This window comes from Rossellomorea sp. GCM10028870 (assembly GCF_042666755.1).
Lineage (GTDB): Bacteria > Bacillota > Bacilli > Bacillales > Bacillaceae_B > Rossellomorea.
Window position 1 is genome coordinate 1,167,923 of record NZ_JBHTGN010000001.1, and the last position, 56,456, is coordinate 1,224,378.

Here is a 56,456-nt window from a genome sequence, read left to right on the forward strand (position 1 = left end):
TAATGATCCTCATATGCTTTCTTTAGATGCTCCCATCTGAAATCATTTCCAGGGAGGACGTACTCTGACACATCTATAATTTTCGCTCTTCCATTTTGAAGCAATATATTCTTTAAATGGATATCACGGGGATTCAAACCTTGATCACGAACATATTTTCTAGCATCCTCCACGTCTTGAACTGCTTGTTTTGGAATATGAATTCCTTGGAGCAGACAATCGAATAAAGTTGGCCCTTGTTCGTAACTTAGAACGAGAAACTTGTCATAAGCTGCATAGCATGTAGAGAAGTATGGGGAACCTCCAATTGCATTATACACTTTTTCTTCTATTTTAATTTTCGATCCTTTATCCTCGGCGTACAGTTTAAATGCATAATCTGGAGCATAGATGGATTGAAAGACCGCTGCATCCGTCCCGACACCGATGCATCTTAGACTATCATCGCCACCGTGGATCGTGACAGGTTCATTATTAAGATTGGAAGATACGGTAACTTGAGATAGAGATGGTATGGCTGCTTCCCATATATTATCCATATGTTCTCCCTTCGTTAAGTTGAACTCTATTAAAGGTATGATTGGAATCGATACCTTATTCAGAATAATATAGCACCTACTAAGCCATGATATCAATTTTGCACCTTCATAATTTGCTAGAAATTTTAGACAGCTGTATGTAATGGCAGAGATTCATCATTACAGTTAACTTTTGTTAGAAGCTTGTAGGTGGCCAAAATCACGCCTCCCATACATTACATTAACCTACTTTCGCAGCATCAGCCTGTTGTTTCAACTCCACACCTTCTTTTCTTCTATCCAATTCAGGTGAAATGATCTTTAATATGAGTGTCCCGACAAGACCGATTGCAAGGATGATTCCCGCCATGATGCTTGATGGTAGTATTGCACCAAGCGTGACCGTCACAGAGGCAATCAGCATGGATAAGTTAAACTTCAATCCATTGAAGGCCATATAAGAACTACGGGCATCGTCAGGTGGAATGGCAGCCATATAAGATTGTTCGACAGGCACTCGGAATACTTCTCCAATCGTTAGAATGCTCATCATCAGGAACAGGATAAATAAATTATTGGAATAAGCGAGAGAAGCATACCCAACCGTGAATAGGAAGCAGCTCCAAACTAAAACAGTTTTGTCTTGTAACGAGTGTGGGATCCTTGTCACAAACAACATGAGAATTACGACTAGAATCGTATTTTCACTTCTGAGAATTCCCATCGTCTGTACTCCGTCAATTTGCCATAAAAGGAATTGTTGAGAGGGCATTTCTTCGGTTAATCGAATTCCGATATAATTGGTTAGCTGGAACTCCATTGATAGAATAAGAATGCCTGCGATCGTAAAGAGGACAAATAGCTTGTCATGCATTACTTTCCCGTAGTTTGATATTAATTGCTTAACGTGTTGGGGAGGTGTCAGCTCAGAATTCACTGGTGCATAGCTTTCACTAATAAAGAAGGCAACCATTGAAGCGGTTATGGCAGATGCTACACTTAGGGCAAGGAACAGCTCGAACAGGTAATCTTTAAATAAAAAGGCACCAATGATTCCACCGATCGCGATGGACAGGTTATTTGCCCAATACGTAATCGAATACATCAGCTTTCGTTGAGGGGGTGTACTTACATCAATCATCATTGCCTGATTAGCTGGTCCAGCGAGTCCCCAACAAATGCTGTTAATCGTCATCATGCTAAAGGTGATCGGTGCAGATTCAAACCATGGAGAATTACAAACCATCATGGTTAGAAAGGCTAGAAACCTGAGTGTCTCTGCAAATAACATGATCTTCTTCCGACCAAATTGATCTGCAAAGTACCCTCCAAGAAAATTGATTCCTATTCCAACAAACACGTTGATCAGAAGTAGAAGCCCGGCCACCTTCGCTCCAAAGTGAACAGCTAAGTAGATGGACATAAACGGGAAAATCATACTCCCAATAAAACGGCTCATAAATGTTTCAATTATGCGTATTTTTATATTTTTATGGAAATCTCTAAATCTCATACTATTCCTTCTCTCTGTCTATTACACATCTAGTTACTTTATTTATCTAAAAGCTCTGTTAATAAAGTAATTTTCACTCCAAGTGCTTCAAATATGGATCGACAAGTGATGTCACTTACTTTTCCCTTTCCTCCTTCAAGTCTTTTAATCGTTTGAGCACACACGTTTGCTTTCTGAGCTAATTCTTCTTGTGTTAATTGAGATTTCACACGCAGAATTTGAACGATTTCACCCATATGTAATTTGCCAGTATGAGAGTCATCTCTTACAAAACAATTATTAATGGAGTTACACAGTTTCTTTATGTCCTTCATAAGTTGAACCCTCCAACATTTGGTAAAATTATATTTACTAAATATAAAGAAATTTCTACATATTTTCAAGGGAAATCGTATACTTTTCTTATTTTCAATATACGGTTATATCGGAAAGTCTTCATGGTAAGATCGGTTGAAAGTCAAGTACGACTTTTGGATGAGGTGAGTATTATTGAGTTACAGAGAAGAATATATACGTTTTATTAAAAAATAGAAGGGAAAATGAGCCTGGGATAAAACTAAAATCCCACGATGTAAAGCCGAACAACCATGCCTGCTAGATAGCAGGCATGGTTGTTCGGCTTTTACTTAGACTAAAACACTTTTGTCCCAGCCTCATTCTCCCGTTTTAATATCTTTTATGAAATTAATGCCAGCTAACCGAAATTCAATTGCTTATATCCATAACTTGTACATAGCATATTATCGTGAATCTTAATAGAAAAATTGATATTCTTCCTTGGATACGTATTTTGTTAAAAGTTTTAAGAAAGTATTATATGAAGTTGGTAATGATTCTGCTGAGACTAAACCGACGACTGCAATTTCTCTGCTTACTCCTGGGAATTCTTCGACTTCTAATTCAACAATAGTATCGGATTTTGAGATTATTTCTTCTGTTAATAAAGCAACCCCTATTCCATTTTCCAAAAAATCCAATGCGGATAAAGGCGGTAGTTCGATATAGTCTGTTCTAGGTTGCAACTGTGCTTTTGGCCAATGAATGCTTTCGTGATTCCAATCAACCACAATAAAAGGCTTACTACCCAGGAATACATCTATAATAGAGAGAGTTTTATTCTTCATCATATTAACTAGCGGATGAGCGTAATGAGCTGCAAGTTTTAGAGGTGCCCGCCAAATCCAATATTTATTCAAGTCTGTATTAAAGTATGGATGTGTTATAAATCCCATCTTAACGGAACCGTCATAAAGCATTTCAATGATTTGTTGGTTATGTCCAGTGTGGATTTCAACTGAAATATCAGGAAATTATGCATGTGCTTTCTGTATAAATGAAGAAAATATACCTGTCGTGAAGGTTGGAAGAGTCCCTATCATTACGTGCCCTACCTTTCCATCTCGAATAGACTGTACTCTTTCCACCACTTTTTGAAGAGATTCTAACGCTTGTCTAGCATAAGGTAGAAATCCTTTTCCTAATTCACTTAATTCAACCGTTCTTCCAACTCGAGTGAAAAGCGGGCCCCCTACTTTCTTCTCTAAGCCCTGTATTCTTAGTGTGATAGTCGGTTGAGAAAGATCGAGATACCGCGCAGCCTTGCTGATACTTCCGAGCCTTACCACATGATCGAATGCCTGTAATTGATTAAGGTCCATCTTTTCACCTCATATAAGAATTACTAATACTAAATATAACTTATATTGTATTGTGTAATAAATGAATCGGACATTATAATTTAGTTACTCATATAAAAGGAGGAACACATTTGATGAAAAAACGACTAATTGCTCTGGTTGATGAACAATATAGAACACCGAAGGGTTTACTCGGAGTTTATTTTGGTGAAAAAATGGTTCATCAACATAGAATTGAGACATTGTGGACGTTGGAATTGCTTAAATTGAAGGATAACGATTGTGTATTGGAACTTGGCTGTGGTGCTGGATATGCCGTGAAAAAGGCATTAAGGGATTCAAACGTTAACAAAGTAGTCGGTTTTGATTTATCCCAGACCGCACTTGCATCCGCATGATTTCGAAATAGAGTAAACATAAACAATAGTCGTGCAGAATTTGTGTTTGGAAATGTTAAAAGTCTTCCTTTTCAAGACGGGATGTATTCCAAGGTCTATAGCATTCAATCAGTTTACTTTTGGGACTCTTTCCAAGACTCAATCAATGAAATATATCGAGTGTTGAAACCAGGAGGTTCCTTGATCATTCCTTTAAGTGACGGTAAAAACGGTATACCTTGGACGAATATTCAAAGAATGATATTAGAAGAACTTATCCCTATTATGAAAGTCAGGGGATTTAAAAATATTGATTTATTAGAAGGACCCCTTTCCAGAGGGTATAATACCGTTGCAATTGTGGCGAATAAACAAATTTAATTTAGACGCCATTTACCAAAATGACGTCTATTCCTATGAGGGACGGACCTATTGCATGGATGATTTTCGCTTCTTCTTGTATATATAAGGTTTTCCAATTTGGGTTGTATGGAGTTAATTGGACGGATGATTTCACCTTCTATTGTTATTTAGATGATCAATATATTCCGGCAACTCCATCAAATCATCAATCACCCCATCTGCTGATTCCGCATGGCTTAAGTGAGGGTCTTTCTTCCAGATACCTTTCATCCCCACCTTTTGAGCACCATACACATCATATTCAGGGTGATCCCCGATAAAGATGCATTCATGAGGTTTTAAATTCAACCTTACTAATGCCCGCTTAAAAATTTTTGGGTCAGGCTTTTTCAAGCCTTCCCATTCTGAAACAAGAATTTCGTCAAAGTAAGCTTTTATTTCAAGAGCTAGGATGTTGTCCATTTGAAACTGACCAAAGCCATTTGTGATCATTCCGAGTTTGATATTTTTCTTTTTTAATTCATCCAACATATTATGTAAATGTGGAAAAGGTACACAGCTATGCTTAAATTCACTGATGTAATCCTCAAGCAGTCCTTCCCAGGTTAATTCAGGGATGGTGAATTCCTCGATAAGCCGCTTGTACACCTCATCTTTCCAGACGTATCCGCGCTTGTCTAATTCAATGAATCTGGTTATGTACGATTCTTTCGGGATATGTCTTAGCCATTTATCCAGGCGTTCATATTGGTTACTGATGAATTCATATACAGAGGCGTCTCTGTTCAGCAGGGTTCCGTCCAGATCGAAGATGGCCGCTTGGATCATGATGGGGTATCCTCCATTCCTATCGTCTTATTCAATATAGGTTATATTTCCTCAAAGAGGTAGCAGATTCGTCCAAAGAAAGGGGTTATTACGTCATCTCAGCTTTTTTTTTGGTAATTAATGATTTCGTGGCGCCGATTCCTTCCTTAAACTATATATTTTAGGCTTACCTGTTCATTTATCAGCGAAAATCAATTTTTATCAGCGTTATTTTCAATATATTTTCGAAATCCCGATTTTATCAGCGGAAATTCAAATATATCAGCGAATTGACACTATTCCAGTATCTTATGCATAATAAACATCTCCCCATTCCTGCCTATCACTCTTATCCCTGTATCATGAAATCCTGCTTTTTTATATACATGCTGAGCCCGAACATTCTGATGATTGACAGCTAATATTATTTCTTTTTTGTTAAGGAAGTGTTGATTTATGAAAGGATCAAGGGCTTTTAGTGATTCAGAAGCAATCCCTTTGCCTTGAAATTTCGGGTTAATTGAATAAGCTCTGATTAAGATGGCATCCTGGTTATCCCAGTATGCTTTAACTCCATCCCAACCATGGAGAACAAAGAAACCAGCAGGTTCCCCCTTATAAAGAATAACGATCGGGTATCTTTCTGTTTCTTCATTGCACTTAGCAATTGCAGGTAACGGCAACGAAGTGTATTGAAGCTGTTCTTCAGATAGGTGATAGTCTGTTAATCGAATATGATGATTTTCATTGTAGAATTCAAGTGAGACAAGATTTTTGATGATCATCATGGTCTCCCTCTTTCGTTTGGATACAGTAACGACTGATCATTTAATGGGTGAGTAAATCCATGCTCAGAGTTTGTCATCAAGAGCATGATTCTTTAGTTGATATCTCCAAGATATATTAATGAATTTTGATCGTTACCAAGATAGTCAATGATCCTTTTAGGGTACAACCTATACTGCATCAGCTCATTCAAATCAATCCATTCGACATCCACTTGATGGCTATCGGGATTTGTTGGAATCGGATCCTTTTCTTCTGAATTCATTAAGGTACACTTAAAATAAAATTCCATTTGATGAACATCATAGTCAAATGAAGCATGCTCATGGTTCTTGCCGATATACTCCCGAATATGTACGAGTTCTCCTATCTCCACTTCACTTCCAATCTCCTCGATACATTCTCTCTTTAAAGCTTCATGAAGCGTTTCACCGTGTTCCTGCCCACCTCCTGGAAAGAGATAAAAGAATTCATTTTCGTCTTTGTTTTTGGTTAGCAGGATTTTGTTATCTTTCATGATGATCGCTTTTGCAGAATTTCGAATCGGCATGGACTATTTTCCCTTCTATTTGTCATAGTTTCTCATATGTATAAAACATCGTTAATAAACGATGGAATATAGTGATTGGTATCTTGTCGGGAAATTATACCATGAACCTCCCGACCTATTAAACGTATTCCTACTTACAAACCATCAGCAAATTCCCATCAGGATCTTTAAACACGAAGTACTGATTATTTTCAATAGCCGTTACCAATTCCACACCGTTGTCTTTCATAAATTGATACGATTCATGAATATCGTCCGTAGCAAATTGAATGGCCGGGAAATTCAGCCTTGGAAGTTTACCAGTTTCGTCTCTCCACATGGGCATGGTGTCAAGGATCATACCTGCCCCATCCATATCGGCTACAAATAGATGATCGAAATGTTCTTTTCCCTCATCAATTCCGAGCATTTTGGAGTACCATTCTTTAGACTTTTCTATATTACTTACAGGAATAAACACCAATTTCACTTTGTTCTTTATAGGGCTTTTTATCATAGTGATTCCCTCCATTTCTGTTACATTACTAGAATAAATTTCAATATGTACAGGCACAAATCCTGCTTGCGTCCAGGATTTTTCCTCATGGGGGAAGATATATCCGTTTTTATAAAGAGTTCCTTAGAAAATATTGCTAGAAAGGATGATTTCTTTGATAGATCACAGTATTCTTGAAAATACGGTCCACTCACTATGTGAGAAACACCAGCTTCCCGGCATGTCAGTTTGTTTGACTGATTCAACTGGTGAGGACCATTTAATAGCAGTTGGAGTTCGACAATCCGAGTCATATTTACAGTTGGAGCCTGATGATCATCAACGTGTGGGAAGCATTACAAAAATTTTTATCAGCACGCTTATTTTGAAACTACAGGAAAATAGACAACTCTCACTTGACCAAACGGTGGAATCCATCTTACCAGGTACCCTCACCCATGGCAGTCGAATAACCGTACGTCATTTGCTTCAACATAGAAGTGGTTTAAAGGATTACATCTGGGTGGATGTTGCAGGAACGAAATCTATCCAACATGCCGTTTCCAGTCTTCAAGATATCTTTCCACCTCGAAGTCTCGTTAGACTGATTGCCAACTTTGATCTCGAATTTGAACCCGACACTGAATATCACTACTCCAATACAGGATATATCGTGCTTGGTATGATTGTGGAAAAATTATCAGGGAAGTCAATTGAAGACGTAATCGATCAATGGATTATCCAACCGCTTCAACTAAAAAGGACGTATTTTCCTCTAACGAATGAACTAAGACATCCATTTGCGACTGGTCATTCTAAAGCAACTCCAGATATGACAGAGCTTTCTGAAGAAGTGACAGAAATAAATAAACTCAATATATCCATCACTTGGACTGCAGGAGCTCTTGTTTCTACCCCTTTTGAAATACAAACGTTTATGAAGGCTGTTTTCAATGGCACGCTTTTATCAGAGGAATCTAGGAAAGAGATGCTGCATTTTCACGAAACCGATGATACGATGCAATCCTATGGACTCGGGTTGCAACAATTTACATTTGCTAATGGGGTACAAGCAGTTGGTCATCAGGGTGTAATTCATGGATACGAATCAGTGACACTCTATTATCCTGATCATGAAGTGCTTTTGACCGTAACCGTAAATCAGATGCCAGTTGGGGTTGTTTCGATTGCGGGTCAGTTGTATCGAGAAGTTTTTGAGTGTGATAAATAAATTTCCAATTTAATTAAAGAAAAACGCCCAGAGGATTATCTGAGCGTTTTTTTGAGGGCTGAATCAAGATGGCTCAGCCATTTTTCTCCCGGATTTGCATCCGGATATTTTCTAATTCTTCAAGAGTCAACTTGTTTAGAGACTTTTTTATTTCGTCTTCAATCTGTTTTTTGTTTTTCTCCTTGTAATGTTCCCACCAGTCACGAAGATCTTCCGTATTTGTCAGGAGGTATTCAATGTCAATTTCCTCAATCTCGTCATCGGATAAATAGTTCAGTACAGCTGCCAGCATCCGTTCAAGTCTATCGACATTTTCTTTTTCCTGTATCTGTTCTTCCGTTTTCTCAGTTGAGGAAGCACTTTTGCGTGGCATTGTATCCCCCCTTAAGGGTTTTATTGATTCTAGTATTGCCTAAGAAGTGTATGAGGTAAACGTGAAAGTTCGTCCGTGATCACGAATCTTTTCCAAATAAACTCATCATTTTTTCATTCCATATTTAAGTTACCTGCATCTGCCTTCACCTGTTGATTAACCCGTATCAATCTACATTTCCATAACAAACTTGGAGAAAATAGGATGTTTCCTAAAGTGAAAATAGTTTTTGACCTACCAGTTTCTGTAAGTTCATCACGGTGAAACGGCTATCTTTCTCTTTTGTCCGCCCCCCTTTTCCTTTGTAAGGTTAACCTACCTAGGAATTCATAGAGAGGCGCGTCGATCAGAAGGAAACTGTAATGGAACCATTTGAAGAGCTTCATGCAAAATATGATTTAATGATTCATAAATTGATTCATTCTTTGCACATATACAAAAATAAGTCTGAATATTATCAAACCGGACTCATAGCTCTTTGGGAGGCCCATGAAAATTTTGATCCTGAAAAGGGTGCCTTCCCAGCTTATGCTTATTCATTTGTACGCGGAAGATTATTATCTCAATTAACCAGTGAATATCGGAATGAAGAGAAAAGTATTTTCAAAGAGGCGGACTTTTTTGAGATTATCGAGGATGAGCAAGCGAATGTTCAGCTGGCCCATGAAGTGCTTCTCTCCTACTGTCATGGTTTAACTGAAAATCAGAGAAAATGGGTGTTGTATACATGTATGCATATGTTGACCGTTAGTGAAATTGCCAAGGCAGAAAATGTATCGATTTCCGCTGTAAAAAAGTGGCGAAAGGGAGCGAAGGAGAAGATTCAGGGAATGCTGGATATAAAAGATTACTAAAGATTAAACGATTGTACTTTTTTTGGGTAATGAAGAAAGGCCACTTTTCTAAACTTGGCCTTTCCAAAATGTTTTATTTAGATTTTCAAATCCTTCACAACAGCCATTTCCCTGCCAAATCTATCTCCTTGGTCAATAAATCCCAGACTGGCATATAATCGATGGGCACCTTTATTATCAGGGTGATACCCCACAACAATCTTAGTTGCATCAAGGGTTTTAGTCATTTCAGCCATCATCAGGATAGTTGCCGCCTTACCGATTCCCATCCCTTGATAGTTTTTATCCACCATGATTCTGTAAACCCAGTGAGCATCGAGTTCTTCTGGTACTGAGTTGTACATTAAAAATCCAACCACTTGATGATCAAAACAGATGGCAAATGGTTTTAAGGTATGCTCGAATTTTGATTGTGCAATTGATACCGCATTTGACTCGATGAAAGCCTGCTGATCCTCACATATTTCTAACTGACAGCAATCGTACCAATTATCTGTGTTTAATTCTACTATTTTAACACTGTTTGTATTCATTCATTTTCCCCTTCCAATATGCGGGGAGCAAGCCTGTTAATTAGGCGACATCCCCATGTTGTTCCACCTAAATCAGGCTTTCTGTTATTGTCATATTGAAGCCCTCCTCAAACCAAGAAAGTTTTTTGGAATTTTCAGACTTGATATTATACCATTATTTTCTATATGGAAGGCAGTTTTTTTATTCTCTCACCTTCAACCCCAACAAACTTGCAAACCCAATGGCCTGCTCAGGTGAAACCTCACAACCAAACAAGTTTTCAGGTGAAACATTGATTCGTGTATATGTACAAGTACTTATATCAATTCCTTTAAGTATTGTTTGAGTAAATTCAATCTCATTCAGATCGCATAGATCAAATTTCACTTTCACAAGCTTGCAGTCTGCATAGTTTGCATGCTGCAAGGAGCTTTGAATGAACTTCACCTGTTTTAAACGTGCTTCGACAAAGTCAGTCATATTCGCAAGGCATTCATCAAAAGTGACATTCACCAGATTGGTTTCAGAAAAATCAACCCCCATTAACTTGCATTCTTTGAACGTCACTCGATGTATGATCCCCTCACGGAAGTTTGCATTTGATAGATCGCAGTTCTCAAACACGACATCGGTCATATCCACTCTTGGAAAAGACGCACCTATGAAAGACACATTTTTGAAGACAATTTTAGATAAAACGAGCTGATCGATTTCTTCTTGATCAAGCCTTGCAGTTTCTATCCTGCAATTAGATAGAAATGGATCTTCTTCATAATATACATCTTGAAAATTAGCTGATTCCAATCGAGCTGGGATTTTAGGAGCTTCCATTTTGAAATTTTTTGTCATGATTACACCTCATCTATCTCATTCGTTATAAGGAAACTATAGCATGTACAAACTTGAATGGTAGTCTTGGATTTTTGGTGTGAGTGTGTCTCGCAAAATAATATTGGAGGCAGCACTTCTCTTCATTATCATTCAAAAAGAATCCGAGCATTAAAACTTTTTATTCATTGAGTTGAAATAGATTCTTTTCATCATTCAAGTTAAAATAAATGTAAAAGATACTAGAAGAGGTGACCTATATGAAAGTAATAGAAACAAAAAGACTCATCCTCCGATGGGTAGAAATCAGAGATGCTGAATTCATTATGAAATTACTAAATGAACCTGGATGGCTGCAGTACATAGGTGACAAGGGGATTCGTACACTGGATGATGCCATGGACTATATTATGAATGGACCGAGAGCAATGTATGAGCGGGAAGGATTCGGGCTATTCTTGACGGAACACAAGGAAGAGAAGGCTCCGATTGGCTTGTGCGGGTTAATTAAACGGGAAGGTCTTGAAGATGTGGATATCGGTTTTGCATTTCTCTCACACTATCAATCACAGGGATATGCCTATGAAGCCGCGACGGGTACATTGGAATTTGCCAAGAAACTAGGTATAAAACGACTCGCAGCGATCACGACGAAGGACAATGATTCGTCTTCTAGATTGTTAGAAAAACTGGGTATGCACCATGAAGGTTACGTGACTCTTCCAAATGATACAGAAGAACTGAAAAAATATGGTTTAGACACCTAGTATTTAAGATAGAAAAATGTCACAAGGCAGTTAGTGCAACCAGGAGATCCATACACGGGTTAAGAACTTGTGTTTAATGATCGAACCAGAAGCGCTGTTGATTACTTGCATAATATTGTTAATAAAAAAAGGCCGGGACAAAAGTGTTTTAGTCTAAATAAAACCCGAACAAATCTGCTCCCTAGAAAGTGGATTTGTTCGGGTTTATTATTTATTTCGATACATTTGATTTTAGCTGTTCCAGCGGTTGATTGGAGTGCAAGACGAAGACTCCTGCGGGAAAAGTAACTTATGTGAGACCCGTCCAGCTCCGGGGCTTAGAGGCACATGTCATAAGTCAAATCGTCCAAGAAGGCAAAGAACGCCTTCTTGGACGCTTCGCCTTATGCCCCCCGCCTCTGAACAAAGCCCCTCCGCTTTTCTTCCCGCAGGCTTGCCGAGGAGGCTCACGAGCTACCCGCGGAAAGCGTAGTCTTGCACGGAAATCATTAGCGTTATTAAGAGCCTATACTTCTATTGTTCGTCATTACATCGTGGCATTTTAGTTTTGTCCCAGGCTCTTTTTAGATAAAGCAAAGAGATGCATCACCATTTAATTAGTTTCTTCAAACTCTAGTTACTTTTCTCCATAACCGCAAAGTAATTACCTTCATGGTCTGCAAAGTTGAACACTCTTCCAGAAGGCATTTCCACTATTTCTCCGACTGTTATATTTTTATTTGATAAGCTATTATATAATTCATCCAGATTGTTTGAGAACAGCATTAAGGAAGGCGTGCCAAGATTTAATTCAGGCTCCATTTGAGCGATTAATTCCTTATTATGGAGAACAATACTTGTTTCCGCATCTTTAGAGGGAGCAATTTCAATCCACCTCATTCCTTGACCATTACCTTTTTCCGCTATGACAGTGAAACCTACTTTTTCAATCCAAAAATTCACGGCTTCATCCTGGTTATTCACGTACACCATAATTTGACCGACTTTGCTGATCATTCCAAACCCTCCTTTTAAAGTATGTTTCAATTATATCACTAAATAAAGGAATATTTTACAAATTATTAAACCCACATTACATGGAATGTAGCTCCGTAGATTTATATTTTCAGTCTACCAATATATTCAGATTGAGGCCGGTATATTGTATTGTTTTCAGCTTGTTCTAGAACATGAGCCGTCCACCCTACGATACGACTGGCCGTAAAGGTTGGTGTGAAAAGTTCAGGTTTAAGTGCGATTGATTTCATAATGGCTGCTGCATAGAACTCTACATTCGTGTAGAGGGCTCTCCCTGGTTTCAATTCATTTAACACATCAATAGCCGTATGTTCCACATGTAATGCAAGGTCCAGCGAGCCATCTTCCCCCTTAGATTCGACTAATTTCTTTCTCAAAGCAGCTGCTCTTGGATCATGTGTTTTATACACACGATGACCGAACCCCATCAGTTTCTCTCCATTGAGTACTTTCTTTCTGATGACTTTTTCCGCATTTTCTGCCGTACCTATCTCATTAAGTAAGTCGATAACGCCGGATGGTGCCCCTCCGTGAAGGGGTCCTTTCATTGTCCCGATCGCCGCAGTAATGGCAGATACCATGTCAGATTCAGTTGAAGATGTGACTCTTGCTGAGAAGGCAGAAGCATTCATACCATGTTCAAGTGTAAGGATCATGTATGTCTCCAGTGCATCAATGACTGCTTTAGAGGGCTTGCTGCCAGTTAACATGGATAAATAATTTTCTACGTGGTTAATATTATCATTCGGTTCAGTAAATGGTTTGTCTTCTACTAAAGATTGTCGATAAGCAATGATGGTTGGAATAACTGCTGTTAATCTTATAGCTTGATCAATGGTTGGTGTCCATTTGTAAGCAGGTACTCCTTCAGAAGAAATAGCCGTTCTTAATACACTCATCATATCCATATCCTTGGGAAGCGTCTTAATAACCTCTTTCATGGTTCGTGATAAGGATCTATTAATCACCAATTTCCTTTTTATATCATTCTTTTCCTCCTTTGTTGGTAAGTGACCATACCATAATAAGAATGCGACCTGTTCAAATGACAAGTTGGTTAGATCACTAATGTCATATCCCCTGTAGATAAGCAACCCCATTCTGCCGTCAATATGACTGATTGTCGTTTGTGCTGCCACGATTCCCTTTAACCCTTCAGTAAACATTTCAATCATCCCCTTTTCCTTTATTACAATTATTGTATAATGATTTTATAATTAAGAAAATTAAATATATTTAAATGTTTTGATTAATACTATTAATAAGGGTGGAGGAAATGGAACTAAATTTATTAAAGACATTTATTACGGCAGCTGAATGCAATAATTTCAGGAAGACCGCTGAAAGATTATACATATCGCAGCCATCCGTTACTGTACATATTAAACAATTAGAAAAGGAACTCGGAGTTTTATTGTTTGAAAGAGACGGAAGGAAAATAAAGCTAACAGAAGCAGGAAGGTACTATTTAAAGCATGCCCGTAGAATCATTTCCGTTTATGAAGAAGGTATCACTGAGCTTCAGACTTTTAATCAGGGGTATACAACAAAACTAAGGATCGCTATATCTCCATTGATTGCTGACAACGTATTACCTTTTGTTTTAAAACAGTATATAGAAAGCCATCCTCAAGTAGAGATTTCTGTTGAAATTATTGAATCGGTAGATATTGAGAAAGCTGTTCTTGCTGAAAAAGTTGATATTGGTCTCTCATGTCTTCCTTGTTTTAGTCCTGAGCTTGATCATACATTACTATTTACTGACAAAGTTATTCTGGTAGCCCCCCATGACGGAAGAGATTTTGAGTCGGCTTTCCCTTTAGACGAAGAGGAGTTATTAGCCTCCAATTACTTATTAACACATAATCACCCTGCATACTGGGATGAACTATGCAACACGATTAAATTGTTCTATCCGAAAACCAGGATGATGAAAGTTTCTCAAACTCATATTACCAAACGATTTATTGCGGAGGGCCTTGGCGTATCGTACCTCCCTTCTTCAACCGTGAGAAGGGAGCTGCTTGAAGGATGGCTATTGGAAGTTGAAACGAATGCTTTTCCATTGCCCGAAGCTAAAACATTCGCCATTACAAAATATACTCATAAAAAACAGAAGGAATTTTTGAGTTTTTTATCACGTTTCAGCGTATAAATACAGCAGGGATCAGCAATCAATAGTTTATTAACTCCTTCTCAAACATCACCATATCCAATGCTCTGATCCCATCTTCGAAAATCGGTTCTGGGTAATCCTTAAAGAAGTCTCTCTTGATTTCAGCCATTCGAAAACCAGCTTTTTGATAGAATGCCAGATTGCCGATACTTGAGTTGGCTGTTCCAACGATCATCTTATGTAATCCTTTCCTTCTATAGTTTTCACATGCTTCATTTAGAACAAGCTTTCCTATTCCTTTGCTCCGATATGCAGTATCTAATGCAATATTCTTAAGTTCTACAACTTGTTTGGAATGAAAAGTAAACAGTACTACACCGGCAATATTTATTCCATAACAAATGGAGTACATATCTCCGGCATTCATGTATTGTTTTACGATTTTTTCGCTTTCATCTGCTAAAAGCAAATAGGGTAAGTATAGTGACCTGTCACTAGGCTTAATAAGTTCCAGCTGCACCGAATTTACCATCCTAGCCCTCCTTTGTTACTGGATTTTCATTATTTTTATCTTATTTTAAATACTTTTCCATGCGAATATCAGACCACATACGACTGTTCCAATATGTAAAGTCTGCAATCCGGCCAATTTCCTTATAGCCGAGTTTTTGATAAAGCTTTCGAGCATTAGTATTAAATTCAAACACTCCCAATTCTATTCGATTAAGCCCTTCCTTTCTAACCTGATGTTCTAAATAATTTATTGCTTCTAAACCAATTCCTTTTCCACGTCCTTCAGATTCACCAATCGTTATCCCGATCCAGGCAGTTCCTTTTTCCTTTTTATAAAGATGCTTTGGATCGACCATGTAATTCATTTCTCCTATCAGCTGGTTATTAAGGTGGATCAAGTATATATGATGATGTTCTAAACGTTGTTTTAAATCCAGAAATGTCAAGGTCCCACGCAAGTCCAATTCTTCCTGGTTTTTATTCGGGCGTGTTAACCGAATTAAATCTGGATTGTTTTCCCATTGGTTCATCGATTCTATTATTGCTGTATTAGGTTCGATTAGTTTTGTAAAATATATATCCATTGGATGGTCTGTTCCTTTCGTACGGTTTATATTGAGTAATATCGGCAATTATAATCATCTTTCAAACATTCTACTGACTAAATCTGTATGGATAGGCAAATTATTATGTTACGCTTTAGTTAATCCAATTTTCTGAACGCTTAGGCATTCCGGCCAGTGAAAATCTGGTTCCCAGTTGATGAGAGGTGAGGTTATGGAAGCGTTAAATGGTGTTAAATTAGTAACGTTAAAAAAAGGCCATGTCTTTTATCAATTTCAGGCAAAAGAAGCCTACTTAAACAACCTGATGTTATTTATTCGCTCTGGATTGGAGAAAAATCAGCATATGCTGGTCATCGAAAGCATGAGAAATATCAACAAGGTCAGAAATAGAATAAACAGGATATGTAGAAAGGAACAGCAATCCTTCATCTATTTGGTTGATAACTTTGACTACTACTTTTTAAATGGTGACTTTAATACTCGAAATATTCTTAATCATTTCAAAAAAGATATTGCGGACATGTAGAGTGGACCTCTACTGAACCAGATGCTGAAGTACTCAAGAAGTTTGAATCCAGCACAGATGATTACGTCTTACAAGAGGGTATACTTTCCGTCTATGCCTATTCTAAAACGTTTTATCAGACGCTTTGATAAACACTCTCGAACAGGTACATATGTATGTGATGACTGATGATACCCTTGGATAGTCCAGGGTTTATGAAAAAGAGTAAAATCATTTAAATAGAGATTCGTATTTCTGTAGGGTCTCTTTTTACGTTTATAATGATGCTTATCTACTAAAATCAAATAACTTTACTTCTTATCTGTAACAAAAATCTGTTGACCAGAAGGCATTAATACCAATTAGCTCTCGTCGTTTAAATTTGCGAGGAAATAAAACTATTCTAGAGAGAAGACACCCATCTCTATTTACAAACATAAATTAAACAGTTCCACTTCACCCCCCAGCACTTATACCTATCCACAATATATGCATAATATTTTAACATTCTTACTAATAATTATGAATGATATTTCGGTTATCATAAAAGATAAAACGAATATGAATTCCCTAAGGTCTCATACTCATTTCATTTACACCTTCTCCCTAATCGCTTTCCCCTTCATTCTCGAACCTTCAACCGATTCAACAATCCGATCAAATATCTCCTGCTTTGTCTGCTTCTGCGTAACGTGGACCTCCAAACACTTTGCAAGGCTCATTAAATCGGTTTTTTTCTTTACTGTCTCTTCTCTGAGTAAATACTCTCTCACCTCTTTAACGTTCTCAAACTCTCTAAGTATGGAAGCTATCCTTTCTAATGGATCTATTTCATGAACTCTTCTCTCCATCATGGAAAAGAAACAGGAAATCTTCTTATAAAGGATTTCTTTGGTATCTCGCTTCCCTGTTGTGATATTGATATATTCACAAAATGAGACGAGATCTTTTTTGGAATATTTCTTTAGAAGTGACTCTACATATTCTTCCTTCTCCGCTTCTCTTTGGATTTTGTCTCTGAGCTTTTCAAATTGGAGGTGGCTTTTCGGCTTGGCTTCTATGAATTGAATTTTCCCTCCTCCGTTGATAAACGTATCGTACTGATTAGAAGGAAGGCTTTCAATAAACTTCATAAGTCGGTTCAAGACGATTATCGTTTCTTGTTTAGACATAGGATCCTCCTTCTAGGGGAGCAAGAGACGCAATCTCCTCAACCCAAGGCTTTTTCTCTTAAGAATACGTTGGGGATTCTTACTTAACACTACGTGGGGACCAGACACTGCCAAACTTACAATCAACAGTACTTTCTTCCCGGGATAAGCATATTCTGATGCAATATCGGCCTTTAATGACGTCTTAGCAACACCGCCTTTGTAGTTCATGATGGATAGGGTCGTCATACTGTCGCCTCCGATCAAAAATGTAATGAATTCTTTACTATTGATGTATATGTTATAAGAGGTTGGCTATTGTTATTATTAGCAAAAATGTATTTAAGATTTTTTGAGACATATAAATGAATAAGAAAACTATTCAATGCTAACAAAAGTAATAACTTACTTCTAACAGGAAAGCATTTGGGATTTATTACTATACATCTTCTCTAAACAAGCCCCAATTTCTTTCCACAACAATATGTTCTACCATATCTCCCCCTCTAATAAGTATAACTATAACCTTTTATAGACCAATACTAAGGAGGTACACCAGTGAACGGAACCATCAATCCCATTAAATTGAATGAAGTCATTGAATATGAAGATCTATTTCACGAAGCTTTTAAGGGAACATCGTTAAAGGCAGGACAAGTGACTCAAATTATCTACTGGATAAGGCCAGGGAAATCATTTATCACCTATGATATAATTGACAGGGATAAGAAGTATGTGAATATTAAGGATGCCCCATCCCCACCCTCGATTCAACGAGAAGAGATTAGTTTTAAAACGTTATTTGAGCTGAATCAGCAGGTGGATATTGAGATTGCTGGAATGAAGAGAAATTCTGTCATAGTGGCGATCAACATCACTTGGTCTGATAATGACTGGGTGGTGTCTTATGGGGTGACGGACCTGACAGATACGACGTATTTTGGAGTCCGGGAAGAGTTGTTGGTGAGGTGGAATCCGGAATATGCTGTTTAGAGTTGAAATTTATTAATGATAAACAATAAAGGTGCCAGAGTCCATAATCGGACTCTGGCACCTTCTTTAGATTTATTTGTAGAATACTTTATCTACATTATATTTAGCTTGTAGCTTATTGATGATGTACGTTTCGTAGATGTCACGATCCATAGCGTCTTCTACAATGGCCACATCGATTCGGTAGATTTCACCTCTGTGGTTACGTAGTGGTGAAACGGTATCTTCAAGATGCTTCTTGACTCTTTGTCTTAGCTTTCGTGCTTTACCAACGAAGAGAAGTTCGTCGTTGATGTTGTAAAATAAGATGATGCCGCCTTTATCTCTTGGGATTTCGTGGAGATCGATGAAGCCTTGGATGCTCTTGATCTTTGGTTCTTCTGAGTCTCTTGATTGTTTGCGTTCCGTTATGGAGATATCCGCTTGTGGGATCTGAATTTTTATCATGAATGGTCACGTCCTTTGTTTACTGTAAGAAGTAATGGTAACACATAAAGGATAGAATTACTATACAACGTACCATTTAAAAAAAGATAGTCTTCTCCGCCCTCTTTATGCGTAGCGGAGCCCGATACGATTATTAAACGTCTGATTCTTATTTTTAAACACGAAGAAATTATCTTTAAAATCAATCGTGAGTTCGTGTTCATAGGTATCTTCAAAGTCATCGTCGACGATGAAATCAAAATGATCAGATTGGATGATTTTCTCAGATGAATGAGGTTCTCTATTATCTATCACTTTTATTTCATAAAGATTATTTACTATATCGCAGCTTCCCCGGTCAAGTGATAGCTGAATCATTTTGCCATCAGGGATTTGGTTTAGTTTTTCTATAGCAGGTTGTGTTATTTCTAATTTCATTTTACATTCCTCCTAGTCTGTTAGTGGAACAAGTATGTCTAGATGCTGCTTTAGATTTTCAACGGTGATTGGTAGCTTATCTCCCTCGTCTCCATCGATATTGGCAATCATCTCATAGGTGGATGATGCTTCCAGGTTTGTGACTTTCATATAATGGACGTGTTCGCTTTCTGCGAGTTCTCCTGAAAGGATCTTTGGCAGTAGCAATAGAAAATGTGGCAGGGCCATGTCTTTGATGATAAAGACATGTAGCTTACCGTCATTCACTTTGGCCTCGGGTGCAATGGTTTCCATACCTCCGACAGAGTTTGTCAGGGCAACAAGCATGAGGAGCGCGTCCCCTTCCCAGTCATGGTCGGAATGGACCTTGAGCTCGAACGGCTGCTTCTCCTTCATTTTCTTCATTCCCTCTATTATATATGCAAGAGGACCGAGCTTCGACTTCTGTTCGATGGATGTTGAGAACGATGCTTCTGCCAAAGCGCCGACTGCGATAATATTGATGAAATATCTGTCATTGATTCTTCCAACATCGGTCTTCTGTACATGATTTTGCTTGAATATGTCGATGGCCTCTTCAGGGTCCATAGGAATATTTAAAGCTCGTGCGAAATCGTTGACTGTTCCGAGCGGAATCAGACCAAATAGAGGACGGTGATCCTGCTCAGCTATTCCATTAATGGCTTCATTGATTGTTCCATCACCACCCATGGCTGCGATAAAATCAAACTTTCGTTCACAAGCTTCCCTGGCGAAATCCATTGCATCCCCTTCCCCTTCTGTCATGCGAACCTCTGTTTTATATCCCATTTCATTAATGGTCTCAAGAGCATAATCACGATATTCCTGCCCTTTTTCCTTTCCAGAAGAGGGGTTTACGATTAGCATGGCTTGTTTCACACCGATTCCTCCTTTTAATATGTATACGGTATCTTTACCCTGATTTAGAGGAGTGGAACCTTATGTCTGATTAAAAGATGAATGAAAATACTCACCCAAAAGAAATAAAGAAGTAACACCAAGAAAAAGAACGATTACCTGAATGGCAATCGCTTATTATATCTAATCTAAATATCCTCTAACAAGAAGGAAGTGCAAACATCTTGAAATAGGTTGAAATTTATGTATTATCACAAATGGACCTATAATTGATCATTATTAATCCATCAGACATTTTTAACACTTTGACTATTTTTCATTTCATTACAGTGAGAAATTAAATACTTTAAAAATTTTATTGTTTTATGGATACGCTCGTGTTCCGTATTAAATAGGCTCACCTTCAATCCACTACGGATATTCATTGCTTCCTTTATAATGCTGTGCCATTCTTCAGGAAGATGCTGCAATCCATATTCACCCGCATTTTGCTTGGAGATAATGTCGTATTCACTTAACGTGTAGTATTGACGGAGCAATCCAAGTACGGACCATTCTATTTCAGCATCTATCATGTCAGATCGGAATCTCTTTAACTCTTTAATCGAATTTTCCATCACATGCACCCTTTCTGCCCAGTAGGTATTCATATTGGTAAGAACGTAAGAATATATTTGTTGTGATGAAATGTCTACCTTAAAAGAAGTAGTGTCTGGGCCAATGACGCTAATACCCTTATCCTTAAACAAATACCAAGTGATTGGATTAAAATTAAAATACTCACCAAAATTCAATACACCATTATTGTAGTAAGCATAGTCTTGCTTTTCGTCTATATTGCATATATCATCCTGAATGATATACACCCCATCCATTTCCGGTTTAGGATATTTCAGAGCTAATTCTTTATGTATTAGAGTTAAGATATCAGAATCCTTTTCTGTCATTCGACGGCGTGTAACCGAGATAAAGTCAATATCACTTGAATTATTTACGTACGCATCCAGAACGATGGACCCATGTAAATACAAGCCTTCAATCGTTCTTGGTTGATATTTATTACATAAGGCTAAGTAATCTTGTAAAACTGCTTCCACCATCTTCGGAAATCTTGACAATGCATTTACCTCCTTAATCAATTCAATGTTCTATTCGAAAATTACCTAATTTTCTCGATTTCTTGAATTTTATACTGTCCGCAATCTCTGATCAACATGTGTAGATCCCTTTAATTGTTGAATATATGTTATATAATTCCTTTAATGGGATATTTATTACTACGAACCATGTTAACACTTAATCCCATTTTATTGTAGAGTCAATTAAGATTGAAAAAGAGACGCTTACCAAATCATCACAGGTTAGCGTCCTCTATATCTCTTGATTCATCATATTAATTAAGTTTTAAAATAGTTAATCCTGCACTATTAATGGGAATATTATCGACATTACTGATAAGGTTATCCGCTGTGTGGCCAATGTTTCTAAGTTCTACTATTCCACCTGCTGGTATAGAAACAATCGCTTCTCCATTAACTTGAAAAATCGAATCCAGGGTAACAGGGGCGCTTGTGAATATTCCCAGCTGGTTACCATACCTGCTGGAGGTTACTATTGAACCGTTCATGAATAATGCGTATGCTCCTCCTCTACTAAATCCAATCTTTCCACTAGTAAATATGACATTATAGTTTATTATATAGTCTCCCTCGTTTACTACTATTATAGAAGTTCCAGTATGAATAAAGTCTCCTGCAGAACTAATACCAGTATGATTAAAGAAAACAGGTTGGTCAGGTATTACGAGATCTCCGCCAGTTCTATATACATTACAGTATTTTCGATTGCAAGCGCATTCTCCTTGAAGACCTTGTACACCCTGAGGTCCCGGTTCTCCTTGAACACCCCGTTCGCCTTGAGGCCCTTGCTCTCCTTTAAGCCCCTGTTCACCTTGAGGCCCTTGCTCTCCACGAAGCCCTGGTTCTCCTTGAGGTCCCTGCTCTCCACGAAGTCCTTGCTCACCTTGAAGTCCTGGTTCTCCTTGAGGTCCTTGCTCTCCTTGAAGTCCCCGTTCACCTTGAGGACCTTGCTCTCCACGAAGCCCTGGTTCTCCTTGAGGTCCTTGCTCTCCTTGAAGTCCCCGTTCACCTTGAGGACCTTGCTCTCCACGAAGCCCTTGTTCTCCTTGAGGACCTTGCTCTCCACGAAGCCCTGGTTCTCCTTGAGGTCCTTGCTCTCCACGAAGCCCTGGTTCTCCTTGAGGACCTTGCTCTCCACGAAGCCCTGGTTCTCCTTGAGGACCCTGCTCTCCTTGAAGCCCTTGTCCTGGTTCACCATGAGGACCTTGCTCTCCACGAGGTCCTTGTTCTCCTTGAGGACCCTGCTCTCCACGAAGCCCTTGTTCTCCTTGAGGACCTTGTTCACCCTGAGGTCCTGGTTCACCATGAGGACCCTGTTCTCCACGAGGTCCTTGTCCTCCTTGAGGACCCTGCTTTCCACGAGGTCCCTGTTCTCCTTGAAGCCCTTGTTCTCCACGAAGTCCTTGTTCACCTTGAGGACCCTGCTCTCCACGAAGCCCTTGTTCTCCTTGAGGACCTTGTTCTCCTTGAGGACCTTGTTCACCTTGAGGACCTTGCTCTCCACGAAGCCCTTGTTCTCCTTGAGGACCCTGCTCTCCACGAAGCCCTTGTTCTCCTTGAGGACCTTGTTCACCCTGGGTACCTGGTTCACCATGAGGACCCTGTTCTCCACGAGGTCCTTGTTCTCCTTGAGGACCTTGAGAACCTTGATCCCCCTGAGGCCCTTTTTCCCCTTGTATAATTGGGACTTCTTGAGAAACTAAATCTCCTTGAGCTACTCTCTTTCCTCGTTTATCGCTTTTTTTCTTACAGTCTTTATCCTTTTCTTTTTGATCGCTTTTTTTCTTAGATTTATCACGCTTGTCTTCCCTTTTAGATGCCAATTTACTCACCTTCTTTTCATATATCGATAAATTAATCCTATTAATCAAATGATGAATAACTAAACAGAATTACTATAGTATATGAGAAATAATGAGAGCAGGTGTAGACAAACATCCTTTTGTTCCATAAATCAACGATAGTCCTATGTATTTGAACTATACTATATATTAGTAAATTACTATGAGGGATAAGATGGACTTTTTAGTGGGGAAAGGTAGTTGGGAATTTAAGTGTTATGGAAAACGGTAAATAACGCAATCAATAAATATTTACACAGTCTTGAAATGGAGACGATTAGCAGAAGTAGCTTCTCCGCCTTTTTCACCAATCTCTTGATAGAACTTTTTGTCATGGGATCTTGTAGTCTTTTATCACATTTAAAGCGTCTTACTGGACTCATATCTCCTTTACGAAATTTCAGCATTTGGCTCGGTTACAAAAGGGGATCTATCTCCATACAATATAAAAAAAGTAAAATGTCTACCAAGTAAAGGGGTGATTACCGGTGGAAAATCTTTTTAACGGAAATTTGAAAATTACTAAGAAAGACCTGGCAGCCTTTGAAATGATTGGTGACGGGAAAGATGGAGAAATCTACAAGGTAGCAGATGACAAAGTTGTAAAGTACTTCTTTAAAGAAGAAACACATCAGCGTGAACTTGAGGCGATGCAAATAGGTCAGACTTCGTCCATTATGCCTCGTCTTTATGAATTCGGTGATAATTATATTGTCATGGAGTTTGTTAAAGGAATATCCCTTGCCCGTCACATGAAACGACAGGGCCACATTGATGAAGACATGACTAAAAAGATTTTATTCGTTCTAGATGAGTTTAAGAGATTAGGCTTTACGAGATGGGATACAGAGGTTCGCCATATGTTAATGAATGAAGAAGGCGAATTCAAAGTGATTGATCACAAGCGAGCGTTTACATCTGACTCTCCTGTTCCAACAAAACTGTTCAAAGGGATGAAGAAATTTGGTTTAACAGGAGAGTTCCTGGAACATGTTAAGAATTTAAACCCAAAGCTCCATGATGCTTGGAAGAAGCATAAGTAGTTCCATACATGATGAAGGTCTTAGTAGAATATCATAGAGATGAAAACGTTCTTTCCATTAATAAAGATCGGGATAGGACGTTTTCGTTTTCAAAGAAATTGTTTAGGACAAGGACCCATAAGAACCAAAAAAAGGGTAGTACTTTCCCTAAAAAGTACTACCCCCAAACCGATTTATTTTTCAAATGATTAAACTTTTTTCACCGTTACCCTATCCAAGTGAGTGAATAAAACGTCACCGTTACCATTAGACCATACTAAATAGTGATCTTCAGCTTTAATGAATGTTCCGTCGCAGTCTATTTTTTCTGCTCCAGACAAAACCTCGATTTTATCACCAAGCTTGAGTACTTTATTAAGTTTATCGGAAAATCCCATATTGCCTCCTCCTTTCTTCCCTGTGATTCATCAGTCTATATATTTATATTAATAAATAAGGAATTTGATAGGGCTATTACCTATCATTTTCTTTTTTAAAAAAAAATGACTGGAGAGCATCCAGTCATTTTTTGTGTTCTAAATAATGTTCACTAAATCTTACGAACAGTTACATTATCTAGATTAGAAGTGTTGATATGGCCATCATCGTCAGACCAAACAACGAAGTTATCGCTTGCGTAAATATAAGAACCTTCTTCGATTTCTTCGTCACCAGATAGGACCTCGATTTTATCACCTAGAGATAAAATTTTATTAAGAAAATCTGCCATACTTCCACCATTAAACAAATGAGACATTATGTTTCCTCCTTTCTGTATTTACTCTATTTTTATGCTGAATCGCTAAATGCGTAAAGGCAGATAACTAGATTCCATAAAAAAATTTCGTTTTTAAGTCAATTACTAGACTAATTTCATTCTTTATTATCTTCTGACATTGAGTTGATAGGTGAATGTTCCGAGTCATTTTCTAAGAAGCTTTCCTCCGCAAACAGTAAACCCTCATCTTGTTTTTCGGGTATTTCAACCACCTCGGAATCTCCAAACAAATCACCTTCTTCATCTACTAGTGAAGGAGCCTGGTGCTCCTCAGATGTTTCAATGTCTTCGTCTTCCTTTGAAAACTCATCAGATTCATTATTGTTTTCGAAAATCATCTCTTCATCTGTTACATCAGTATGATTCTCAACCGTGTCCAATTGAAGAGTATACTCCTCTTCCCCATCTGAACCGTCATCTTCTACGTCTGCCTTTTCATCAGAGGAACTGTGTAATGAGTGTTCCAATTCATTACCGGATCCATAGGAATTTTCTTCAGTGGAATTCTCATCTTCAATTTCTTCATTTTCACTGTTTACTTGTAGAAGATTTAGATTCAACTGGTATCTTTCCTCAATCTCATGTTCTTCTTTTTCAAGCTTTACAAAATTCACGACTTCTTCATTAACGCCGGATCGTTCTTTCTTTCCAGCCTTTTTCTGTGGAGCTTTTTCTTTCTTATCTTTTTGCTTATCATCTCTGTGTTTCTTATCTTTTTGCTTTTTATCGTTTTTGTTATCATCTCTGTGTTTCTTACCCTTTTGCTTCTTATCGATTTCGTTATCATCTTTATGATTCTTATCATTTTCTTTCTGCTTTTTCTTCCGCTTGGAACCAATTTTCCTTACACTGATCGGACCGCATAAATCTGTGAAGTTGACGTTTGCTTTATGATCCATCCAGATGAGAATATTATCGAAAGCTGCTACAAATGTTCCTCCGCAGCCAATCATTTCATCCTCAAAGAAAACTTCAAGATGATCTCCAAGATTGAACATTGAATTCAAGACCCCTTCAACGGATTTACACGGAAGGCAGTCAAAATCTGGATCTGGACAATGCTTTTCATGACAATGCTTTTCATGATCATTTGAACATTCGTCATGATCGTTTGGATCTCCTTCACAGTACTCATCTGTTTCATGAGGATCTCCTATACATAATTTCTCTTGCTCATCAGGTTCTCCAACGCACAACTCATCTTGTTCATCAGGATCTCCTTCACAATTCTCTTCATCGTCGTAATGATCATAATATCTTCTCGAGAAATCATCAAACTCGTTTACCATATGTGTTCCCACTCCTTTACATTTTGTCTACAATTCATAATCAATATATGTATGTGAAAAAGGAATGTATAGCCTATTTTTGTGGTATAATCCCAAATTCCGCTCACTCTAATCGGGCTTTTGAATAGGTTATAAATAGATACAAAGACGTGGAGTGAAGCACATGCCCAATTGTTATCTTTTTATAAATGAACATATTCTGCCAAGGATCTTTTCCTCCATTTATTACGATGACTTTCTGATCCCTTGTCACAATCAATCCATCTTTGTGAGCTATCAAAATCACAAAAAGGAACATGTAACTTATTCTGTAGAACAACTGCAAAGTGCTGTTTATATTGATCAAACTCATATTTCTCAAATGATACAAAATATGATGAGCAGCTTAAACGTAACTACTACTCATCATCAAACAATTGAACGGCCTACCTTCGACATCACTCTTCAAAATGAAGATCAACCCAGCCTGATTATCTCTCGAATATCTAAGCCTCGTCGCCGTAAAAGGCGTGGGAAATGTCCGCGGTTACTATCACGTGAGGTACAATCATTCGAAAGAATCAATTATATAGATCACAATAACAGTCTTCACCAATCAAAATATCAAGCTAATGCGCCACCAGTACAACATATTCAGAAAAATCATTCACCCAATACCCACTCTGACAAAGGTAAAAATAAAGATGATTTTATCCAAAAGAAACTTGATCAGGAGAAGCCATCGAGAAAAGATATATATCAAATAAAACAAAAATCCTATACAAAGGGTCACTATGATCAATCGGTTAACGATAAGATATCTCATGAGGAAAAAACACATAATCATAAGGAGCATGAACTGAAAACTAAGCATCCTACCTCCTCTTTAAAATCAGATGTTCCTAAACAAACTTCCACTGCTGGTTCATCCATTGAAAATATAAAATGTGACTCTAATCTGATTGAAAAAGAAGTCAATCTTTATACCAGTTTAAAGAAAAATGAAGTGGATAAAGACATTCATATCCACTCCTCGATGGAGATTGGTACTGACGTAATACAACCGAAGAATTCGCACGAAAAATCACACCCCTACGTAGCAAAAGGAGATATTCCATCTGAAAAAATCCTACAAAAAAATGTAAAATCAAAATCTCCTACTGAATTTGATTTCCTAGGCTCGAACTCACCGGCTAATGAAGTCAAATACCATCTAAATCGCACTGACTTCCGGCCAAAAAAGATCGTTAATGAAGATAAGAAGTCTGCAGATTTCAATTTCGACATCCTTAGCTCGAACCCGCTAGCCGAAGAAGTGAAATATCACCTGAATCGCACTGACTTCCGGCCCAAAAAGATCGTTAATGAAGATAAGAAGGCTGCAGATTTCAATTTCGACATCCTTAGCTCGAAACCGCCAGCCAAAGAAGTGAAATATCATCTAAATCGCACTGACTTCCGGCCCAAAAAGATCGTTAATGAAGATAAGGAGAAGGCTGCAGATTTCAATTTCGACATCCTTAGCTCGAAACCGCCAGCCAAAGAAGTGAAATATCATCTAAATCGCACTGACTTCCGGCCCAAAAAGATCGTTAATGAAGATAAGGAGAAGGCTGCAGATTTCAATTTCGATATTCTTAGCTCGAATCCGCCAGCTGAAGAAGTAAAAAAGGACATCAAATGTACAGAGCACTCACCTATTGAAATAGCAAAAGACGAAAAAAAATCTACTACATCTACTTATGAAGCCCAATTTGATATCTTACACTCTAAGTCACTGACTAAAGAAATGAAAAACGGCATTAAACGTACAGAGCACTCACCTATTGAAATAGCAAAAGACGAAAAAAAATCTACTACGTCTACTAATGAAGCCCAATTTGATATCTTACACTCTAAGTCACCAACTAAAGAAGTGAAAAACGGCATTAAACGTACAGAGCACTCACCTAATAAAATAGCAAAAGACGAAAAAAAATCTGCTACATCTACTGATGAAACCCAATTTGATATCTTACACTCTCATTCCCCAGCTAAAGAAGTGAAATACCACCTAAAACGCTCTGACGTCATGCCTAATAAAATCATTAGTGAAAAGACAAAAATTACACAGAGTCCCAAAGATAACCAATTCGAGATTCTAAGCTCTCACTCAGGAAATGTTAAAAACCAAGTCAAATACAGTAATAAACCAAAAACAATCGTAAAAGACGATGAAAAAACGACCAAAGAACACGATTTTGACATTTTAAACGACAACACCTCATCTAACCAACCGAAAAAAGAACCATTCTACCAAACTACTAATAAAGAGGCTGGTAAACGAGTCTCTCCTGCTCCTCTTGACATGGATACAGACAATTACTCGCATACAACGATCTTGAATAAATATTTCACACTGGGTGACAAAATCAATGTATATGCGGGAAGTAAATTACTTGATCAGCAAGGAACATTTTTAATAGCCGGACCTGATTTCTTCATATGGATTGATGGTGATGGGTATGTACGGTTACAAATTATCAGCGGCGGAATTAGCATTGGTCAAACGGCAAGGAAAAAATAAGAAACAGACATTAGCCCTGTGCTAGTGTCTGTTTCGACAATATAGAAGGATACATATAGTAATGTAATAGAGATTAGAATGGGGTGAAGGGAATGAAAGAAACTGTATTGGTCATAGCAGCACATCCAGATGATGAACTACTTGGTACAGCGGGTACGCTAAAAAGGCTAGTGGATCAAGGTAATAGAGTCGTCTCGATCATTACAGCAAACGGAAGAAAGGAAGAAGCTCATCATATTCAGCAGCTTGCCCGGAAAGCAAACAAAGAAATCGGGATAAAAGAAGTTATTTTTTTGGAGCATCCAAATCTGGAATTAGAAATGATGGCTCTTCATCTTTTTACAAAAGAAATTGAAAAATTAATTGATATCTATCAACCAAGCAAGATTTTTACCCACCATTACGGTGATGTGAATCGAGATCACCAAATCACCTTTCAAGCTGTATTAACAGCAGTTCGTCCGGTGCCAAATAAACAACCGATTGAACTGATCACATTTGAAACGGTTTCCTCAAGTGAATGGAACACTCAGACAAATGACAAGCAATTCAAACCGAATTATTATGTGAACATTTCAACAGTGATTGATCAGAAAATTGCTTCCTTAAAACATTATGATGTTGAAATGAGAGAATTTCCACATCCACGTTCCTATGAGGGAGTCAAACATTTAGCAAGTGTCCGCGGAATGACGGTCGGGGTACCGTATGCGGAAGCATTTGAAGTCATTAGGAGGGTCTGGAAATGAAGGAACTATATTTTCCCTATCCTTACCTTGTTTCTGCACTCGATAAATATTATGGAGTAAAGGCAAAACCAATAACGGCAAAAACCATGGATTCAGGTACGGATTCAAAACGAAAAAAGAAAGAGCGCAAATCGAAAGTAAAGACTAAAAAGCTGAAAGGTAAACGCGGCGGCGGAAAGAAACTATCCATTCTGATAGCGACATTTTGGGACTATCCCCACACAGGGGGTCTTTCCAACTATATCACTACTTTGCGAGAAGGCTTGCGGGCTTTAGGACACAAAGTGGATATCATTGCTCCAAACCATTTTACTCAAATAAAAGCAGAGAAAATTCGTGAAGTGGTTGTTCCTGAATTAAAGACCTTTTTCAAGGAACGGTATGGAACGTACACAAGTAAAATTATTCAAAGCTGCCGTCTCCTCTACATTTATGAGCAGATGATGCAAACCGTTAAGTTGGAGAAATACGACATTCTCCATGCTCAGGATTTATTCACAGCCAATATATTAGGTAGATTTAATGAAGACTTAGGTAAACCACTTCTTTTCACCCCTCATGGTATGTTCACCTTTAGCAGGGTCAAGTTCAACCGAATTGAAAGAGGTTCTGAGGAGGAGGTTTATTACAAAGAAATTGAGAGAAAAGCGATTGAATATGCAACTCATATGGTCATTTTAAGTGACTCTTTCCGTGATCCATTAAGCTTACTGGGTGCGAAATCTGCAAAACTTACCACCGTCAACACGGGGATTGATTTTAAATCCGTTGCCCGGAGTGAAACGAGAGGGAAAATTGTGATTTCATGTATAGCAAGGCTTGGACCAAGAAAAGGACATTCAGATTTATTAAATGCTCTTTCTCGAATAAATGGAGCAATTCATGGTGTCGAAGTGCAAATTGTTGGAGATGGAGAAATGCGTGAAGCCCTGGAAGCTCAAGTCCAATCGTTAAGACTATCCAACGTACACTTCTTAGGTAAACGAGATGATGTCCCTTCCATATTAAGTAAAACTGATATTTTTGTTCTGCCAACCATCAATGACAATTTACCGATTTCCATCATTGAAGCCATGCATAGCGGTGCAGCGATACTTACAACCAATTGTGGTGGAATTACAGAAATCATTCACCATAATGAAACCGGAATCATTGTAGAGCCGGGTAATGTAAATCAGTTAGCAACTCAACTAAAGAACCTAATTGGAAATGAGGCATTGCGAAAGAAACTTGGCAACAATGCGTATCAATATGCCAAGAACCATCTCACACGTCAAGCCATGGTTGACAAAATTGAAGAGATTTACCAAGATCTATTAGCTTCGGGAGGAGAATAATGATGTCATCACACCCAGCTGTTGTTCTTGATTTAAGTGCCAATGGAGTTGGTATCATTCATGCTCTTTCTCGAAAAGGAATTGATGTATATGCATTTGATACAGAAGGTCCCTATTCTAGAGGGAAATCCAGACTTGCCACTTGTGGGGTATGTCCAAGCCCCTTACATCAAGAAGCCGAGCTGCTTTCTTTTTTAAAAGGAGTAGCGAAGAATCTTGATGAGAAACCCGTGCTATACGCAGGTGCAGATGATTATGTTGTCTTTATCTCTAAATACAGAAACGAATTATCTCAGTACTATTTGTTTCTATATCCGGATCACTCTCTAATTATGGATTTATTAGATAAGAAGAAAACCTATGAATTAGCATTACAATATAATATCCCAACCGCAAAGACCTTTTTTGTGGAAAACGAAGAGCAGCTTGATGATGCGATTACTCAATTAGAATTCCCGTGTATTTTAAAACCTGTGTTCGGACATGAATTCAGAAAACATGTGAATAAAAAGGCCATTCATATCCAGGACGCCATTCAATTAAAGAAAGTCTTTCCTATCTATCGGAAGTTTGGAGAGCTTATTATTCAAGAAATCATACCCGGAGACAACCAATGTTTCTATAAAGTGGCTACATTTTTTGATGATGAAATGGAATTACTAGCCCTTTTCACTCTTCAAAAAAACCACCAGTTCCCTGCACAATTTGGAACGGGAGCACATATTGTGAGCAAACGAATACCTGATCTGGTTGAAGTCGGTGTTCCACTTTTGAAAGAGTTAGGACTAAACGGAGTAAGCATGATCGAATATAAAAAGGATCCCCGGGATGGACAATATAAGCTCATTGAAATCAATCCCAGGTTCTGGTTGACTCATAGTTTAACAGGTCATTCCGGAGTCGACTTTGCCCATCAGTATTATCTGTACCTTACTGGTCAACATCCTACTCCTCAACTGCAGCAAATTGACGGGGTTCAATGGATTTACATTGTACGTTACTTCCTCACCTTTCTTGAAAAACGAAAGAATGGTGAAATGAGCATTAAAGACTTCTTTAATGGGTTCAGAGGTAAAAAGGTATTCGCCCTTCTTGCCTTTGATGACCCTATGCCATTCATCAGGAGTACCACGTCTCACCTGTGGAATGCTTGGAAAAGAAAACGAAAGGAGTGACTTTAGTTTGTACACACCACAAGAAGTGTATGCCATGTTTCATAAGCATGGCATCGAAGAAAAACTCTCAACATCACTTGGGAATAAAGTGTCCATTCATGCTGCATCAATCCAAAACCTTAAATCAACAAAAAGGAGCAGCATTTATCAGCTTCAGCTACAGAAACAAACAGACATCTTCCCCATCATCTTTAAAATCTACCATTCTACCAAATACAAAAATGAAGTCGAAATCAATGTTTACAGCCAAGCCTACCCATTCTTAAAAGAGTTTCTTCCTGAAATCTACTTGATGGAGAAACAGGGAAGTGACACCTGGGTATTCATGGAGTTTGTTCGTCAAATCCGGGGGCAGCTTACCTTTACACCTAAGCACTTTGATTACATTATCCCAACACTTGCCAAACTTCATGCCCACACGTACGAAGGAAAATTCACGAAAGAAAAAAACATTTTTCAGTCTTGGTTTCCCATCTACAGCTCGATAAAAATGAAAAAAGACCGGGAAAAATTCATCTCTAATACGATGACATTTCTTGACGATGCCAAGAAGGATAAACAATTGAAAGACATCATCAAACCACATTACAAATCATTAAAAAATCTGTACAGCCACGGTCCCGACTTTTTCCCGGAATTAATGGACAGCGGCTTCTCGATTACCCATGGAGATCTTCATATGCAGAATATCTGTTCAAAAGATGTAAGCAAAAATCAACCTTGGGAGATTCAATTCATCGATTGGGAATCAGCCAAATTTTCCCCGACATGGTTTGACATGATTGTATTGGTAGAGATTTTACTAGCCTTCAGGAAGGATTGGCAAAGCAATGCTGAAGAGATTCGTACCCATGCGGTTGACGTGTATACGAATGAAATGAAGAAATATGGAATCGACTTTTATACCAAACCGATTCATCTGTACAAAATGGCGTACCTTCAACGAACTCTCGAAAAAGGATTACACACTCAGCTTAGACGTATCTTTGACAATCGAGGCGGTGAGCTTCTCCCTTACCATTTAGAGAAAATATCAACCTGGGGAAGTGAACTGGGAATCTATAAATAGAAGAAAGGATGAGAAAATTTGAGTCGAATGCCCGCTCTCAACATTCACCCCTCTCTTCTGGCCATAATGGATCAGTATTATGGAGTGAAAGGAGACTTTGAGGAGTCTCTCACTCTACAACCATTCTGTCAGAAAACAACAGGTGACGATTTAAAGCCGATGAAAATTTTATACGTCACATTTTTTCAATATCCTCATACAGGTGGATTGTCTCATTACATCACCTCTATAAAAAACGGATTTGAAGAGCTCGGTCATAGTGTAGATGTACTAGCGCCTAACCACATGACTTCAGAACAGCTTGATGAATGGATTCCTCAAGCTGCCTCTGAAGCACGTACCTTTATGCTCGGCCGCTATGGAATCGCCAATGAAAAAATCGTCAAAAATCTCAGTTTTCTTCATGTATTCGAACTGTTTCTTAAAGAAAAAAATCTCCAGCAGTATGACATCATTCACGCTCAAGACCTATTTGCTATCTTCATTCTCGGCCATTTGAACCAAATGTATCAAAAACCATTACTCTTTACGCCACATGGGTTCTTTACGAAAAGCCGCTTAAAATTCAATAAAATACAGATAGGATCCATCGAAGAAGTCTATTTTACTGAACTTGAGAAAGTAGGTATTGAAGCAAGTACTGAAATCGTGATGATCTCAGATTCCTTCCGGCCTAACTTAATGGATTTCGGTGCAAAAGATGAAAGGATGACCACCGTTCATACGGGCATCGATTTTGAACCACTTCCTCATAAAAATCATGAAAACATTATCCTAACATGTGTCTCCCGACTGTCCCCTCGTAAAGGTCATGGGTTTCTCTTAGAAGCATTGTCCAAGCTTCGTGAACACCTGACTAATGTAGAAGTATGGATTGTCGGAGATGGTGTCATGAAGGATAGACTGATAAAACAGGCGGAAGAACTTAAGCTAAATAACGTAATCTTTTTTGGAAAACGTCACGATATACCCTCTATTCTTTCCATGTCGGACATCTATGTGTTAGCAACTGTGAATGACAACTTTCCCTTATCCGTCATGGAAGCGATGTTTTCCCGGCAAGCGGTCATCTCCACCACATGTGGCGGACTTCCGGAAATGGTTCAGCATGAAGAAACAGGCATCCTTTGTGAACCTGGTAACGTCGAACAACTTGCACATGCGATAAAGCGTTTCATTACAAATAAGGAAGAACGTGACCGTTTTGCTAACGCTGCTGAATCCTATGCTCGTCAACACTTAACCAGTCAAGTTATGACGAGAAAAATTGAACAGATTTATCAAAGGTATTTATGAAGAAATGAGAAGGAGAATAAACTGATCCAGGACAGTTGAATATTTCAATAAGAAAATGGAGAATGAAGAATGATTTCATAACTCGTGCAAATATAAAGGAAAAGAGCTTGGTAAATTCCAAACTCTTTTCTTTTATTATTTATCTTCCTCAAACGTTCTCCTCTAACTCATCTATAATACTTTCTGCAGTTTTCTTACCGTTTTGAATACACGCACCAATGCCCACTCCGAAATACGAAGCTCCAGCCAGCTTCACTCGTGGTAGTTCGGTTGCGAGATTTTTATCTAACGATTGAACAGACTGACTATGCTCAAGATGATAGTTTGGCATAAGGTCTTTCCAATTTGTCACTTCGACAGAAATCGGGTCTCCGTCTATGCCGACACTTTTTCTGATATCGTCAAGTGCCGTGCGAACCAGTTCTGCCTCGCTAAATTCTTTCAACACTTTATAATGAGGATTTGTGCTTTTATAAAAAAGTCGCAATAAAAGATTTTGGTCATTGGACGTGTGCTTCCACTTCCGACTCGTCCATGTGCAGGCATCACATTTCACTTCGTTGCCTTTGGAGACGATGAATCCTGTGCCATCAGCAGGAAGTTCCTCAGCCGGTATATTAAATCCGAGGTAGATCGAAATCAGTGAAGAGTTTTTCAGTTTATTGAAATCAGGATCAAGTTTTTCATGAGTCAGAATCTTTTGGGCTACATCATGAGGTGTTGCGAATATTGCATAATCCGCTTGAATGCTCCCTTGACCACTGAGAGTCAGCTCATATTTGTCTCCTGTTTTTTGGAGCTTAGTAGTTTCCACTCCCTTTATGATTGTCGCACTGGAACATTTTTCTTCTAAACGTTCAATGATGGTTGATAAACCATTTTTAAACGATATGAACTTTTTATTGGATGGACCTTGGAATTTTTGTTTGTTTTTAGATAAACCTTTAATAATACTGCCGTATTCATTTTTATAATCAAGTAAGTATGGGAGTGTCGAAGCCAAAGTAAGTTTATGCAAATTTCCAGAATAGACGCCTGATAATACTGGGGCAACTTGATTCTCTACCAGTTCTTTACCTAGGAATGCTTCTAAAAATTCACCGATTGAACTTTCTTTTGTAAATTGTGTGTTTTCAGTTTCAAGATCTTTAAGTGCTGCATTCTTACCTTTTTCTGACACCAAGCTGCTATTTTGAAGGGACTCAACGCTCATAGGAATTCCGAAAATCGTGTCATGTGGAATCTTATGCAATTCTCCATTGGTATATATGTAAGATGTGCCTGTTTCATTATAGACAAGTTCATCTTGAAGATGAAGCTCATTAATGAGAGGGAGAACCCCTTCATTACGGGCCACGATGGAATCGGCTCCTGCTTCCATAATGAATTCCGCTTCTCTTACACTTCTAATTTTGCCGCCGAGCTGCTGATTACGCTCGATTAGTATTAACTTGATATCTATTTCTCGTTCTTTGGACATTTTTTGAAGATGGTACAGCGTTGTTAATCCTGTAATTCCTCCACCTACGACAACCACTGTCTTCATACGATTCACTCCAATAATTGCGTTTATGTATACAGATTATCATGTTTTTTGTTGATTAGAAAAAAAATCTGTGTCTGAATTGGGAAAAAGTATCGGGAATAAGGGGTTGAAGGCTGATTTGGGAGCATAATCTGCCAAGCTAAACCGTTTCTTTTCAACTTCAAATTTTTTATTTCAACTTACTCCAACACCCTATTCTACCTCTAATGATGCACCACTTTATATAAATACCAAGTTGACAACTATGAATACTCACCTATATAATAGATGTAATTCATGACAACTATATAATCACTTATCCAGAGAGGCAGAGGGACTGGCCCGATGATGCCTCAGCAACAGATTCTACATCATAGAACACTGTGCTAATTCCACAAGCAATTTGCTTGGAAGATGAGTTGAAGTTTTGTTACATAAAGCCTTCTTCTTATCTAATGGGAAGCGGGCTTTTTTCAATGACCCTTCCTCAATTCGGACACATTATAAGAGGAGTGATCACAATGGGAGAAATCCTACAAGAAGCGATTCAAAATCGACGAAATGAATTAATTAACAAATTGATTATCCATAACATTTTCAAAAAAGGCCACAAACAATTATTCGAGTTGACGCTGCAGGAATTAGAGGACGAATTTAAATACATTCAGCAGGAAAGCCATCCGCACAGCGATGTAGGATCGATTAAATGGAAAAACTGTGCGAAGTTAACCAGCTAAAAAAGCCCCCATCCATGGAAGTGGATTGGGGCTTCCTTACTTTCCTATATTTAGGAATTTAAGCTAACTTTCTGCATTAACCCGGACACTTAAAGCATATATCTGTGCATGTATGCCAATGGTCGTAAACATGTTACCTGCACTCATTTTCGCACGCTACATTGACAAGTGGTCAGTCCTTTTCTAAAATGACAAAGGATTGTTCTGGATGAAATTCATGTATGATACTATTTAATTTATATCATATAGTTTCCACCTCCCCCGGATTTCATATATCTTTCAAGGTTAGTCTAATCTCTTACAAAGGAATATACATATGTCCCTCAATCTGCAGCATTTTATGAACGAATTCATCGGCCTCGATAATTGGTCTCTCTTTTTTATCAGTATTTTCATTAATGTTGTCATCAGTATCCTTGGTTTTCTACCTAGTGTCTTCTTGACGGCCTTTAACATTTCCGTATTCGGGTTGTGGCCTGGAATCGGAATTTCCACCCTTGGTGAATCATTAGGAGCCATTGTTAGTTTTTATTTATATCGAAAAGGAATTAAGTTTGCTCGCATTGATCAGATTCTTTCAAACAATTATTTTCTCAAATTAAAAGAGGCCTCAGGTACCGAATGGATCATACTTCTAATCTTATTTCGCATGGTCCCATTTGTTCCTTCAAGTGTGGTAACCGTTGCGGCTGCCTTTAGCTCTATTTCAATTGTGGTTTTTTCTGTGATCAGTTCCGTCGGCAAGATTCCTTCGTTGTTGATTGAGGCATTCGTGGTGGTGAATGTGTTGGGTGCGGATAAGGGGAAGGCTATTTTGTTAGGAGGTTCGGTGGTAGTCGGGATGTTTTATTTGGGATGTCGTTGGAGGAAGAACTCAAGATCATGATTGTCGCAGTTACGGAAACCACTCTCCTCCGGAACTGAAAAAAAGACGTCCACCACATGGTACACGTCCTTTCTCCCCCATTACTTATTGTGCATTCACCTCGACAGCATCCTTCTTGTAATATTCTGCAAAGATCTCCGCAAATGCTTCTGTTGAGTTATACAATTCCACTAAATTATTTTCCACTCCGCCAAACTCAAGAAGCATGGCTCTCTCAGTTAGGTCCTGATTGTAAACCCCGTTACCTTCTGCTCTTGTTTTGATAAAGACTCCGCGGCTTATGCCAGGATACTTTTCTTCTAATTTAGCATTTAATTCTTTAGCGATTTTCAGGTTCTTTTCGAAGTTTTTGTTTTCTTTTCCTACAATAAAAAATAAGCGGGCATAGTTTTTGCCGTTAATGGTTTTGGTTGTGATGTTTCTTGGCTGGGAATCCCGGTGGATATCGATCAGGTAGGTTAGGTCATTGTCTTGAGCGATGGCTTCCTGGACCAGTCCCCTAGATAGTTGATACGATTCGAAATACGTCCATGACTTATCTTTAAGTGCTTTATTTACATCCGTCTTATCTTGAACCGCACCAATTCCTCTTGATTCAAGCTCTTGCTTCAACTTTGATCCAACAGCAATGACATTAACCTTCTCATTTGTACTCGCCGGATCTTTAGAGTCGTTGTTTTTAATCAGTGGACTAAAGGCTTCCCAGCTGTGAGAATGATAAATGAAGACAGATTTTTCATCGATTTCCTGAATACCGTCTCCTGAGTTGTTGTTTGCTTGATCGATTTGACTCTGGTCAATTTCTTGATCTTTCAACTGATCTTCTGTAGGCGCCGGCGATTCGTTCGGAAGGTTCGTAATGTCCGTCCCTTTCCCTGCAACTGCTATATGAGTGTGATAATTTTCTATCCCGGGGATTTCCCGTCCAAATAAACTTCGTGGATCAAGTAGTGATACGTTCGTGACACTCTCTAACCAATCAAAATCATTGTTTAATGCTGATTCATTAGTGACCCGGAGTCCAGTCATTTCCTGTGACAGCAGCATGAGAAACGTTTCCTTCGGGACGAGTTCAGACACCGATGAATACAATAAACTATCCACCCTCAATTTAATCGCTGTTGACGAGATCAACCATACGGTCAAATACATGAGGACAATACCGATCAATACTACCCGAATGATGGCCTTCATAGAGACGAATACTAGTGGGACTATGCTATTGTTGTTTCGAGACTTATACGACATCATCAGTACCCCTATATAAAGTATTTAATAGTTAACTTTATGCAGGAGGTTGATAGAGTAGAAGGTTTTTTCAGGGATTCGGTCGGATTTCCTACTTCACCTTATACCGTGAAATCATTTTCAGATTTAAGTTTAAGTGCATTTCGCAGTAATTCTTGAAGGACTGCTGCGAAAATCGAAATGGTGACAGACGCAAAACTAATGATGATCCCTACCATGGCAATACCAGGATGTAGAGCATTTTGGATTAATAGAAACATTATACCTGCCACATAAATGGCAGTGATTAGTAAGGCATTCAGTTTTATTCGGTGAAGAGCCACTATTGCTTTCGCTGAAAAAGCGTTCTCTTCAATATACTTTAAAAGCTTAAAAGCTTGATACAGCGCTAAATTAAATGGAACCGATGTTAAGTATACCCCTATTAGAATCGGCCATTTCAAATAAGCGAATTCGGGAAATAGATCAGCAGAATGCTTTGCCATGGTTGGCAACCAGACAACACAAAGGATGAATACAATCGCTCCTATTGCCATTACTGCCCCTTTTAAAAAAGTCGTCGTTCCTCGTTTCATAACACACCTCTGATACCATGTTTTTCTAAATTATATAATGAGATTTATTGTTTTCCAATAAAATTTGATTGATTTTTTATTCTCTATTAAAAGTTTCCTATAAAAACAAACGCATGAGTTTTCTCATGCGTTAAATCCTTATCTGTTATTCACTTCATTGGCTGCCCTCACCCCCGACTCAACCGCCCCTTCCATCCAACCATGAAAGGAGGAAGTGTGCTCTCCAGCAAAATGAATTCTGCCTTCAGGTATCTTAATATAATCCCCAATATCACTTGCCTGACCAGGGGTATAAAGGGTAAAACATCCAGCCGAGAATGGATTTTCACTCCAGTTGTAGACTACATAATTCAGCATTTCAGTATACACTTGTTCACCATATACTTTAGAAAGGTCTTCTAAAACCTCTTTGATGATTTCTTCTTTTGGTTTGCTGTTCCATAAGAGTGCATTCTGGCCCCAGCTGTAACTCGCTAACATAACCCCTGGTTTGTTGCTGCCTTTTTCGTGACTTGGCATATACGTAAAGCGGGTGGGAAGATCTGACACGATGTTTCCGTAGTTCAAGTCTTCCCAGAAGCGACGACGAAATTCAATTCCTATTTTCACGGCTGGAACATTCGTTACTTCCCGAATCGCCTGCCACTTTTTAAAGGATATTGAATTATAAGGTACTACCTCGATAAACTGAAAGACAGTAAATGGTACGGTTACGATGACATAATCGGCATTGTATTCACGCACCAATCCGTCAATGGAATCTCTTGATCGAACACTTACTCCTCTATTGGATTGAATAATGTGGCTCACTTTTTGATTCAGTAGAATGTGTGACCCAAGTTCTTGAACAAATCCATAAGGTAAGTGGTCGTTACCTCCTGTTATTTGATAAAATTTGGTTTCTTTCCTAAATATAGGGAAAATGATGTCTTTTAAAATGTCTACGAAGGAGAATTCAGGGAATCCTTCTATCCCGAGAATGACATTGATTTTTCGGATTGCATTAAATGATAATGATTTACCGTATGGGTTATTTGCTAAAAATTGTCCCATCGAATAGCCAGAGTATTTTTTTATTAATTTTTGCTGTTCCTCATGGTCACTGTTTCTATATAATTCGATAAAGGGTCTGGTTGCTTCAAGGAATAATTCCGAAGCCGTTTTTCCCTGCTCACCTTCTGGTAAAGGATACTGTAGAATGCCTGGATTATTTTCATAGATCTCCCTTGTTGTAAGGATATTGTTTACAAATAGTAAATCTCTTGGGGAATTATTGATGAATTCTTGAAAGGGCAGGTTGAATTTTCTTATATATTCGAACACTAATTTGTGGTTATCGGGGATCCTCATAGCTCCCAGGTCCAAATAATTACCGGGTGTGAATGGCTTGCGAACAGTATATACCCTGCCGCCGATTCGTTTATTTCCTTCTAAAATCGTTACGTCATGCCCGGCTTTTTTCAGTAGAGAAGCTGCGACTAAACCACTCATTCCTGCTCCAACGATTATCACTTTTTTAGACTTAGTTGGATTTAATCCATTCCGGATAATGGCCAGCATATCGTCTGGATAGTTCAATTTGTAGGGATCATCTCTTGAAAGTTGATTTACCATCTCATCACCCACCTCCCTTTTTCTTACATCATATGACGTCAAAAAAGGAGGTATACGTATGATCTCTGTGGCGAAGAGCTCATTTCCACTGATTTTAAGAACAAGTGTTTCTATTTATACGTTTATGTGTTATACTTAAATTTCATTGGGTCTACGAGACTGTATTTAGTCAATCCCTCGAGCAAGTAGAAGGGAGACATGTTATATGTCACTAGAAAATATCGTAACCATGCTCAATACTCTTAAGGAATTCAAGGATAGTGAGATTGTTCATACGATTTCAAGTCATGATCACTCACCTGTTATGACCGTCACCTACCATTTGGACAAAGAATGCTTTCAAATCACATATGTTGATTCAATGAAAGTTGAAGAATTTACAGACCTCAGCCTTTTGGCTACAACCATAGAAAGTGTTGTTCTTCTCGAACCTTCAAGATAAGGTTATAAAATGGGATGCCATTACGTAAATCGTGATGGCATTTTTTTGTACCCGGATTTTAATTATGCCGGGACATTATGTCTTTATCTTCTCAGACATATATTCGAATCTTCATTGGTAGAAACGAGCCATTATAAGGTTATGAAGCAATTTTTTGTTGAACGGGAACGAATGATATAGCATTTATTGAAAGTACAAGATTGAAGGTGGAAATAGGATTTATTCATTATGTTGTTAATTGATAAAGCATTTCCCTAATAATAAAATAGAGCATAAAACCAACCCTGGTTTTATGCTCTATTTTATACTTTTTAAAAAGAAGGAAGTTCACTAAGGTTATTCTCTTTCAGGCCGTCAGGTTCACTGCGAAGAACATCTCTTCCATATCGATGAATCACATCTACATGAGCCAGTTTTCCTGACTTTGCTTCTTTGAGTGCAGTGATATAATCAAGCTCTCTCCCACTTTCGGTTTTAAAAGCGATGAGATCGTCTTCCGCATTTCGGCGAACGGCTACAATCTGTTCCGCGCCAGATGCCAGCTCCTGAGCCATTTCTACTTTAGCTTGAAATTTACCTTGCTGTTTGTATTCCTCGTAAATTTGTTCAAAACTTTTTTCAACCATAAGATTCACCTCCCGAACGTATAATTATTATTAGCGGGAAGTTCAGGAATTATTAATATCTTCCAATGTATTATTGAGCAGATTATTGATGCCTGACTTTAATGAGACTCTTAAGAATCAGTTTCTTTTGGTTGAGTCAGGGGTAAATTAGTACTTACCACCTCAACACTAATAAATGAATCGATTCCAAACATTTTCAATTTAGCCACTTGGCTTTCAGCATTATCCCTGATTGCAAAAGCACCGGCCTGTACTCGATAGTAGGTATTACTGGATTCTGATAGAATGTCGATAACCGATTCAATGGAATTTTTTTTAAGCTCATTCACTCTGTTTTCTGCATTTTTTCTTTCCGTAAAAGAACCAGCGATCACCTTAAATAGAGACTTTTTATTATCCGATTTTGGCGGTAATTCTAACGCCTTCGCGATACCACGTGCAATGGCCACAGCAACGGCATTTCTAAATTCAGCATTGTTCAATAAAGAGATATCTCTTGGATTGTCTACAAAAAGAACCTCCACCAGTAAGGATGGCATGTTCGTTTCCCTCAATACATGAAAATTGTCTCTCTTTTTCCCTCTGTCCACCACATTGAAAGGCTTAATTGCAGTCATTACTGCATCATGAATTATATTCTGATAAATAAAGGTTTGAGCTGGTACGCTGCCACTATAAACATAACTTTCAAAGCCGCTTCCACCACCAGCATTATGATGAATAGATAGGAAGAAATCGGGCTGTGAGACATTAGCAAGTGTAGAACGATCTGATAAGGATAGCGTTTTGTCTTCTGTTCTAGTCATAATGATATTCACTTTATAATTTTCCATTAAATAGTTTTGTACAATTCGGGCTGTCGATAGATTGAAGACTTTCTCTTCAAACCCTCTATAAGTAGCACCTGGATCCAATCCCCCATGTCCGGGATCAATCATAAGTGTTTTCACTTTAATTCCTCCTAAAATTAGATATATAGTACTATATTCACGGAAGGACTAGCCTGATTGGATTTTCAATGTTTATGATCACCTCATTGTGAAAAAAAGAGTTCCCTGTTCAACAACAGGAAACTCTTTTTTATCTATATCAAATGGAGGTGACTTTCTTATGGGGCTTAGATTTTTATCTCTATTGTATTTCTGTAAACACGTTCTTATTCACTTTATTCATCATCATTGATTTAATTGATCGGCGGAGTTTCATACTGGTGCTCGCTTCATTTTTTTCAGTATGAACTGTTGATCTTATAACCATTGTTCTCTTGCTTAACGAGGGGTCGAAGAGTAACCCCGAACTGTGCAACGTGCATATTAGAGAGGGAAGGAGATCCCAAGTCAATCTTGGCATGTGTATCTGAGGTCCTGATAAAAAGATATTCTAATAATTTTCTTGCCAAAGCATCACCTCCATAGAACACTTTATGTCGAAAGTGGCTAATTGGTGAGGACAAGCAACGGTTTTTTTGAAAATTGGCAGCCTTTTTTATTTTTCCCAATGTATTGCGCATCCAAAAAGTGAGAGGTTTGCCGACATGCCACTTACCTCCCTCTTTTCAACTACAGCGCACCTGCTCCCTAAGCGTAAATGTAGGTTTCGTACGTTTGAAGATTCAAGGTCCGTCCCTCTCAATTTTTAAATTAACATATTTTTCCGATTGAGTTTTTATGAGTGAATGGGGAAAAGAAGTAAATAATAATGGGGCAAAGCTAAATGAATGGAGGTTTTTTAATGAAAAAGATTGGATTTCTTGTAATGGTTGTGCTGATCACTCTTTCTTACTTTCCTGGGATCGGTGCTTCAGCTGAAGCAAAGCAGGCTGAATGTGTGAGTGAAGCCAGCATGAAAGCAAAAGAAGACATTAGAATTTTATGGAACGATCATGTTATCTATACCAGGAATTATATTATTAGTGCCGTTGATGAATTAGAGGATCAAGATGTGGTTCTTGCAAGATTACTTCAAAACCAGAAAGACATCGGAAATGCAATTAAACCTTATTATGGTGAAGAGGCTGGGAATAAGCTAGCTGATTTGTTGACTGAGCATATTGTATTGGCAGGAAAAATCGTTGATGCTGCTAAAAATGGAAAGCAAGCAGAAGTGGAGAAATTTAACAAAGAATGGTATCAAAATGCAGATGACATTGCAGGATTCTTAGCAAAAGCAAATCCTTACTGGTCTGAAAATGCGCTTAAAGACCTGTTATATATGCACTTGCAATTCGTCACCGATGAAGCGATTGCACGAATCAAGAAAGACTGGAAAGGAAACATAACAAGCTTTGATAAAGGGAAAGCACATATTCTTCACCTGGCTGATGTCCTATCGGGCGGAATTGTCAAGCAGTTTCCAGAGAAGTTCTAATCATGGCAGCTGGGATAGATTGATTCCAGCTGCTTTACTCTGCTTTATAAATACGCTTATCTCTTCTCTTCCAAGTCAATCTCCTTGATGATACGGGCAGGATTTCCACCCACCACGACATTAGAAGGGACATTCTTTGTCACAACAGCGCCTGAAGCTATAACCACATTATCACCTATCGTCACTCCGGGATTAATGATTGCGCCTCCACCAATCCAGCAGTTGTCTCCTATTTTGACAGGCTTCCCAAATTCCGGTCCTTTGTTTCTCTCAACCGGATTCATTGGATGAGTCGCTGTGTAAATATGTACTCCAGGTGCGAGCATACAATTTTCACCGATGCGGACTTCACACACATCTAATATCACACAGTTAAAATTAGCAAAGAAGTGGTTGCCCACGTGAATGTTATATCCATAATCACATCTGAAGTTAGGCTCTAAATAAACGCTTTCCCCAGTAGATCCGAACAATTTTTTTATGGCAACTACTCTATCCCCTTCTTCTTCTTCTGTCGTTTGATTAAGCATGCGTGTTAAAAAACGTGCTTGTTTTCTCTCTTCCATTAATTGAGGATCCCATGGTTCGTAAAGTTCTCCATCGAGCATTTTCTGTTTTTCAGTTTTCATATGTGTGCCTCCATCTTTTGTAGTGACAATACCAGAACCCTATTCTATCTCTTTTTCTAAAAAAAATATATCAACAAAACACTCCCTCACCTAGTGTAAGGATCCAATCATTCCTCTCTCTTCGATAAATTCAACTGCCATGACACACCAAACCTGTCCTCAACCCAGGCAAATTTCTCACTAAACGGAGATTCCTCCAAAGGTATTAGCACACTCCCGCCTATAACTATTTCGATGCAGATATTTATTTTCATATTTAAAATTAAAAGGCGTTGCAACCAATTTTTCTACATGAATAAAACAAAATCCCTTACCAACTTACATCCAATCAAAAAAAACGACTCCACTATCAGAGTCAGTCATCTAATCACTTCAAATCAACTGTATCCAACAATTCCACTTCAACCTGATCACTATTATCAAAACGATAAAATCTCTCTACATGCCATAAATCTCTTCTTCTTGCATATCCGTTTATCTCTGCCCATTCATGCATGTCACGATATGCATCTCTAATTCCATGATTCGTCCCTTGATAAAAGGTGCTTACATAGGCTTGGGGAGGAATAGTTAATGACACCATGCCTGGGGGAATAACTTCAATCTTCTCCACTTCCATCCCTACCCAGTATCCATCCAAATCGACAGTAGCATCCTCTGCTACAAACGCACCTAGTTGAATCTGCTTATTTACAAGATGTTGAATCTCATCGACCCTTTCTTTCAATTTAGCAGCAGCTTTTGGGATTTCTATGATGTACTCGTCACCAGGACATACGACTCGAAACCCTACTAAGTTCAATCCACCAATTTCTTTCACTTTTATGTTACGCGTAATCATTTTCTTAAACCTCCTTAATTGATGATTTCTAACACATTTCCATCTGGATCAACCACATAACAAAGGGTATTCACTGCGCTTCTCGAGGTATTGTAATACTTGGTTTCTAGTAGGCGATAATACTGAAATAATCGTAAGGAATTTGATTCTTTGATGGAGTTTGTTATTTCACGAAGGATCTTTTCATCTGAATTTTCATAAGGTACACCCTTCACTATTTTATTCCTAGCTCGATGAAGAGCGGTTTTTACGGATGCATCGCTGATTCGAAGCATAGAGGCGATTTCTTTAGATGAGTAGCCAAACACATCTTTCAATGTGAGAAGCATAGCTTGCTTAAGGGGTAAAGCTGTAAATAGACATTCCAACAGAGCGTCATATTCGATAAAGTCTTTTGATTGGAAATGATAATCCTCATTGATTAAAACAAGCCCGTTTCTTTTTCTTTTTCCATCAATAAAAAGGTTTTTGGCGATGGTATAGAGAAAGGACATGGATAAGTCTCGTTCAGGTTCTGATTTCTTCAATTTGTACGTTTTTAAAAGAGTCTCCTGAACAAGGTCTTCTGCCTCTGGTGTAGAAGCAGAGAGCTTTACACAATACTTATAAAGTTTTAGAATCGTAGTTTCCAGTTCCTCAAAAATCAACTTTTTCGTCCTTTCAAAAAAATTTAAAAACATTTGTAACTTTTATTCTAGTATAATCGTTATACCAATGAATTCCAAATAGGAGGAGTGAGTGTTTTGTTTAAAGTGGGTAGTGTATTTATACCTGTGACGGACATGGAGAAATCGATGAAATGGTATGAAAAGCATTTAGGTGTAAGAAAGATTGATACCTGGGATGGTGGTGCAGGTTTTTATTTCCCAAATAGTGACACTCAATTAGGATTGGTTCAAGTGGATTCCCCTCAGCCTACTGAATTTGTCATCAGTGGGAAAAAGAAGAATGTGTACTTTAATTTCTTGGTAGAAGACATTGAGGAGGTTCATAAGGATTTAAAGAACTCTGGAGTTGTCACTTCTGAAATTGAAGACTTTGGAGGAATGAAAGGATTTGAGTTTTTCGATTTGGATCATAATCCATTTAGCGTAGTGAATGAAGTTGAAGATTCTCCCTTCCACCAGGACCAGGTGAAAAAATCACAGTATAAATAGAACAAAAGAAGCTGACTCCCCTGATTGGAGTCAGCTGTTCTATTACTATAAACCAGGTCTATATGCCGTTTCTGGAATATCTTCATAATCTTCTGGATTGAGGTCATCAATGCTGTCGTTAGCCACACCGGTGATAATTGAATTTAATCCCGTCTCAACTGCTTTTACTAATTGACCTTTTTTCTTTTGTCCCAGAGTCCATGTTTGTCCTCTTACTTCGAACAGCACAGTACCGCTACCATTAAGGGCGAATGATCCAAGGGCTGTCCCAGGAAGATCTAAGTCTTGCTGATACAGGGTAATGTTAGTAAACGGTGAATTTCCGATGGATTGTAAGGCATTATACGCTGCAACATTTAACTGCCTGGAATAATCATATCGATAATTCTCAGCGTACTCAGCATAATCACTTCCTTCAGGTGAACCAGGATCTGGAACAAACTGTCCGGATAGGGACATTGTTACAATATCATCCGTCCCCTCGACGTAATATTGACCTTGATGATGCAAGTCAATAAATGTATCTACATTCCCAAACTCCTCTCTCAAGCTCTTATAAACATCTCTAACTGTCTGGGATTCAGGTGTAATATACCAACCAGGTTGATCTGAACTTCCGGGAAAATCAGCAGGTTGAGCGCTATAATTCAAATCCGGATTAAAGTCACGATTTACGTCAAATCCAGGGCGTTCACTATAATCAACATCTTGAAGAGTCCTAGTGTAATAATTCCAGGAGGGCGTAGCTTCTGCTAATGATGGAAACTTTTCCACCACCTCACTCCATGTCATATCATTCGCACGTCGGTTCAATTCACTTGCGTCAGGATTCATCATAGGGAGAACGACTAGTGTAATTTCTTCACGAATGTTCTGTGCCTCTGGTGAATTACTCGACCCGAGGTACTGAAGGATATTCAGAAGAGCTTCCGTTCCTGTTTTTTCATTCCCGTGGATTTCACTTTGAATCATCACTACGCGGTCCCCGGTTCCCACCCTTGCTTTATATATCTCTAATCCATTATGTGAACGACCTGCCACATCCAGCGCTACTCTTCCTTGGCTTGTCTGTGCAATTTTCTGTAAAGCCTTCGTTAATTCTGCATGATCAGTAAAACCGGAGATTGGTAAATTTGCCCGATCATTTGTTAAATTTCCATTTGGAGAACTGGACGCTAAGCTTGTTGATGCCATGCTGGTACAAAGAAGAATTGCTGCTAAACTTGAGACTACTTTTTTCTTTTTCATAAATATATTCCCTCCCATATGTTTCGGTACCCTAAACAGTTTCTGCCTTTACATGAGGATCACCTTCAACATTACGTAAAACAGGAAATATTAAGGAGAAGTAATATGGACATACATGTCTAAAGATGTAGAATATTCAGAAAGTACAGACTTGATTTTATGTCTATTTATCTATCGAGGTGTGCTCACCTTTAACGATGAAAGAAGGTATATAAAAAACCAGGTATCCCCCGCTCTTCTCATCCCTCTTAAAGCAAACCTTCCTTCCTCACTTCTGATCACACTACCTAAAAAAACAATGACAAATAAAAAAACTCCTTCCCTATACACTCTCAGGAAGGAGTTGCTTTTCTAACTCTATCGCTTCATTTTTCAAATTCTCTTCATCCATCATCAATCTGAACAACCCTCTTATAATCAACTCATCTTGATTAGACTGGCGGCATTCTTGTGAGATCCGATTGGCAATGTTCATGTAATACTTTACACGATCTTCACTCAACCCCCTTATTTTCTCATACAAACTCTTCCAAGCGTTCTCCCTCTCTTCAAATGAAATGAAGGCTCCTTCCCGGTCCATGCTAACGGAAAATGATTTCATCATCTCATCATCCAACAATGGCTTGCTCTTTCCTTCAAGAAAGTCTCCAGCAAGGAGAGAAATCTGTCTCACTAAATGTTTCCCGAGAATAGAAGGGTCCAGGGCATCATCAGTAGAAATCAAAAGCATCATATATGATGCATAGATGGATTGTGTCATCCACATGAGGTCCCATTTGTATGGCTTGATCTTACCACCAAATACTTCTAATAGATTATGCTCAAGCCAGCTAAACAACCGTCCTCTCATACGGTGTTCCATTGCAGCCAATTTCTCACTGTTCTTCGCGGACTCTCCCCGCATGTGCATTTTCATATAAGATTTGTATTCGAGTATCCCTTCAAATTGTACTTGGAACTGTTTTGCGAATCGTTCAAGAGGTGGTAAATTCCCTTCTAGTCCGACGACAAAAGCCCGTTCGAAGACAAGTTGCTGATAATGTTCATAAATCGATATGATTAAATCTTCTTTTGATTGAAAGAATGAGTACAGGGAGCCCTTTGATATGCCGACACTTTCGGCGATTTGCTGCATGGACGTTTGATTATATCCGTGTTCTGCAAAGAGCTCCACGGCTGATTCGAGTATTGATTTACGTTTATCCATTTTTCACACCTCTATATCCAAAGAAAAATTCACTCTACCATTTTAACCATACTCCCCCAAAAATAGAAGAGCATTATTTCTTGACTACAGAAAAAATACAGGTAAAATGACTAGTGAGTCAACCAAATAAATAACTGTTATAACAGCGAATAATCAAATTAATAAAAAATAATTTGACCCATGAGTCAAATATTTTTAAAGGAGGACAACATCTATGTTGAAGGCTATTTTAAACCGTTCCAAAATCACACTGATTTTTATCTTATTATTTGTGATTATCGGTATTTTCACTTTTCTACAATTACCACAGAGAGAAATACCTGAAACAAGCGTGAACATTGGAACGGTCAGCACCGTTTATCCTGGTGCAACCGTTGACTCTGTTGAGAGGACAGTGACCAATCCCATCGAATCTTCTCTGCAATCCATTGATGGAATTAAAGAAATCAGTTCCTCCTCTTCAGCCGGTTTCTCTACTATTATTGTAGAGGTTGAAGATGGAGAAAACAAAAAAGAAGTGTTTGGAGATGTTCGACAAGCGGTTTCAGATGCTTCCACCTCTTTTCCTGACGAGGTATTCGATCCGGAAATTAACGAATCCACTGTAAAAATGCCGATTGTTTCGTATCACCTTACAAGTGATAGTGAAGAGACACTTTTCGCTCTTCGTGAAGAATTGACTCGTTGGCAGGAAGAAGTCAAGGAAATCACTGGTGTCTCCAGTGTAACGGTAAAAGGATTACCCGAAGAAGAAATTGTCATTGAATTAAAACAGGATGAACTAAAAGAGTCCGGACTTAATCCTTCCACTGTCATGAGTGCGATTAATGATGAATACTATCCCACTCCTCTAGGAAAGCAAGAAGTCGATAACGAAGTCGTTCAATTAACGGTAGATCACTACTCGACTCTTGATGAAATGAACGAGCTTTTTGTTGGTAAGAACCCTCAAGGAGAATCGGTCTATTTACAAGATATAGCCAACATTAACGTTTCGTCTAAAGAAGTAAAAGATATTGTTACATTTGAAGGTAAGCCATCCCTATCCTTTACAGCATTTGTTCAGGCTGGGGAAGATATCCCTTCTGTGGATGAGAAAGTAAGCGACAAAGTGGATGAACTGGCAAAGTCTCTTCCATCTGATGTGAAACTTGAACCTTATTACTCTCAGGCATCGATTGTAACAGACATTTTTGATGGATTATTTATGTCACTTGCCATTTCAGTTGTTGCGGTCATCCTGACTACGGCTCTTGGACTTACGGTTTCTGGTGCGTTCGTCGTTGCTTTAGCCGTTCCGATTTCCGTACTTATAGGTCTAATTCCACTTCCGTTTTCAGGCGTGGACTTAAACCAAATATCTGTCATCGGTGCCATCATTGCTCTTGGTATATTGGTTGATGACTCGATTGTAGTAAATGATAATATTCAACGTCGTTACAAGCTTGGCGACCGTGCACTAATGGGAGCCATAAATGGGGTAAAAGAAATTTGGGTATCGATCCTGACATCTTCTCTAGCCATAGTGTTCACCTTCCTTCCACTTGTTTTCTTATCAGGGGGGAATGGGGCATTTATAAGGGCATTACCTACAGTATTAATTACGACTATTATTGCTTCAACACTTGTAGCGCTGATATTCGTTCCAATCTTGAGATATCTGCTTTACAGTAAAACAACGAAAAAAGTTTCTGATGCTCCTGGTTTATTAGGGAAGCCATTGAATAAGCTCGCTGATTTTTATGCTGACAGTGTATTGAAAAAGTTTTCAAAAAGACCTTTCGTGGTATCTTTCATCGGCCTTGTATTCACAACCGCCATCTTTGGTCTCATTGCCCTTACACCGTTTGAATTCTTCCCGTCAGCTGACCGTGAAGAAGTAACGATTGATGTAACGTTACCAATCGGTACAACGATTGAAGAAACAGCGATCACCTTAGAAGACATGGAACAACTGTTAAAAACAGACGAAGGTGTATATGAAACTTCAGCGTTTGCAGGTACGGGACTACCTAACTTATTTAACAGCTCTCTTTCAAATTCCGGTCAAAATACAGGTCAATTGGTCGCGAGAGTCGATCGTGAAAACCAAACGGCTCAAGGACTGATTGACGAGTGGACTGACAAACTGAGGGAAGAATATCCAGATGCGAAGATCTTCATGGAAACGATCCAACAAGGTCCTCCTGCAGGAGCTCCCGTTACAGTTACGGTTTCTGGTCCTGAGATGGAACAATTAATTGAACTTCGTGACACGATTTCATCTGAAATTGAAAAACTGGAAACTGATCTAGTGGTTGATAATGTTGGAGAAATGGAGCCAACGATTGAATATGTTCCAAACCGCGAGCTTCTTGAGGAAAATGGAATTACAATCAATCAGATCAGCCAACAGCTTCGATTGGCAACAGAAGGCATTCCTATGAAAGCCTTTGATAATGGTGTTACGAAACGTGATATGACACTGGTTTTAGAAGGAAATGATGAAGAAGTCGACCTGTCTTCTCTAGAGGTTCCCGCTGAAATAGCTAATCCTGCTGGACCACCAAAGCTGATTTCACTTGATGAGCTAGTGACTCCTGAGAAGAAAGAAGAGCTTCAACTCATCCCTCATAAAGACGGAGAGCGTGCAATCACGATTCGTGCTTTCCCTGAGAATGAAGAGAACTATAAAGAAAATGTCCAGGATATCGTGAAAGATGTACGAGAAAACCTTGACGACAACAATTATTCCATTACATTAGGTGGAGAGAATGAAGCTCAGAATGACTTCTTTGCGGAGATTACAGTCCTATTTACAATCGTCATTTTCCTTGTGTATCTAGTCATTGCCCTTCAATTTAATTCTTTATCACTTCCGTTCTTAGTTCTTGTCGCGGTTTATCTTGCCATTGCAGGTGCGATTCTAGGGTTATTCGTTACTCAAACCCCAATCAGCTTCCTGGGTGTTATGGGTATGGTATCATTAACCGGTATTGTTGTGAGGAACTCTGTCGTGTTAATTGAGTTTATTGAGCAAGGATTGAAGAATGGTATGGGTGTGAAAGAAGCTGTCGTGGAATCAGGACGGACCCGAATTCGCCCAATTCTATTAACGGCTCTCACATCAATTGTTGCACTTATTCCAGTTGCAGTCAGTGGAGATGCCCTTTTTACACCACTTGCTGTTACCATTATTTCAGGTATCCTGTTCTCAGCTGTATTAACGCTGATCATAGTTCCGATGATGTATCTTGTCTTTCACCGCTTTAGAAGAAGAAAGCGCGAAGCATAAGAATGGTCTAGAGGGATGTCCATGTGACACCCCTCTTTTTCGTGGTATATGGAACAATTCACTTGAGAAATCATTCAAAATCAAGCATTATAGATAAGTATTTTATTTTAATCTTTAATGGAGGAACAACATGTCATCAAATATCAATTCAAAAGCGATCCTCATTACTTTTATGATAGGTGCTTTTTTTGCTATATTAAATGAAACGTTGTTAAATATCGCCCTAACCGAATTAATGGCCGTATTTAACGTCGATGCTCCCACGGTTCAGTGGTTAGCAACAGGATTCATGCTCGTGATGGGTGTGCTGATGCCAATCTCCGCCCTTCTTATCCAATGGTTCACGACTCGTCAAATGTTTATTGGTGTAATGAGTGTGTTTCTTCTAGGCACGGTGATTGCTGCATGTGCCCTGAATTTCCCTATGTTACTTGCTGGCCGGATGATCCAGGCCGTTGGTACCGGTTTACTCATTCCTGTCATCATGAATGCCTTATTACTTATTTACAGGCCTGAAGTCCGTGGTAAAATCATGGGTACGTTTGGACTGGTGATTATGTTTGCACCAGCGATCGGACCGACTCTTTCTGGCGTGATTGTCGACTTGTTAGGGTGGAGATGGTTATTCATAACGGTCATTCCCTTCGCCGTATTCTCTATTCTATTCGCTCTAAAATATTTACAAAATGTCGGCGAAATCACTCGACCAAGTGTGGATATCTTGTCCATTATCCTTTCTTCGATTGGTATTGGAGGAATTGTTTACGGATTTAGTTCGGCGGGAGAAGAATCTGCAGGGTTTACGTCTCTGAAAATCATTGTGATTATTTCAATTGCGATAATAAGCTTGATTCTATTCGTCTTACGGCAGTTAAAGCTTGATGAACCACTTCTCGATGTTCGTGTTTTCCGTTATAAAAGCTATGCGAGAGGAGTATCGATTTTCGTCATCGTCATCATGGCTATGTTTGCATCGGAAATCGTCATGCCTATGTATTTACAAGGACCTCTCGGATACTCTGCAAAAGCAGCCGGATTATTATTACTTCCCGGGGCACTTTTAAATGGGCTAATGTCTCCAACGATGGGATCGCTTTTTGATAAGTACGGCCCAAGAAAACTGATCATTCCAGGAACCTTAACATTAGTCGGGGTAATGATATTCTTTAGCACAATTAACCCATCTACACCGATCTGGTTATTCGTTCTTTTCTATATGGTTTTGATGCTTTCCATTTCAGCCATCATGATGCCTGCACAAACGAATGGTTTAAATGAACTACCGAAACATTTATATCCACATGGTACCGCCATTGCAAACACCCTGCAGCCAGTCGCTGGAGCTTTAGGTGTTTCAATCTTTGTCAGCATCATGACTCAAAGTCAGGCCGGGTATATTGAAGGGCAATCGGGTGAGTTAACAGAAGGACTCTTAAACAAGGCCATGACCTACGGTGTACATCATGCTTATTGGTTTGCTCTTGCCTTAGCTGCTGTCGCTTTCTTTATTTCGTTATTTATCCGGAAAGCTGTTGCTCCTGATTTTGATGGAGAAGGAGAAAAGACTGGAAGTGAAAGTTAAAGTACGTTAACAAAACACCATATTACCTGAAAAGCTCAGATTCCTGAGCTTTTTTTGAAAAAGTGCTATTACTGTACGTTAATCTCTCTAAAAGAGTAAAATGATGGTGAAACCACCCATGAGGAGGAACTTATTTGGATAAAGAGATTACCATGATTGAGGACATCCGTTCTGACCTATTGAATAGTGTGAGCGATTTAACGAATGATGAATTGAACAAAAGAATTGAAGAAGGCCGATGGACAATCATGCAAGTGCTTGATCACCTGTATCTAATGGAGAAATCGTTGACGAAAGCGATTCAAACAACTTTAGCTAGAGGTGAAGAGCAGGAAGTATCGTCGAAGCCGATTCACTATACGGTAAATCGGTCGACGAAAGTAGATGCACCTCCATTTGTCGTTCCTACTGAAGAAAACCTTACACTTCAAGAAATGAAGGACAAACTTGAAGAATCACGAAAAGACCTTCTAACATTTCTGGATACAACACATAAAGAAGCTCTACAAAAAAAAGCATATCCCCATCCCGTTTTCGGACTTATCCGTTTAGATGAATGGGTACCGTTTATTGGATATCATGAGAAGAGGCATTTAGAGCAGATTGAAGAACTAAAGGGAAAATTATAAATCTATTCGAAAAAGGATCTTTTCCCTTATGGAAAAGATCCTTTTTCATCACTCTTCTCCCTTTAACTTTTTGACTATACCCTCTATCACTGGATTACTCCGATGTTCGATCTTATATGCAGCATAAATCGTATTGTTTACGGAAAGATGAGGGAACATTACCTTTGACCTCTTTGCCTCCAGACTATCTTTTAATAAATACGTTGGAAGAATACTTACTCCCATACCGTTTTCAATCGCTTCTAGAATCGTCCGAAGATCCGGTACAATGTGAATCGGTGGCACTTCAGGTCTCTTGCCGAAATGTTCTCTCCAGTATCTTCTAACAATCGGGAGCTCGACTCCATAGCTTAACCACTTCTGTTCCATTAACCACACTTCAATATCTGAAATTTCAACGGCACTTGAAGAATAGCTAGCCGGTGTGACAACAACAAATTCTTCTTCTACTATCTTGACATACTCAATCGAAGACGTGTTCAGCTTTTGAGTTGTTATGGTAAAGTCGAGTTCATCTTTCTCCAACTTTTCCAATAATAAACCGGCGGTACTAAATTGAACGATAAAACGTATGTCGATATCCTTCAACTGAGGGATGACTGCTTTCGTGAAGTATTCAGCAGGGGAACCAAACCGAACGATGGGCGCAAGGGACGTTTTAGAAGAAGCGTGTCTGATCTCAAGGGTCGCGCTTTCTAGGTTTTCAATGAGAGGCACAATTTTCGTATATAATTCTTTCCCCTTAAGCGTGGGAATCATTTTACGTGGTGCACGGATAAACAGTGGTTCGCCCACTTCAGACTCTAATGCCGATAGATGCTGGCTCATCGCTGGCTGAGTCAAAATACGCGCTTTCGCTGCAGCGGATACGGAACGATGCTTATAAATACTAATAAAACTGCGATACCATTCAAAATCAATCATAGTGATCACTCCCTTCGATAAAATTTTTATATCCTCAGCTAATTCTTTTTTTAGTATATCTATAACAGAATTTATTTGAAAGCACCGTCCACAAAAGGACGGTGCTCATCTTATATATCTACTTTCTGCAGCCGATATACTTCTCTTTTCTCAACCAGTGTTTCTGTGTTTTGTCGATAACGATTGTAATGCTCAGATTCAATATGAGATGCCAGAGCTTCTTCACTCTCCCATGTTTCATAAAAAACAAAGGTCGCGTTATTTGCTAATGATTGATGAAGCGAATATTCGATGCATCCATCTTCCCGGCGAGAAGGTGTTATCACTTGGATTAATTCTTGATATAGTTGCTGTTCCCTACCAGGCTTTGCAGTCAGGATTGCGGTAATCGTAATTGATGACATTTTAGCCCTCCTGCCAATCATTATTCTACCAACATATTATTGTAAAAGTAATGAACCTATACCTGTTAGCTTAATCTCTTTACAACTTCTTTTGCTACACTCACA

The 56,456-nt window shown here is 38.6% G+C and carries 64 protein-coding genes, 3 pseudogenes and 1 riboswitch (2 of these 68 running past the window's edge); of the genes and pseudogenes, 24 read left to right on the forward strand and 43 right to left on the reverse strand.

Going from position 1 to position 56,456, the window contains the following annotated elements:
• The 5 genes from ACFQWC_RS06120 to ACFQWC_RS06140 form a co-directional block, all read right to left on the reverse strand.
• Positions 1 to 539, reverse strand: the 5' portion of a protein-coding gene (locus ACFQWC_RS06120) for a serine/threonine protein kinase (protein ID WP_377106502.1). Its footprint begins 142 nt before the window's first position; only the first 539 of its 681 coding nucleotides appear in the window; it begins with the start codon at positions 537 to 539; its stop codon lies off the left edge, out of view.
• 220 nt (positions 540 to 759) lie between these two features.
• Complete coding sequence (locus ACFQWC_RS06125) at positions 760 to 2,031, reverse strand: MDR family MFS transporter (RefSeq protein WP_377106504.1); 1,272 nt, start codon at positions 2,029 to 2,031, stop codon at positions 760 to 762.
• Between the two features lie 38 nt (positions 2,032 to 2,069).
• Positions 2,070 to 2,345, reverse strand: coding sequence for a helix-turn-helix transcriptional regulator (locus tag ACFQWC_RS06130; protein WP_377106506.1), 276 nt, complete (start codon positions 2,343 to 2,345; stop codon positions 2,070 to 2,072).
• Between the two features lie 438 nt (positions 2,346 to 2,783).
• Positions 2,784 to 3,332 carry a LysR family transcriptional regulator substrate-binding protein gene (locus ACFQWC_RS06135; protein ID WP_377107254.1) on the reverse strand — a complete coding sequence of 183 codons (549 nt, stop codon included), beginning with the start codon at positions 3,330 to 3,332 and terminating at the stop codon, positions 2,784 to 2,786.
• Positions 3,333 to 3,341: 9 nt separating this feature from the next.
• Entirely contained in the window at positions 3,342 to 3,689 is a 348-nt protein-coding gene (locus tag ACFQWC_RS06140; protein ID WP_377106508.1) for a LysR family transcriptional regulator, read from the reverse strand.
• A gap of 113 nt (positions 3,690 to 3,802) precedes the next feature.
• Between ACFQWC_RS06140 and ACFQWC_RS06145 the strand changes: the two genes are divergently transcribed.
• The 3 genes and pseudogenes from ACFQWC_RS06145 to ACFQWC_RS06155 all read left to right on the forward strand — a co-directional run bounded on the left by ACFQWC_RS06145 (position 3,803) and on the right by ACFQWC_RS06155 (position 4,426).
• Complete coding sequence (locus ACFQWC_RS06145) at positions 3,803 to 4,066, forward strand: class I SAM-dependent methyltransferase (protein ID WP_377106510.1); 264 nt, start codon at positions 3,803 to 3,805, stop codon at positions 4,064 to 4,066.
• Positions 4,067 to 4,084: 18 nt separating this feature from the next.
• Positions 4,085 to 4,243, forward strand: a pseudogene (locus tag ACFQWC_RS06150) (class I SAM-dependent methyltransferase); the annotation flags it as partial.
• A gap of 3 nt (positions 4,244 to 4,246) precedes the next feature.
• Positions 4,247 to 4,426, forward strand: coding sequence for a hypothetical protein (locus ACFQWC_RS06155; RefSeq protein ID WP_377106512.1), 180 nt, complete (start codon positions 4,247 to 4,249; stop codon positions 4,424 to 4,426).
• 132 nt (positions 4,427 to 4,558) lie between these two features.
• Here ACFQWC_RS06155 and ACFQWC_RS06160 read toward each other — a convergent pair whose 3' ends face one another.
• From ACFQWC_RS06160 to ACFQWC_RS06175, 4 genes are all read right to left on the reverse strand, one after another.
• The gene (locus ACFQWC_RS06160) at positions 4,559 to 5,236 is read right to left on the reverse strand and encodes an HAD family hydrolase (protein WP_299736892.1); all 678 of its coding nucleotides are present in this window, start codon (positions 5,234 to 5,236) and stop codon (positions 4,559 to 4,561) included.
• A 275-nt stretch (positions 5,237 to 5,511) separates the two neighbouring features.
• Positions 5,512 to 6,003, reverse strand: a complete 492-nt coding sequence (locus tag ACFQWC_RS06165) for a GNAT family N-acetyltransferase (protein WP_377106514.1) — start codon at positions 6,001 to 6,003, stop codon at positions 5,512 to 5,514.
• Positions 6,004 to 6,095: 92 nt separating this feature from the next.
• On the reverse strand, positions 6,096 to 6,551 hold the full coding sequence (locus tag ACFQWC_RS06170) for an NUDIX domain-containing protein (protein WP_299736887.1): 456 nt from the start codon (positions 6,549 to 6,551) through the stop codon (positions 6,096 to 6,098).
• Positions 6,552 to 6,681: 130 nt separating this feature from the next.
• Positions 6,682 to 7,047: a VOC family protein gene (locus ACFQWC_RS06175; protein ID WP_299736884.1), complete on the reverse strand. Its 366-nt coding sequence runs from the start codon at positions 7,045 to 7,047 to the stop codon at positions 6,682 to 6,684.
• Between the two features lie 154 nt (positions 7,048 to 7,201).
• Here ACFQWC_RS06175 and ACFQWC_RS06180 point away from each other — a divergent pair, with 154 nt between their 5' ends.
• Entirely contained in the window at positions 7,202 to 8,257 is a 1,056-nt protein-coding gene (locus tag ACFQWC_RS06180; RefSeq protein WP_377106516.1) for a serine hydrolase domain-containing protein, read from the forward strand.
• A gap of 73 nt (positions 8,258 to 8,330) precedes the next feature.
• On the opposite strand, the gene ACFQWC_RS06185 is transcribed toward ACFQWC_RS06180, so the two are convergent.
• Entirely contained in the window at positions 8,331 to 8,630 is a 300-nt protein-coding gene (locus ACFQWC_RS06185; RefSeq protein ID WP_341357948.1) for a hypothetical protein, read from the reverse strand.
• A gap of 362 nt (positions 8,631 to 8,992) precedes the next feature.
• Between ACFQWC_RS06185 and ACFQWC_RS06190 the strand changes: the two genes are divergently transcribed.
• Complete coding sequence (locus ACFQWC_RS06190; RefSeq protein WP_299736878.1) at positions 8,993 to 9,484, forward strand: sigma-70 family RNA polymerase sigma factor; 492 nt, start codon at positions 8,993 to 8,995, stop codon at positions 9,482 to 9,484.
• Positions 9,485 to 9,561: 77 nt separating this feature from the next.
• Here the strand turns inward: ACFQWC_RS06190 and ACFQWC_RS06195 are convergent, their stop codons facing one another.
• On the reverse strand, positions 9,562 to 10,017 hold the full coding sequence (locus tag ACFQWC_RS06195; protein ID WP_341357947.1) for a GNAT family N-acetyltransferase: 456 nt from the start codon (positions 10,015 to 10,017) through the stop codon (positions 9,562 to 9,564).
• Positions 10,018 to 10,198: 181 nt separating this feature from the next.
• Entirely contained in the window at positions 10,199 to 10,846 is a 648-nt protein-coding gene (locus ACFQWC_RS06200) for a pentapeptide repeat-containing protein (RefSeq protein WP_341357946.1), read from the reverse strand.
• Between the two features lie 239 nt (positions 10,847 to 11,085).
• Between ACFQWC_RS06200 and ACFQWC_RS06205 the strand changes: the two genes are divergently transcribed.
• Positions 11,086 to 11,592: a GNAT family N-acetyltransferase gene (locus tag ACFQWC_RS06205; protein WP_299736872.1), complete on the forward strand. Its 507-nt coding sequence runs from the start codon at positions 11,086 to 11,088 to the stop codon at positions 11,590 to 11,592.
• 612 nt (positions 11,593 to 12,204) lie between these two features.
• Here ACFQWC_RS06205 and ACFQWC_RS06210 read toward each other — a convergent pair.
• Both ACFQWC_RS06210 and ACFQWC_RS06215 read right to left on the reverse strand, forming a co-directional pair.
• Complete coding sequence (locus tag ACFQWC_RS06210) at positions 12,205 to 12,588, reverse strand: VOC family protein (RefSeq protein WP_377106520.1); 384 nt, start codon at positions 12,586 to 12,588, stop codon at positions 12,205 to 12,207.
• Positions 12,589 to 12,689: 101 nt separating this feature from the next.
• Positions 12,690 to 13,775, reverse strand: coding sequence for a citrate synthase/methylcitrate synthase (locus ACFQWC_RS06215; protein WP_341357945.1), 1,086 nt, complete (start codon positions 13,773 to 13,775; stop codon positions 12,690 to 12,692).
• Between the two features lie 110 nt (positions 13,776 to 13,885).
• Here ACFQWC_RS06215 and ACFQWC_RS06220 point away from each other — a divergent pair, with 110 nt between their 5' ends.
• Positions 13,886 to 14,764 (forward strand): LysR family transcriptional regulator, encoded by an 879-nt coding sequence (locus ACFQWC_RS06220; RefSeq protein ID WP_377106522.1) that lies wholly within the window; start codon positions 13,886 to 13,888, stop codon positions 14,762 to 14,764.
• A 19-nt stretch (positions 14,765 to 14,783) separates the two neighbouring features.
• Here ACFQWC_RS06220 and ACFQWC_RS06225 read toward each other — a convergent pair whose 3' ends face one another.
• The gene (locus ACFQWC_RS06225) at positions 14,784 to 15,257 is read right to left on the reverse strand and encodes a GNAT family N-acetyltransferase (RefSeq protein ID WP_377106524.1); all 474 of its coding nucleotides are present in this window, start codon (positions 15,255 to 15,257) and stop codon (positions 14,784 to 14,786) included.
• Between the two features lie 40 nt (positions 15,258 to 15,297).
• Positions 15,298 to 15,870: a GNAT family N-acetyltransferase gene (locus tag ACFQWC_RS06230; RefSeq protein ID WP_377106526.1), complete on the reverse strand. Its 573-nt coding sequence runs from the start codon at positions 15,868 to 15,870 to the stop codon at positions 15,298 to 15,300.
• Between the two features lie 145 nt (positions 15,871 to 16,015).
• Here ACFQWC_RS06230 and ACFQWC_RS06235 point away from each other — a divergent pair, with 145 nt between their 5' ends.
• Entirely contained in the window at positions 16,016 to 16,330 is a 315-nt protein-coding gene (locus ACFQWC_RS06235; RefSeq protein WP_377106528.1) for an MEDS domain-containing protein, read from the forward strand.
• Positions 16,331 to 16,902: 572 nt separating this feature from the next.
• On the opposite strand, the gene ACFQWC_RS06240 is transcribed toward ACFQWC_RS06235, so the two are convergent.
• Positions 16,903 to 17,481 carry a hypothetical protein gene (locus tag ACFQWC_RS06240; RefSeq protein ID WP_377106530.1) on the reverse strand — a complete coding sequence of 193 codons (579 nt, stop codon included), beginning with the start codon at positions 17,479 to 17,481 and terminating at the stop codon, positions 16,903 to 16,905.
• Between the two features lie 12 nt (positions 17,482 to 17,493).
• The gene (locus tag ACFQWC_RS06245; RefSeq protein ID WP_377106532.1) at positions 17,494 to 17,709 is read right to left on the reverse strand and encodes a P-loop NTPase family protein; all 216 of its coding nucleotides are present in this window, start codon (positions 17,707 to 17,709) and stop codon (positions 17,494 to 17,496) included.
• Positions 17,710 to 18,018: 309 nt separating this feature from the next.
• On the opposite strand from ACFQWC_RS06245, the gene ACFQWC_RS06250 reads away from it, so the two are divergent.
• Entirely contained in the window at positions 18,019 to 18,453 is a 435-nt protein-coding gene (locus ACFQWC_RS06250; RefSeq protein WP_377106534.1) for a hypothetical protein, read from the forward strand.
• Between the two features lie 72 nt (positions 18,454 to 18,525).
• On the opposite strand, the gene ACFQWC_RS06255 is transcribed toward ACFQWC_RS06250, so the two are convergent.
• The 7 genes and pseudogenes from ACFQWC_RS06255 to ACFQWC_RS06285 all read right to left on the reverse strand — a co-directional run.
• Positions 18,526 to 18,900 (reverse strand): nucleotide excision repair endonuclease, encoded by a 375-nt coding sequence (locus ACFQWC_RS06255; RefSeq protein ID WP_299736832.1) that lies wholly within the window; start codon positions 18,898 to 18,900, stop codon positions 18,526 to 18,528.
• 105 nt (positions 18,901 to 19,005) lie between these two features.
• Complete coding sequence (locus ACFQWC_RS06260) at positions 19,006 to 19,317, reverse strand: iron-sulfur cluster biosynthesis family protein (protein WP_299736830.1); 312 nt, start codon at positions 19,315 to 19,317, stop codon at positions 19,006 to 19,008.
• A gap of 12 nt (positions 19,318 to 19,329) precedes the next feature.
• Positions 19,330 to 20,217 carry a diacylglycerol/lipid kinase family protein gene (locus tag ACFQWC_RS06265; protein ID WP_377106537.1) on the reverse strand — a complete coding sequence of 296 codons (888 nt, stop codon included), beginning with the start codon at positions 20,215 to 20,217 and terminating at the stop codon, positions 19,330 to 19,332.
• A 266-nt stretch (positions 20,218 to 20,483) separates the two neighbouring features.
• Positions 20,484 to 21,314 (reverse strand): aminoglycoside adenylyltransferase domain-containing protein, encoded by an 831-nt coding sequence (locus ACFQWC_RS06270; RefSeq protein ID WP_377106539.1) that lies wholly within the window; start codon positions 21,312 to 21,314, stop codon positions 20,484 to 20,486.
• A gap of 275 nt (positions 21,315 to 21,589) precedes the next feature.
• Entirely contained in the window at positions 21,590 to 21,823 is a 234-nt protein-coding gene (locus tag ACFQWC_RS06275) for a hypothetical protein (RefSeq protein WP_299736824.1), read from the reverse strand.
• A 173-nt stretch (positions 21,824 to 21,996) separates the two neighbouring features.
• Positions 21,997 to 22,947 (reverse strand): hypothetical protein, encoded by a 951-nt coding sequence (locus ACFQWC_RS06280; protein WP_377106541.1) that lies wholly within the window; start codon positions 22,945 to 22,947, stop codon positions 21,997 to 21,999.
• A 481-nt stretch (positions 22,948 to 23,428) separates the two neighbouring features.
• Positions 23,429 to 23,515 (reverse strand): annotated as a pseudogene (locus tag ACFQWC_RS06285) (KGG domain-containing protein); the annotation flags it as partial.
• Positions 23,516 to 23,664: 149 nt separating this feature from the next.
• On the opposite strand from ACFQWC_RS06285, the gene ACFQWC_RS06290 reads away from it, so the two are divergent.
• Positions 23,665 to 24,219, forward strand: coding sequence for a serine/threonine-protein kinase (locus ACFQWC_RS06290; RefSeq protein WP_377106543.1), 555 nt, complete (start codon positions 23,665 to 23,667; stop codon positions 24,217 to 24,219).
• 188 nt (positions 24,220 to 24,407) lie between these two features.
• Here the strand turns inward: ACFQWC_RS06290 and ACFQWC_RS06295 are convergent, their stop codons facing one another.
• The 3 genes from ACFQWC_RS06295 to ACFQWC_RS06305 all read right to left on the reverse strand — a co-directional run bounded on the left by ACFQWC_RS06295 (position 24,408) and on the right by ACFQWC_RS06305 (position 26,265).
• Positions 24,408 to 24,596: a hypothetical protein gene (locus ACFQWC_RS06295; RefSeq protein ID WP_044337158.1), complete on the reverse strand. Its 189-nt coding sequence runs from the start codon at positions 24,594 to 24,596 to the stop codon at positions 24,408 to 24,410.
• A 152-nt stretch (positions 24,597 to 24,748) separates the two neighbouring features.
• The gene (locus ACFQWC_RS06300) at positions 24,749 to 24,955 is read right to left on the reverse strand and encodes a hypothetical protein (protein WP_377106545.1); all 207 of its coding nucleotides are present in this window, start codon (positions 24,953 to 24,955) and stop codon (positions 24,749 to 24,751) included.
• Positions 24,956 to 25,071: 116 nt separating this feature from the next.
• Positions 25,072 to 26,265: a hypothetical protein gene (locus ACFQWC_RS06305; protein ID WP_377106547.1), complete on the reverse strand. Its 1,194-nt coding sequence runs from the start codon at positions 26,263 to 26,265 to the stop codon at positions 25,072 to 25,074.
• A 163-nt stretch (positions 26,266 to 26,428) separates the two neighbouring features.
• On the opposite strand from ACFQWC_RS06305, the gene ACFQWC_RS06310 reads away from it, so the two are divergent.
• From ACFQWC_RS06310 to ACFQWC_RS06335, 6 genes are all read left to right on the forward strand, one after another.
• A complete protein-coding gene (locus ACFQWC_RS06310; protein ID WP_377106549.1) occupies positions 26,429 to 28,810 on the forward strand; it encodes a hypothetical protein in 2,382 nt (793 codons plus the stop codon).
• Between the two features lie 92 nt (positions 28,811 to 28,902).
• The gene (locus ACFQWC_RS06315) at positions 28,903 to 29,559 is read left to right on the forward strand and encodes a PIG-L deacetylase family protein (RefSeq protein ID WP_299741265.1); all 657 of its coding nucleotides are present in this window, start codon (positions 28,903 to 28,905) and stop codon (positions 29,557 to 29,559) included.
• Positions 29,556 to 30,896 carry a glycosyltransferase family 4 protein gene (locus ACFQWC_RS06320; RefSeq protein ID WP_377106551.1) on the forward strand — a complete coding sequence of 447 codons (1,341 nt, stop codon included), beginning with the start codon at positions 29,556 to 29,558 and terminating at the stop codon, positions 30,894 to 30,896. The genes ACFQWC_RS06315 and ACFQWC_RS06320 overlap by 4 nt, the downstream gene beginning before the upstream one ends.
• On the forward strand, positions 30,896 to 32,071 hold the full coding sequence (locus ACFQWC_RS06325; protein WP_299741263.1) for a carboxylate--amine ligase: 1,176 nt from the start codon (positions 30,896 to 30,898) through the stop codon (positions 32,069 to 32,071). Before ACFQWC_RS06320 ends, ACFQWC_RS06325 begins: the two co-directional genes overlap by 1 nt.
• A gap of 7 nt (positions 32,072 to 32,078) precedes the next feature.
• Entirely contained in the window at positions 32,079 to 33,140 is a 1,062-nt protein-coding gene (locus tag ACFQWC_RS06330) for a phosphotransferase (RefSeq protein WP_377106553.1), read from the forward strand.
• 27 nt (positions 33,141 to 33,167) lie between these two features.
• A complete protein-coding gene (locus ACFQWC_RS06335) occupies positions 33,168 to 34,436 on the forward strand; it encodes a glycosyltransferase family 4 protein (RefSeq protein WP_299741301.1) in 1,269 nt (422 codons plus the stop codon).
• A 148-nt stretch (positions 34,437 to 34,584) separates the two neighbouring features.
• Here ACFQWC_RS06335 and ACFQWC_RS06340 read toward each other — a convergent pair whose 3' ends face one another.
• On the reverse strand, positions 34,585 to 35,982 hold the full coding sequence (locus ACFQWC_RS06340) for a protoporphyrinogen oxidase (RefSeq protein ID WP_299741262.1): 1,398 nt from the start codon (positions 35,980 to 35,982) through the stop codon (positions 34,585 to 34,587).
• A gap of 292 nt (positions 35,983 to 36,274) precedes the next feature.
• A riboswitch (SAM riboswitch) is annotated at positions 36,275 to 36,382 on the forward strand.
• Positions 36,383 to 36,482: 100 nt separating this feature from the next.
• Between ACFQWC_RS06340 and ACFQWC_RS06345 the strand changes: the two genes are divergently transcribed.
• A complete protein-coding gene (locus ACFQWC_RS06345; RefSeq protein ID WP_377106556.1) occupies positions 36,483 to 36,698 on the forward strand; it encodes a Fur-regulated basic protein FbpA in 216 nt (71 codons plus the stop codon).
• Between the two features lie 316 nt (positions 36,699 to 37,014).
• Positions 37,015 to 37,584: a TVP38/TMEM64 family protein gene (locus tag ACFQWC_RS06350; RefSeq protein WP_377106558.1), complete on the forward strand. Its 570-nt coding sequence runs from the start codon at positions 37,015 to 37,017 to the stop codon at positions 37,582 to 37,584.
• A gap of 84 nt (positions 37,585 to 37,668) precedes the next feature.
• Here ACFQWC_RS06350 and spoIIP read toward each other — a convergent pair whose 3' ends face one another.
• The 3 genes from spoIIP to ACFQWC_RS06365 all read right to left on the reverse strand — a co-directional run bounded on the left by spoIIP (position 37,669) and on the right by ACFQWC_RS06365 (position 41,021).
• The gene (gene spoIIP / locus ACFQWC_RS06355; protein ID WP_377106560.1) at positions 37,669 to 38,832 is read right to left on the reverse strand and encodes a stage II sporulation protein P; all 1,164 of its coding nucleotides are present in this window, start codon (positions 38,830 to 38,832) and stop codon (positions 37,669 to 37,671) included.
• A gap of 101 nt (positions 38,833 to 38,933) precedes the next feature.
• Positions 38,934 to 39,407 (reverse strand): DUF2975 domain-containing protein, encoded by a 474-nt coding sequence (locus ACFQWC_RS06360; protein WP_377106562.1) that lies wholly within the window; start codon positions 39,405 to 39,407, stop codon positions 38,934 to 38,936.
• A gap of 138 nt (positions 39,408 to 39,545) precedes the next feature.
• The gene (locus ACFQWC_RS06365) at positions 39,546 to 41,021 is read right to left on the reverse strand and encodes a flavin monoamine oxidase family protein (protein WP_377106564.1); all 1,476 of its coding nucleotides are present in this window, start codon (positions 41,019 to 41,021) and stop codon (positions 39,546 to 39,548) included.
• Between the two features lie 205 nt (positions 41,022 to 41,226).
• On the opposite strand from ACFQWC_RS06365, the gene ACFQWC_RS06370 reads away from it, so the two are divergent.
• Positions 41,227 to 41,463 (forward strand): hypothetical protein, encoded by a 237-nt coding sequence (locus ACFQWC_RS06370; RefSeq protein WP_299741256.1) that lies wholly within the window; start codon positions 41,227 to 41,229, stop codon positions 41,461 to 41,463.
• Between the two features lie 311 nt (positions 41,464 to 41,774).
• Here the strand turns inward: ACFQWC_RS06370 and ACFQWC_RS06375 are convergent, their stop codons facing one another.
• The gene (locus tag ACFQWC_RS06375; protein ID WP_377106566.1) at positions 41,775 to 42,089 is read right to left on the reverse strand and encodes a DUF3892 domain-containing protein; all 315 of its coding nucleotides are present in this window, start codon (positions 42,087 to 42,089) and stop codon (positions 41,775 to 41,777) included.
• Between the two features lie 110 nt (positions 42,090 to 42,199).
• Complete coding sequence (locus ACFQWC_RS06380) at positions 42,200 to 43,039, reverse strand: N-acetylmuramoyl-L-alanine amidase (protein ID WP_377106568.1); 840 nt, start codon at positions 43,037 to 43,039, stop codon at positions 42,200 to 42,202.
• Between the two features lie 781 nt (positions 43,040 to 43,820).
• On the opposite strand from ACFQWC_RS06380, the gene ACFQWC_RS06385 reads away from it, so the two are divergent.
• Complete coding sequence (locus ACFQWC_RS06385) at positions 43,821 to 44,456, forward strand: glycosyltransferase (RefSeq protein WP_377106570.1); 636 nt, start codon at positions 43,821 to 43,823, stop codon at positions 44,454 to 44,456.
• A 56-nt stretch (positions 44,457 to 44,512) separates the two neighbouring features.
• On the opposite strand, the gene ACFQWC_RS06390 is transcribed toward ACFQWC_RS06385, so the two are convergent.
• The 4 genes and pseudogenes from ACFQWC_RS06390 to ACFQWC_RS06405 all read right to left on the reverse strand — a co-directional run bounded on the left by ACFQWC_RS06390 (position 44,513) and on the right by ACFQWC_RS06405 (position 46,573).
• Positions 44,513 to 45,085, reverse strand: coding sequence for a sugar O-acetyltransferase (locus ACFQWC_RS06390; RefSeq protein ID WP_377106572.1), 573 nt, complete (start codon positions 45,083 to 45,085; stop codon positions 44,513 to 44,515).
• A 107-nt stretch (positions 45,086 to 45,192) separates the two neighbouring features.
• Positions 45,193 to 45,303 (reverse strand): annotated as a pseudogene (locus ACFQWC_RS06395) (VOC family protein); the annotation flags it as partial.
• A 149-nt stretch (positions 45,304 to 45,452) separates the two neighbouring features.
• Complete coding sequence (locus tag ACFQWC_RS06400) at positions 45,453 to 45,926, reverse strand: GyrI-like domain-containing protein (protein WP_377106574.1); 474 nt, start codon at positions 45,924 to 45,926, stop codon at positions 45,453 to 45,455.
• A gap of 14 nt (positions 45,927 to 45,940) precedes the next feature.
• Complete coding sequence (locus ACFQWC_RS06405; RefSeq protein WP_377106576.1) at positions 45,941 to 46,573, reverse strand: RNA polymerase sigma factor; 633 nt, start codon at positions 46,571 to 46,573, stop codon at positions 45,941 to 45,943.
• Between the two features lie 105 nt (positions 46,574 to 46,678).
• On the opposite strand from ACFQWC_RS06405, the gene ACFQWC_RS06410 reads away from it, so the two are divergent.
• Complete coding sequence (locus ACFQWC_RS06410; RefSeq protein WP_377107257.1) at positions 46,679 to 47,083, forward strand: VOC family protein; 405 nt, start codon at positions 46,679 to 46,681, stop codon at positions 47,081 to 47,083.
• A gap of 45 nt (positions 47,084 to 47,128) precedes the next feature.
• Here ACFQWC_RS06410 and ACFQWC_RS06415 read toward each other — a convergent pair whose 3' ends face one another.
• Positions 47,129 to 48,331 carry a M14 family zinc carboxypeptidase gene (locus ACFQWC_RS06415; RefSeq protein ID WP_377106578.1) on the reverse strand — a complete coding sequence of 401 codons (1,203 nt, stop codon included), beginning with the start codon at positions 48,329 to 48,331 and terminating at the stop codon, positions 47,129 to 47,131.
• Positions 48,332 to 48,653: 322 nt separating this feature from the next.
• Positions 48,654 to 49,538, reverse strand: a complete 885-nt coding sequence (locus ACFQWC_RS06420; RefSeq protein ID WP_377106580.1) for a TetR/AcrR family transcriptional regulator — start codon at positions 49,536 to 49,538, stop codon at positions 48,654 to 48,656.
• Between the two features lie 214 nt (positions 49,539 to 49,752).
• Between ACFQWC_RS06420 and ACFQWC_RS06425 the strand changes: the two genes are divergently transcribed.
• The 3 genes from ACFQWC_RS06425 to ACFQWC_RS06435 all read left to right on the forward strand — a co-directional run bounded on the left by ACFQWC_RS06425 (position 49,753) and on the right by ACFQWC_RS06435 (position 55,023).
• On the forward strand, positions 49,753 to 52,812 hold the full coding sequence (locus tag ACFQWC_RS06425) for an efflux RND transporter permease subunit (RefSeq protein ID WP_377106582.1): 3,060 nt from the start codon (positions 49,753 to 49,755) through the stop codon (positions 52,810 to 52,812).
• 130 nt (positions 52,813 to 52,942) lie between these two features.
• Positions 52,943 to 54,394, forward strand: a complete 1,452-nt coding sequence (locus ACFQWC_RS06430) for an MDR family MFS transporter (RefSeq protein ID WP_377106584.1) — start codon at positions 52,943 to 52,945, stop codon at positions 54,392 to 54,394.
• A gap of 134 nt (positions 54,395 to 54,528) precedes the next feature.
• Complete coding sequence (locus ACFQWC_RS06435; protein ID WP_299741244.1) at positions 54,529 to 55,023, forward strand: DinB family protein; 495 nt, start codon at positions 54,529 to 54,531, stop codon at positions 55,021 to 55,023.
• Positions 55,024 to 55,071: 48 nt separating this feature from the next.
• Here ACFQWC_RS06435 and ACFQWC_RS06440 read toward each other — a convergent pair whose 3' ends face one another.
• The 3 genes from ACFQWC_RS06440 to ACFQWC_RS06450 all read right to left on the reverse strand — a co-directional run.
• Positions 55,072 to 55,947, reverse strand: coding sequence for a LysR family transcriptional regulator (locus ACFQWC_RS06440; RefSeq protein WP_299741243.1), 876 nt, complete (start codon positions 55,945 to 55,947; stop codon positions 55,072 to 55,074).
• Between the two features lie 110 nt (positions 55,948 to 56,057).
• Positions 56,058 to 56,351, reverse strand: a complete 294-nt coding sequence (locus ACFQWC_RS06445; protein ID WP_377106587.1) for a putative quinol monooxygenase — start codon at positions 56,349 to 56,351, stop codon at positions 56,058 to 56,060.
• Between the two features lie 65 nt (positions 56,352 to 56,416).
• A protein-coding gene (locus ACFQWC_RS06450) for a type 1 glutamine amidotransferase domain-containing protein (protein ID WP_299741241.1) crosses the window boundary here: on the reverse strand, positions 56,417 to 56,456 show its final stretch. The gene runs 623 nt beyond the window's last position; the window shows 40 of its 663 coding nt (coding positions 624-663); the start codon falls outside the window, past its right edge — the gene reads right to left on this strand; it ends in the stop codon at positions 56,417 to 56,419.

Coding starts and splice junctions, on each gene's coding strand:
- ACFQWC_RS06125 (WP_377106504.1), bottom strand. CDS start 2,031: ATGAGATTTAGAGATTTCCATAAAAATATAAAAATACGCATAATTGAA.
- ACFQWC_RS06130 (WP_377106506.1), bottom strand. CDS start 2,345: ATGAAGGACATAAAGAAACTGTGTAACTCCATTAATAATTGTTTTGTA.
- ACFQWC_RS06140 (WP_377106508.1), bottom strand. CDS start 3,689: ATGGACCTTAATCAATTACAGGCATTCGATCATGTGGTAAGGCTCGGA.
- ACFQWC_RS06145 (WP_377106510.1), top strand. CDS start 3,803: ATGAAAAAACGACTAATTGCTCTGGTTGATGAACAATATAGAACACCG.
- ACFQWC_RS06160 (WP_299736892.1), bottom strand. CDS start 5,236: ATGATCCAAGCGGCCATCTTCGATCTGGACGGAACCCTGCTGAACAGA.
- ACFQWC_RS06165 (WP_377106514.1), bottom strand. CDS start 6,003: ATGATGATCATCAAAAATCTTGTCTCACTTGAATTCTACAATGAAAAT.
- ACFQWC_RS06170 (WP_299736887.1), bottom strand. CDS start 6,551: ATGCCGATTCGAAATTCTGCAAAAGCGATCATCATGAAAGATAACAAA.
- ACFQWC_RS06175 (WP_299736884.1), bottom strand. CDS start 7,047: ATGATAAAAAGCCCTATAAAGAACAAAGTGAAATTGGTGTTTATTCCT.
- ACFQWC_RS06185 (WP_341357948.1), bottom strand. CDS start 8,630: ATGCCACGCAAAAGTGCTTCCTCAACTGAGAAAACGGAAGAACAGATA.
- ACFQWC_RS06190 (WP_299736878.1), top strand. CDS start 8,993: ATGGAACCATTTGAAGAGCTTCATGCAAAATATGATTTAATGATTCAT.
- ACFQWC_RS06195 (WP_341357947.1), bottom strand. CDS start 10,017: ATGAATACAAACAGTGTTAAAATAGTAGAATTAAACACAGATAATTGG.
- ACFQWC_RS06200 (WP_341357946.1), bottom strand. CDS start 10,846: ATGACAAAAAATTTCAAAATGGAAGCTCCTAAAATCCCAGCTCGATTG.
- ACFQWC_RS06205 (WP_299736872.1), top strand. CDS start 11,086: ATGAAAGTAATAGAAACAAAAAGACTCATCCTCCGATGGGTAGAAATC.
- ACFQWC_RS06210 (WP_377106520.1), bottom strand. CDS start 12,588: ATGATCAGCAAAGTCGGTCAAATTATGGTGTACGTGAATAACCAGGAT.
- ACFQWC_RS06215 (WP_341357945.1), bottom strand. CDS start 13,775: ATGTTTACTGAAGGGTTAAAGGGAATCGTGGCAGCACAAACGACAATC.
- ACFQWC_RS06220 (WP_377106522.1), top strand. CDS start 13,886: ATGGAACTAAATTTATTAAAGACATTTATTACGGCAGCTGAATGCAAT.
- ACFQWC_RS06225 (WP_377106524.1), bottom strand. CDS start 15,257: ATGGTAAATTCGGTGCAGCTGGAACTTATTAAGCCTAGTGACAGGTCA.
- ACFQWC_RS06235 (WP_377106528.1), top strand. CDS start 16,016: ATGGAAGCGTTAAATGGTGTTAAATTAGTAACGTTAAAAAAAGGCCAT.
- ACFQWC_RS06240 (WP_377106530.1), bottom strand. CDS start 17,481: ATGTCTAAACAAGAAACGATAATCGTCTTGAACCGACTTATGAAGTTT.
- ACFQWC_RS06245 (WP_377106532.1), bottom strand. CDS start 17,709: ATGACGACCCTATCCATCATGAACTACAAAGGCGGTGTTGCTAAGACG.
- ACFQWC_RS06255 (WP_299736832.1), bottom strand. CDS start 18,900: ATGATAAAAATTCAGATCCCACAAGCGGATATCTCCATAACGGAACGC.
- ACFQWC_RS06260 (WP_299736830.1), bottom strand. CDS start 19,317: ATGAAATTAGAAATAACACAACCTGCTATAGAAAAACTAAACCAAATC.
- ACFQWC_RS06275 (WP_299736824.1), bottom strand. CDS start 21,823: ATGAACGGTTCAATAGTAACCTCCAGCAGGTATGGTAACCAGCTGGGA.
- ACFQWC_RS06295 (WP_044337158.1), bottom strand. CDS start 24,596: ATGGGATTTTCCGATAAACTTAATAAAGTACTCAAGCTTGGTGATAAA.
- ACFQWC_RS06300 (WP_377106545.1), bottom strand. CDS start 24,955: ATGTCTCATTTGTTTAATGGTGGAAGTATGGCAGATTTTCTTAATAAA.
- ACFQWC_RS06305 (WP_377106547.1), bottom strand. CDS start 26,265: ATGGTAAACGAGTTTGATGATTTCTCGAGAAGATATTATGATCATTAC.
- ACFQWC_RS06310 (WP_377106549.1), top strand. CDS start 26,429: ATGCCCAATTGTTATCTTTTTATAAATGAACATATTCTGCCAAGGATC.
- ACFQWC_RS06315 (WP_299741265.1), top strand. CDS start 28,903: ATGAAAGAAACTGTATTGGTCATAGCAGCACATCCAGATGATGAACTA.
- ACFQWC_RS06320 (WP_377106551.1), top strand. CDS start 29,556: ATGAAGGAACTATATTTTCCCTATCCTTACCTTGTTTCTGCACTCGAT.
- ACFQWC_RS06325 (WP_299741263.1), top strand. CDS start 30,896: ATGATGTCATCACACCCAGCTGTTGTTCTTGATTTAAGTGCCAATGGA.
- ACFQWC_RS06335 (WP_299741301.1), top strand. CDS start 33,168: ATGCCCGCTCTCAACATTCACCCCTCTCTTCTGGCCATAATGGATCAG.
- ACFQWC_RS06340 (WP_299741262.1), bottom strand. CDS start 35,982: ATGAAGACAGTGGTTGTCGTAGGTGGAGGAATTACAGGATTAACAACG.
- ACFQWC_RS06345 (WP_377106556.1), top strand. CDS start 36,483: ATGGGAGAAATCCTACAAGAAGCGATTCAAAATCGACGAAATGAATTA.
- ACFQWC_RS06350 (WP_377106558.1), top strand. CDS start 37,015: ATGTCCCTCAATCTGCAGCATTTTATGAACGAATTCATCGGCCTCGAT.
- spoIIP (WP_377106560.1), bottom strand. CDS start 38,832: ATGTCGTATAAGTCTCGAAACAACAATAGCATAGTCCCACTAGTATTC.
- ACFQWC_RS06360 (WP_377106562.1), bottom strand. CDS start 39,407: ATGAAACGAGGAACGACGACTTTTTTAAAAGGGGCAGTAATGGCAATA.
- ACFQWC_RS06365 (WP_377106564.1), bottom strand. CDS start 41,021: ATGGTAAATCAACTTTCAAGAGATGATCCCTACAAATTGAACTATCCA.
- ACFQWC_RS06370 (WP_299741256.1), top strand. CDS start 41,227: ATGTCACTAGAAAATATCGTAACCATGCTCAATACTCTTAAGGAATTC.
- ACFQWC_RS06375 (WP_377106566.1), bottom strand. CDS start 42,089: ATGGTTGAAAAAAGTTTTGAACAAATTTACGAGGAATACAAACAGCAA.
- ACFQWC_RS06385 (WP_377106570.1), top strand. CDS start 43,821: ATGAAAAAGATTGGATTTCTTGTAATGGTTGTGCTGATCACTCTTTCT.
- ACFQWC_RS06390 (WP_377106572.1), bottom strand. CDS start 45,085: ATGAAAACTGAAAAACAGAAAATGCTCGATGGAGAACTTTACGAACCA.
- ACFQWC_RS06400 (WP_377106574.1), bottom strand. CDS start 45,926: ATGATTACGCGTAACATAAAAGTGAAAGAAATTGGTGGATTGAACTTA.
- ACFQWC_RS06415 (WP_377106578.1), bottom strand. CDS start 48,331: ATGAAAAAGAAAAAAGTAGTCTCAAGTTTAGCAGCAATTCTTCTTTGT.
- ACFQWC_RS06420 (WP_377106580.1), bottom strand. CDS start 49,538: ATGGATAAACGTAAATCAATACTCGAATCAGCCGTGGAGCTCTTTGCA.
- ACFQWC_RS06425 (WP_377106582.1), top strand. CDS start 49,753: ATGTTGAAGGCTATTTTAAACCGTTCCAAAATCACACTGATTTTTATC.
- ACFQWC_RS06430 (WP_377106584.1), top strand. CDS start 52,943: ATGTCATCAAATATCAATTCAAAAGCGATCCTCATTACTTTTATGATA.
- ACFQWC_RS06440 (WP_299741243.1), bottom strand. CDS start 55,947: ATGATTGATTTTGAATGGTATCGCAGTTTTATTAGTATTTATAAGCAT.
- ACFQWC_RS06445 (WP_377106587.1), bottom strand. CDS start 56,351: ATGTCATCAATTACGATTACCGCAATCCTGACTGCAAAGCCTGGTAGG.